Annotated in this window: 52 protein-coding genes (2 of these 52 cut by a window edge); 26 read left to right on the forward strand and 26 right to left on the reverse strand. The window is 47.0% G+C overall.

Features of this window, described 5'->3' with window-relative positions:
• The 3 genes from B5X72_RS05730 to purN form a co-directional block, all read right to left on the reverse strand.
• A protein-coding gene (locus B5X72_RS05730) for a DUF72 domain-containing protein (protein WP_079715853.1) crosses the window boundary here: on the reverse strand, nt 1-130 show its start. 749 nt of this gene lie to the left of the window's left edge; 130 of the gene's 879 nt are visible here — the first part of the coding sequence; it begins with the start codon at nt 128-130; its stop codon lies off the left edge, out of view.
• A 37-nt stretch (nt 131-167) separates the two neighbouring features.
• The gene (purH, locus tag B5X72_RS05735; protein WP_079715854.1) at nt 168-1,694 is read right to left on the reverse strand and encodes a bifunctional phosphoribosylaminoimidazolecarboxamide formyltransferase/IMP cyclohydrolase; all 1,527 of its coding nucleotides are present in this window, start codon (nt 1,692-1,694) and stop codon (nt 168-170) included.
• A 145-nt stretch (nt 1,695-1,839) separates the two neighbouring features.
• Nucleotides 1,840-2,412, reverse strand: a complete 573-nt coding sequence (gene purN / locus B5X72_RS05740) for a phosphoribosylglycinamide formyltransferase (protein WP_079716039.1) — start codon at nt 2,410-2,412, stop codon at nt 1,840-1,842.
• A gap of 407 nt (nt 2,413-2,819) precedes the next feature.
• Between purN and asnB the strand changes: the two genes are divergently transcribed.
• The gene (gene asnB, locus B5X72_RS05745) at nt 2,820-4,517 is read left to right on the forward strand and encodes an asparagine synthase B (protein ID WP_079715855.1); all 1,698 of its coding nucleotides are present in this window, start codon (nt 2,820-2,822) and stop codon (nt 4,515-4,517) included.
• A gap of 140 nt (nt 4,518-4,657) precedes the next feature.
• On the opposite strand, the gene B5X72_RS05750 is transcribed toward asnB, so the two are convergent.
• From B5X72_RS05750 to B5X72_RS05760, 3 genes are all read right to left on the reverse strand, one after another.
• A complete protein-coding gene (locus B5X72_RS05750) occupies nt 4,658-5,401 on the reverse strand; it encodes a 3-keto-disaccharide hydrolase (protein ID WP_245826843.1) in 744 nt (247 codons plus the stop codon).
• Nucleotides 5,402-5,458: 57 nt separating this feature from the next.
• On the reverse strand, nt 5,459-6,631 hold the full coding sequence (locus B5X72_RS05755) for an acyl-CoA dehydrogenase family protein (protein ID WP_079715857.1): 1,173 nt from the start codon (nt 6,629-6,631) through the stop codon (nt 5,459-5,461).
• A 276-nt stretch (nt 6,632-6,907) separates the two neighbouring features.
• Nucleotides 6,908-7,894, reverse strand: coding sequence for a DUF4932 domain-containing protein (locus B5X72_RS05760; protein ID WP_176146110.1), 987 nt, complete (start codon nt 7,892-7,894; stop codon nt 6,908-6,910).
• A 598-nt stretch (nt 7,895-8,492) separates the two neighbouring features.
• On the opposite strand from B5X72_RS05760, the gene B5X72_RS05765 reads away from it, so the two are divergent.
• From B5X72_RS05765 to B5X72_RS05775, 3 genes are all read left to right on the forward strand, one after another.
• Entirely contained in the window at nt 8,493-9,197 is a 705-nt protein-coding gene (locus B5X72_RS05765) for a helix-turn-helix transcriptional regulator (RefSeq protein ID WP_079715859.1), read from the forward strand.
• Between the two features lie 27 nt (nt 9,198-9,224).
• Entirely contained in the window at nt 9,225-9,593 is a 369-nt protein-coding gene (gene folB, locus B5X72_RS05770) for a dihydroneopterin aldolase (protein ID WP_079715860.1), read from the forward strand.
• A gap of 140 nt (nt 9,594-9,733) precedes the next feature.
• The gene (locus B5X72_RS05775; protein WP_079715861.1) at nt 9,734-10,171 is read left to right on the forward strand and encodes an Hsp20/alpha crystallin family protein; all 438 of its coding nucleotides are present in this window, start codon (nt 9,734-9,736) and stop codon (nt 10,169-10,171) included.
• 79 nt (nt 10,172-10,250) lie between these two features.
• On the opposite strand, the gene B5X72_RS05780 is transcribed toward B5X72_RS05775, so the two are convergent.
• Nucleotides 10,251-10,694: an acyl-CoA thioesterase gene (locus B5X72_RS05780; RefSeq protein WP_217698096.1), complete on the reverse strand. Its 444-nt coding sequence runs from the start codon at nt 10,692-10,694 to the stop codon at nt 10,251-10,253.
• Between the two features lie 60 nt (nt 10,695-10,754).
• On the opposite strand from B5X72_RS05780, the gene B5X72_RS05785 reads away from it, so the two are divergent.
• From B5X72_RS05785 to B5X72_RS05805, 5 genes are all read left to right on the forward strand, one after another.
• Entirely contained in the window at nt 10,755-11,747 is a 993-nt protein-coding gene (locus B5X72_RS05785; protein WP_079715862.1) for a ligase-associated DNA damage response exonuclease, read from the forward strand.
• Complete coding sequence (locus B5X72_RS05790; protein WP_079715863.1) at nt 11,744-13,342, forward strand: ATP-dependent DNA ligase; 1,599 nt, start codon at nt 11,744-11,746, stop codon at nt 13,340-13,342. Before B5X72_RS05785 ends, B5X72_RS05790 begins: the two co-directional genes overlap by 4 nt.
• 95 nt (nt 13,343-13,437) lie before the next feature.
• Nucleotides 13,438-15,855, forward strand: a complete 2,418-nt coding sequence (locus tag B5X72_RS05795; protein WP_079715864.1) for a ligase-associated DNA damage response DEXH box helicase — start codon at nt 13,438-13,440, stop codon at nt 15,853-15,855.
• A gap of 4 nt (nt 15,856-15,859) precedes the next feature.
• Nucleotides 15,860-16,519: a ligase-associated DNA damage response endonuclease PdeM gene (gene pdeM / locus B5X72_RS05800; RefSeq protein WP_079715865.1), complete on the forward strand. Its 660-nt coding sequence runs from the start codon at nt 15,860-15,862 to the stop codon at nt 16,517-16,519.
• A 74-nt stretch (nt 16,520-16,593) separates the two neighbouring features.
• Nucleotides 16,594-17,157 (forward strand): type 1 glutamine amidotransferase domain-containing protein, encoded by a 564-nt coding sequence (locus B5X72_RS05805; protein WP_079716041.1) that lies wholly within the window; start codon nt 16,594-16,596, stop codon nt 17,155-17,157.
• A gap of 35 nt (nt 17,158-17,192) precedes the next feature.
• Here B5X72_RS05805 and B5X72_RS05810 read toward each other — a convergent pair whose 3' ends face one another.
• The 5 genes from B5X72_RS05810 to B5X72_RS05830 form a co-directional block, all read right to left on the reverse strand.
• Nucleotides 17,193-18,071, reverse strand: a complete 879-nt coding sequence (locus B5X72_RS05810; RefSeq protein WP_079715866.1) for an SMP-30/gluconolactonase/LRE family protein — start codon at nt 18,069-18,071, stop codon at nt 17,193-17,195.
• Between the two features lie 12 nt (nt 18,072-18,083).
• Complete coding sequence (locus B5X72_RS05815) at nt 18,084-19,988, reverse strand: OmpA family protein (protein WP_079715867.1); 1,905 nt, start codon at nt 19,986-19,988, stop codon at nt 18,084-18,086.
• Between the two features lie 65 nt (nt 19,989-20,053).
• Nucleotides 20,054-20,818, reverse strand: coding sequence for an enoyl-CoA hydratase/isomerase family protein (locus tag B5X72_RS05820; protein ID WP_079715868.1), 765 nt, complete (start codon nt 20,816-20,818; stop codon nt 20,054-20,056).
• Nucleotides 20,819-20,842: 24 nt separating this feature from the next.
• Nucleotides 20,843-21,925 carry a mannose-1-phosphate guanylyltransferase gene (locus B5X72_RS05825; protein WP_079715869.1) on the reverse strand — a complete coding sequence of 361 codons (1,083 nt, stop codon included), beginning with the start codon at nt 21,923-21,925 and terminating at the stop codon, nt 20,843-20,845.
• Nucleotides 21,926-22,024: 99 nt separating this feature from the next.
• Nucleotides 22,025-22,990 (reverse strand): KpsF/GutQ family sugar-phosphate isomerase, encoded by a 966-nt coding sequence (locus B5X72_RS05830; protein ID WP_079716042.1) that lies wholly within the window; start codon nt 22,988-22,990, stop codon nt 22,025-22,027.
• Between the two features lie 98 nt (nt 22,991-23,088).
• Between B5X72_RS05830 and recQ the strand changes: the two genes are divergently transcribed.
• Together recQ and kdsA are read left to right on the forward strand one after the other, a co-directional pair.
• The gene (gene recQ / locus B5X72_RS05835; protein ID WP_079715870.1) at nt 23,089-25,281 is read left to right on the forward strand and encodes a DNA helicase RecQ; all 2,193 of its coding nucleotides are present in this window, start codon (nt 23,089-23,091) and stop codon (nt 25,279-25,281) included.
• 8 nt (nt 25,282-25,289) lie between these two features.
• Nucleotides 25,290-26,105, forward strand: coding sequence for a 3-deoxy-8-phosphooctulonate synthase (gene kdsA, locus B5X72_RS05840; protein ID WP_079715871.1), 816 nt, complete (start codon nt 25,290-25,292; stop codon nt 26,103-26,105).
• Nucleotides 26,106-26,152: 47 nt separating this feature from the next.
• Here kdsA and B5X72_RS05845 read toward each other — a convergent pair whose 3' ends face one another.
• The 4 genes from B5X72_RS05845 to B5X72_RS05860 are packed head-to-tail and all read right to left on the reverse strand — an operon-like array spanning nt 26,153 to nt 29,551.
• Nucleotides 26,153-26,914 (reverse strand): phosphate ABC transporter ATP-binding protein, encoded by a 762-nt coding sequence (locus B5X72_RS05845; RefSeq protein ID WP_079715872.1) that lies wholly within the window; start codon nt 26,912-26,914, stop codon nt 26,153-26,155.
• Nucleotides 26,915-27,766 (reverse strand): PstA family ABC transporter permease, encoded by an 852-nt coding sequence (locus B5X72_RS05850; protein ID WP_139378551.1) that lies wholly within the window; start codon nt 27,764-27,766, stop codon nt 26,915-26,917.
• On the reverse strand, nt 27,763-28,659 hold the full coding sequence (gene pstC / locus B5X72_RS05855; RefSeq protein ID WP_262497464.1) for a phosphate ABC transporter permease subunit PstC: 897 nt from the start codon (nt 28,657-28,659) through the stop codon (nt 27,763-27,765). The genes B5X72_RS05850 and pstC overlap by 4 nt, the downstream gene beginning before the upstream one ends.
• Nucleotides 28,640-29,551, reverse strand: coding sequence for a PstS family phosphate ABC transporter substrate-binding protein (locus B5X72_RS05860; RefSeq protein ID WP_245826845.1), 912 nt, complete (start codon nt 29,549-29,551; stop codon nt 28,640-28,642). The genes pstC and B5X72_RS05860 overlap by 20 nt, the downstream gene beginning before the upstream one ends.
• Nucleotides 29,552-29,871: 320 nt before the next feature.
• Here B5X72_RS05860 and B5X72_RS05865 point away from each other — a divergent pair, with 320 nt between their 5' ends.
• From B5X72_RS05865 to B5X72_RS05900, 8 genes are all read left to right on the forward strand, one after another.
• Nucleotides 29,872-31,980 carry a HEPN domain-containing protein gene (locus B5X72_RS05865; RefSeq protein ID WP_079715875.1) on the forward strand — a complete coding sequence of 703 codons (2,109 nt, stop codon included), beginning with the start codon at nt 29,872-29,874 and terminating at the stop codon, nt 31,978-31,980.
• Between the two features lie 35 nt (nt 31,981-32,015).
• The gene (gene cobA / locus B5X72_RS05870; protein ID WP_079715876.1) at nt 32,016-32,774 is read left to right on the forward strand and encodes a uroporphyrinogen-III C-methyltransferase; all 759 of its coding nucleotides are present in this window, start codon (nt 32,016-32,018) and stop codon (nt 32,772-32,774) included.
• Nucleotides 32,775-32,790: 16 nt separating this feature from the next.
• Nucleotides 32,791-33,393 (forward strand): precorrin-2 dehydrogenase/sirohydrochlorin ferrochelatase family protein, encoded by a 603-nt coding sequence (locus B5X72_RS05875; protein ID WP_079715877.1) that lies wholly within the window; start codon nt 32,791-32,793, stop codon nt 33,391-33,393.
• A complete protein-coding gene (locus tag B5X72_RS05880; protein WP_079715878.1) occupies nt 33,374-34,081 on the forward strand; it encodes a phosphoadenylyl-sulfate reductase in 708 nt (235 codons plus the stop codon). Before B5X72_RS05875 ends, B5X72_RS05880 begins: the two co-directional genes overlap by 20 nt.
• A gap of 20 nt (nt 34,082-34,101) precedes the next feature.
• Nucleotides 34,102-34,992, forward strand: a complete 891-nt coding sequence (gene cysD / locus B5X72_RS05885; RefSeq protein WP_079715879.1) for a sulfate adenylyltransferase subunit CysD — start codon at nt 34,102-34,104, stop codon at nt 34,990-34,992.
• Between the two features lie 45 nt (nt 34,993-35,037).
• The gene (locus B5X72_RS05890; RefSeq protein WP_176146112.1) at nt 35,038-36,285 is read left to right on the forward strand and encodes a sulfate adenylyltransferase subunit 1; all 1,248 of its coding nucleotides are present in this window, start codon (nt 35,038-35,040) and stop codon (nt 36,283-36,285) included.
• Between the two features lie 202 nt (nt 36,286-36,487).
• Nucleotides 36,488-37,819: an NADP-specific glutamate dehydrogenase gene (gdhA, locus tag B5X72_RS05895; protein ID WP_079715880.1), complete on the forward strand. Its 1,332-nt coding sequence runs from the start codon at nt 36,488-36,490 to the stop codon at nt 37,817-37,819.
• Between the two features lie 9 nt (nt 37,820-37,828).
• The gene (locus B5X72_RS05900) at nt 37,829-38,074 is read left to right on the forward strand and encodes a hypothetical protein (protein ID WP_079715881.1); all 246 of its coding nucleotides are present in this window, start codon (nt 37,829-37,831) and stop codon (nt 38,072-38,074) included.
• A 4-nt stretch (nt 38,075-38,078) separates the two neighbouring features.
• Here B5X72_RS05900 and B5X72_RS05905 read toward each other — a convergent pair whose 3' ends face one another.
• Complete coding sequence (locus B5X72_RS05905; protein WP_079715882.1) at nt 38,079-38,762, reverse strand: SIR2 family NAD-dependent protein deacylase; 684 nt, start codon at nt 38,760-38,762, stop codon at nt 38,079-38,081.
• A gap of 69 nt (nt 38,763-38,831) precedes the next feature.
• Between B5X72_RS05905 and rnhA the strand changes: the two genes are divergently transcribed.
• The 5 genes from rnhA (at nt 38,832) to B5X72_RS05930 (ending at nt 42,009) form a co-directional block, all read left to right on the forward strand.
• Nucleotides 38,832-39,290 carry a ribonuclease HI gene (rnhA, locus tag B5X72_RS05910; protein ID WP_079715883.1) on the forward strand — a complete coding sequence of 153 codons (459 nt, stop codon included), beginning with the start codon at nt 38,832-38,834 and terminating at the stop codon, nt 39,288-39,290.
• A gap of 82 nt (nt 39,291-39,372) precedes the next feature.
• Nucleotides 39,373-39,879 carry a hypothetical protein gene (locus tag B5X72_RS05915; protein WP_079715884.1) on the forward strand — a complete coding sequence of 169 codons (507 nt, stop codon included), beginning with the start codon at nt 39,373-39,375 and terminating at the stop codon, nt 39,877-39,879.
• A 96-nt stretch (nt 39,880-39,975) separates the two neighbouring features.
• Entirely contained in the window at nt 39,976-40,563 is a 588-nt protein-coding gene (locus B5X72_RS05920; RefSeq protein WP_139378552.1) for a hypothetical protein, read from the forward strand.
• 37 nt (nt 40,564-40,600) lie between these two features.
• Complete coding sequence (locus B5X72_RS05925; protein WP_079715886.1) at nt 40,601-41,359, forward strand: sensor histidine kinase; 759 nt, start codon at nt 40,601-40,603, stop codon at nt 41,357-41,359.
• 23 nt (nt 41,360-41,382) lie between these two features.
• Entirely contained in the window at nt 41,383-42,009 is a 627-nt protein-coding gene (locus tag B5X72_RS05930; RefSeq protein ID WP_079715887.1) for a response regulator transcription factor, read from the forward strand.
• Between the two features lies 1 nt (nt 42,010).
• Here B5X72_RS05930 and lysA read toward each other — a convergent pair whose 3' ends face one another.
• The 8 genes from lysA to B5X72_RS05970 form a co-directional block, all read right to left on the reverse strand.
• A complete protein-coding gene (gene lysA / locus B5X72_RS05935) occupies nt 42,011-43,183 on the reverse strand; it encodes a diaminopimelate decarboxylase (RefSeq protein ID WP_079715888.1) in 1,173 nt (390 codons plus the stop codon).
• Between the two features lie 17 nt (nt 43,184-43,200).
• Nucleotides 43,201-44,514: an aspartate kinase gene (locus B5X72_RS05940; protein WP_079715889.1), complete on the reverse strand. Its 1,314-nt coding sequence runs from the start codon at nt 44,512-44,514 to the stop codon at nt 43,201-43,203.
• 63 nt (nt 44,515-44,577) lie between these two features.
• Complete coding sequence (locus tag B5X72_RS05945; RefSeq protein WP_079715890.1) at nt 44,578-45,525, reverse strand: D-2-hydroxyacid dehydrogenase; 948 nt, start codon at nt 45,523-45,525, stop codon at nt 44,578-44,580.
• 76 nt (nt 45,526-45,601) lie between these two features.
• Entirely contained in the window at nt 45,602-46,669 is a 1,068-nt protein-coding gene (gene serC / locus B5X72_RS05950) for a 3-phosphoserine/phosphohydroxythreonine transaminase (protein WP_079715891.1), read from the reverse strand.
• Between the two features lie 145 nt (nt 46,670-46,814).
• Nucleotides 46,815-48,185, reverse strand: a complete 1,371-nt coding sequence (locus B5X72_RS05955; protein WP_079715892.1) for a sigma-54-dependent transcriptional regulator — start codon at nt 48,183-48,185, stop codon at nt 46,815-46,817.
• A gap of 41 nt (nt 48,186-48,226) precedes the next feature.
• On the reverse strand, nt 48,227-49,519 hold the full coding sequence (icd, locus tag B5X72_RS05960; RefSeq protein ID WP_245826847.1) for an NADP-dependent isocitrate dehydrogenase: 1,293 nt from the start codon (nt 49,517-49,519) through the stop codon (nt 48,227-48,229).
• 11 nt (nt 49,520-49,530) lie between these two features.
• Nucleotides 49,531-51,657 (reverse strand): cation:proton antiporter, encoded by a 2,127-nt coding sequence (locus B5X72_RS05965; RefSeq protein ID WP_079715893.1) that lies wholly within the window; start codon nt 51,655-51,657, stop codon nt 49,531-49,533.
• 94 nt (nt 51,658-51,751) lie between these two features.
• A complete protein-coding gene (locus B5X72_RS05970) occupies nt 51,752-52,897 on the reverse strand; it encodes an ABC transporter permease (protein WP_317043102.1) in 1,146 nt (381 codons plus the stop codon).
• Between the two features lie 135 nt (nt 52,898-53,032).
• Between B5X72_RS05970 and fmt the strand changes: the two genes are divergently transcribed.
• Entirely contained in the window at nt 53,033-53,971 is a 939-nt protein-coding gene (gene fmt, locus B5X72_RS05975) for a methionyl-tRNA formyltransferase (protein WP_079715895.1), read from the forward strand.
• Nucleotides 53,972-54,226: 255 nt separating this feature from the next.
• Complete coding sequence (locus tag B5X72_RS05980) at nt 54,227-55,087, forward strand: sigma-70 family RNA polymerase sigma factor (RefSeq protein WP_079715896.1); 861 nt, start codon at nt 54,227-54,229, stop codon at nt 55,085-55,087.
• A gap of 76 nt (nt 55,088-55,163) precedes the next feature.
• Here the strand turns inward: B5X72_RS05980 and B5X72_RS05985 are convergent, their stop codons facing one another.
• Nucleotides 55,164-57,671: the 3' portion of a M16 family metallopeptidase gene (locus B5X72_RS05985; protein WP_079715897.1), read on the reverse strand. The gene runs 333 nt beyond the window's last position; 2,508 of the gene's 2,841 nt are visible here — the last part of the coding sequence; the start codon falls outside the window, past its right edge; its stop codon occupies nt 55,164-55,166.

The raw sequence follows: 57,671 nt of genomic DNA on the forward strand, positions 1-57,671 counted from the left end.
TGGCACAACCAACGAACACTTCCAAGTCTTGGCCCTTGTGCTGCTTGCGAAGCAGGGCTGTCGTGTCCGGGTGAGTGGGGGGGAGGGTGAAGTCCACCGCTTCTGGATGATCTACGCTTCCGAATTTCATGTTTTTTGCTCTATGCCGTAGGCCTATGGCTACACGACTAATGTTTAAAATGCCTTACTCCCGTAAAGACCATTGCCACGCCTTTTTTGTTTGCCATTGCTATGGATTCCTCATCGCGGATAGAACCGCCGGGTTGGGTGATTGCCGTAATACCAGCTTCGGCAGCTATTTCTACACAATCCGAGAATGGGAAAAACGCATCTGAAGCGAGTACCGCGCCATGGAGATTGAAACCGAATGACTTCGCTTTTTGGATGGCTTGGCGCAGGGCATCTACCCGTGAGGTTTGGCCGACACCACTGGCTGACAGTTGTCCATCTTTGGCCAACACGACGGCGTTGGACTTGGTGTGTTTTACCACTTTGTTGGCAAACAAGAGATCGGCCAGCTCATTGTCCGTAGGTTTGTTATCCGTAACGACTTCCATTTGCGAAGCCCCTTCAATCACAGCGTCTTTGTCCTGTTCGATGATACCATTTAGCAGGGTCTTGAATTGCGTGGCCGGAAGCGGGGTGTCTTTTCTCCGCAGGATAATGCGGTTTTTCTTGCCAGTAAGGATGCGCAATGCGCCCGCTGTATATACAGGTGCGATAAGCACTTCAAAGAAAAGCTTATTGATTTCTGTCGCGGTAGCCTCATCGATTTCACCATTGCCGATAATCACGCCACCGAATGCCGAAACCGGATCACAAGCCAACGCATCTTGCCAGGCTGTTAATAGGTCTGCACGCGTGGCCACGCCACAAGCATTGGTATGCTTCAGGATGGCAAATGTAGGTTCTTCAAATTCGTCAATCAGCGCTAGTGCGGCATCCACGTCTACCAAGTTATTATAAGAGAGCTCCTTGCCGTTCAACTTGTCGAACAGGTTGTCCAAATTGCCGTAAAATATACCCCGTTGGTGTGGGTTTTCGCCATACCGCAGTACCTGAGCTTGCTGCTCACTTCGTTTAAACACCGGCAGTGGCTGCTCCTGGTTGAAATAATTAAAAATGGCTGAATCGTAATGGGAAGACACGTTGAACGCCCGCTTGGCAAACTCCTTACGGTGCTGCAAAAATGTATAACCTTCGTTTTCGGCGAGGATATCAGCCAATTGCTGGTAATCATGCTTAGAAGCAATAATCACCACATCGTTGAAGTTTTTCGCAGCGGCACGGATGAGCGATATGCCACCAATGTCAATCTTTTCTATAATATCCTGCTCCGGTGCTCCAGACGCCACGGTCTCCTCGAACGGATAGAGGTCTACAATCACCAAGTCAATTTCCGGTATTTCGTATTCTTGAAGTTGTTGCTTGTCTGACTCAAGGGGCCTGCGGGACAAAATACCCCCAAAAACCTTCGGGTGGAGGGTCTTTACCCGTCCACCCAATATAGAGGGATATCCGGTAAGATCTTCCACCGGCACCACGTCGTACCCCAAATCACGAATAAATGTCTCCGTGCCACCAGTTGAATAAAAGGTGACGCCGTGTTTATGCAGCAGATGGATTAACGGATCAAGGCCGTCTTTGTAGTATACGGATACCAGTGCGTTTTTTATTTTAACCGGATGGCTCATGCTTATATTTAGCTATGTTAGTTTTTGAGCGGCAAACTTAGACAAATTTGCTGAAAATATAAGCAAATTATTCGCAGAGGTCGTACTCATCAGTACGTTTGGTTGGCTGCGCCTTTCGGTAGAAACAGCGTTTTGCCAGGGCGAATTACATTTTCTTCAACAAGTTTTCAATAATTTTCGGATAGTGTAGGTGTTCCAATTGCTGCCCTTTGAACTTAACCACTTCCAGACTGTCTCCGGGGTCGATGCGGAAGCGTGCCTGGTAGATGATTTCGCCTTCATCGAAATTTTCGTTGACAAAATGGATGGTGATGCCGGACTCTTCCTCATTTGCATCCAGAATAGCTTGGTGCACGCGGTCACCATACATGCCTTTACCGCCGTATGCAGGAAGCAGCGCCGGGTGGATATTGATGATCTTATTTGGATAATGACGTAATAGGTTTTGCGGCACAAGCCATAGGAAGCCAGCCAATACGATTAAATCAATTTTAAGTTTATCCAATAGATTGACAATCTCATCGGTTTCATAAAATGCATGTCGATCAAAAATATGCGTGGGTACTTCAAAGTTGTCAGCGCGCTGCAATACATAAGCGTCAGGATTATTGCTTAGTACAAGCGATACCTCGGCCTGATCGTGGTACTTGAAATGCTCCATAATCTTTTGGGCATTCGACCCGGATCCGGAGGCAAAAATAGCGATTCGTTTCTTCACGTTTTGATGATTGATGATGTGTTTTTGTCGATTGTATCCAAACTTAAAAAAGTTTGCGAAACAAAACAAACTTAATACGTCACGTGGGCAGGAAAACTACTTTCGGCGACGGTGTCCCTTTTTGCTTGCAAAAGTAGCCTTTATGACGCAGTCGACCAAAAAGTTCAACCTATCGATGTAGCGGCCGAGTCGTTTGCCGTTGAAATGAAAAGATTAACGCGGTTGATCAACACCGCTTTATATTAAAATTGTGACAAGTATAACCTTATATTTGTTGATATTATTTCTCAAAAAATGCAATTTTATTGAAAAAATGATTAAAAATTGTGTTAATTGTTGCGAATGTTAATGTTTTTATTCGTTACTTTGTGACTCTATAATAACTATCAAATTTAATTGATTTATTTATGTGTGGAATCATTGGTGCTTTTGACCTAAAAGTAAAGTCAGAAGAATTGCGCCCCCAAGTGTTGAAGATGTCGAAAAAAATTCGGCACCGTGGGCCGGATTGGTCGGGTATATATAGCTCAGAACGAGCTATTCTGGCGCATGAACGTTTAGCAATTGTTGATCCGAAGTCCGGCCAGCAGCCCCTGTACAGTCCCAATCGGAATGTTGTGCTTGCTGTGAACGGCGAGATTTATAATCACCAGCACTTGCGCAATCAATTACCCAACTACGAATTTTCCACGCAATGCGACAGCGAGGTGATATTGGCGTTATATGAGCAGAAGGGACCAGGCTTCCTTGAAGACTTGAACGGTATTTTTGCCTTCGCGTTATACGATGTTGAACAGGATGCTTATTTAGTTGCCCGGGATCACATTGGGATCATTCCGCTCTATATCGGTTGGGACAGCGCAGGCACATTTTATGTGGCGTCAGAACTGAAAGCATTGGAAGGCTATTGCACTCGTATCGAAGGCTTTCCTCCGGGACATTACCTCTATAGTAAAGAAAGCAACGAACCTCGCAAATGGTATAAACGGGACTGGGAACACTACGAAAGCGTAAAAGACAACGTAACGGATATCGAAACGTTGCGAAAAGGGTTGGAAGATGCTGTACATCGGCAGCTCATGTCTGACGTGCCCTATGGCGTATTGCTATCCGGAGGCTTGGATTCATCAGTCATTGCGGCGGTGACTAAAAAGTTTGCATCCCGCCGCGTAGAGTCGAACGACCAAGAGAAAGCTTGGTATCCACGGCTGCACTCATTTGCTGTAGGATTGAAAGGGTCACCTGATTTGGCAGCAGCAAAGAAAGCCGCTGAACACATTGGAACGATACATCACGAAATCAATTTCACAATCCAAGAGGGCCTGGATGCGATTCGCGATGTTATTTACCATTTGGAGACTTACGATGTGACCACCATACGGGCGTCTACGCCAATGTACCTACTTGCCCGCGTCATCAAATCAATGGGTATCAAGATGGTTCTTTCAGGAGAAGGCTCGGATGAATTATTCGGTGGGTACCTGTATTTCCACAAGGCTCCCAATGCGAAAGAATTTCACGAGGAAACCGTACGCAAACTCAGTAAGCTGCACCTCTATGATTGCCTGCGCGCCAACAAATCGTTAGCTGCGTGGGGCGTGGAAGGCCGTGTACCTTTCCTCGACAAAGAATTTATAGACATCGCTATGCGATTGAACCCCGGAGATAAGATGATCAGAGAAGGGCGCATGGAGAAGTGGGTGGTACGCAAAGCTTTTGAAGACTACCTACCGGAAAGTATTGCGTGGCGGCAGAAGGAGCAATTTTCGGACGGCGTGGGCTATAGTTGGATTGACACGTTGAAGGAACAAGCTGCACTGCGTGTCAGTGATGAAGAACTGGCGGCCGCTGCTGAACGTTTTCCGATAAACCCACCGCAAAACAAAGAGGAATACTTATATCGGTCTATCTTTACCGAGCATTTTCCTTCGGACACCGCGGCACTAACAGTGCCGTCTGTCAAATCGGTGGCGTGCAGCACACCCGAAGCATTGGCATGGGATGCTTCTTTTCAAAACGTGAATGATCCATCGGGCCGTGCTGTCGCGAATGTGCACAATGAGAGCTACGAAAAGGAAAAAACAAAGGTAGCCGAAGCGCTATAATCTTGGTCAGGGAATCAGTGATGGGAGGTTGGCGGGATGACACTTAAGATCAATGCGAAAAATATGATAGGCTGGATAACAATATCCAGCCTATTATCGTATTAGCCACTTAGGTGGCGAACACCGATTATCTATCGCTGCTAAAGTGGCCGTATCCAAATATTTCTGAAGCTTACAGGATTGCCATGATCCTGCAAAACAATTGGACCCGGGCCATGAGCCTTGTATTTCGGTATGCCGATGTACTCGGTGGGTCCATCCAATTCAACGTTGTTTTGCACCAGGACGCCATTATGGAGCACTGTTACGCGTGCCTTACTGATTAGGATGCCGTCGGCGTTGAATCGCGGAGCTGTCCAGATGATGTCATAGGTTTGCCATTCACCCGGCGGCTTGGTGGCGTTCACCAGTGGGATGCGTTGTTTATAAAGACTTGCGGCTTGCCCATTGGAATAGGTACGGTTATTGTAACTATCCAATACCTGCACTTCGTATAGTCCCTGCATGAAGATACCGCTGTTGCCACGTCCTTGGCTTTCCCCGACGATTTCCGTTGGGCTACGCCATTCAACATGTAATTGATAATCTGAGAATTCCTGCTTGGTTTGGATATCCCCCTTACCCCGCACGACGGTAAATGCTCCATTGGATACCGCCCATTCAGCAGGAGAGGATCCATCTTTCTTGCTTACCCACTGGTCGAGCGACGTGCCGTCAAACAAGACAATCGCATCTGACGGTGCGCGATCCGGATAGGTCGTAACCACGCGCGGTTCCGGCTCCCATACTTCGGTTTCTTCTGGTTTCATTTTTTGTTGTTGTGCAAATGCCGGAACGGCCAATAGTGCGACCATCCCAGCGGAAATAAACGACTTCATATTCATATACATCATATTAATTTAACTTGCTTCTAACGTCCGCATCCGACGTGATGACCAACGTTAACTAAACGCATTTATTCCGGTGATATCCATGCCGGTGATCAGCAAATGGATGTCGTGTGTACCTTCGTACGTCACCACCGATTCGAGGTTCATCATGTGTCGCATAATAGGGTATTCACCAGTGATACCCATCGCTCCGAGTACCTGCCTGGCTTCGCGGGCGATATGCAATGCTGAGGCGACACTATTGCGCTTCGCCATGGATATCTGAGCCGGCGTAGCGCGACCCTCGTTCTTTAGTGTGGCCAGGCGCCATACCAGTAATTGCCCCTTGGTGATCTCCGTGAGCATCTCCGCCAGCTTTTTCTGCTGCAGCTGGAATCCTGCAATGGGTTTGCCGAACTGCTCCCGCTCCCTGGCGTAACGCAGCGCTGTATCATAGCAATCCATTGCCGCGCCCAACGCACCCCATGCAATACCATAGCGGGCCTGGTTGAGGCAACTCAGCGGCCCGCGCATCCCGGTAACGCCCGGCAGGATATGGCTTTTGGGCACGCGCACGTTGTCAAACACCAGTTCGCCTGTGGCTGATGCCCGCAGACTCCACTTGTTGTGCGTTTCTGGTGTGCTGAACCCCTCCATTCCGCGTTCCACGATGAGGCCCTGCACCTTCCCATCCGGGTTTTTGGCCCAAACGATGGCAATGTCGGCAAAGGGTGCGTTGGATATCCACATCTTCGAGCCGTTGAGCACCACATGGTCGCCGTCGTCTTTGAAATTGGTGAGCATCCCTGCTGGATTTGAACCGTGGTCCGGCTCGGTAAGGCCAAAGCAGCCCATCAGTTGGCCGCCTGCCAGTTTGGGCAGGTAGTTACGTTTCTGTTCTTCGCTGCCATAAGCGTAGATGGGGTACATTACCAATGAACCCTGTACCGACGCCGTAGAGCGGATGCCTGAGTCGCCGCGTTCCAGCTCCTGCATCATGATGCCGTAAGCCAGGTAGTCGAGCCCCGCACCGCCGTACTCCTCCGGGACGGTAGGGCCGAAAAGGCCAAGCCGCGCCATGTTGGGAAGCAACTGGCGCGGAAATTCTGCCCGTTGGGCATAATCCTCGATGATAGGCAATAACTGTGTGTTGACCCATTGCCGCACGCTATCGCGGATAAGCAAATAGTCTTCGCTTATCAATTCATCCAGCAGGTAATAATCTGGCGACCGATATTGGCTCATAACTTGTATTTAGCATACAAGTATAGGGATAAAATCTGGTTTAATGAATAGGTAATGTAACACGCATCCAGTTTATAGTTTTCCGATAAAACGTCGTCTTTTCGCGTTTTACCGGCTCCAAAAAATGCGCCCGAAGTCGGTTAGCGTTGGGTGGTGATGTGTAGCAGTCGTTGCCCGTTATCCAGTAGAAAGCCGGCTTCCGTGTGCCTATTGCCACAGTGTGGCTTGGTGACCTGCCGGCATCGTTAAGGTATCCCCGTTTAATATTGGCAAAAGTTATTGTCCCTCTTCTTTTATTAATGCGATGATTTGAGGTGTAAATTCTTGAAAATTAATCTTTTCTCTATTATCCCAGTATTCGTTTTCAATTAAGTTGACCACTTTTCGGTATAACGGACTTCCATAAGATTCATTTAGGCTAAGATGCTCCTCGGCTTCTTCAACTCCAATATATTTTTTCTTCAAAAATATGGTAACTGCATCCGCAATGATTTCGTGGATGTAGGAATAGGTATTTTGTGCGTCACTTTCAAAGGTTTTAAAATTTATGGAAAGTGAGTCTGCATATTTAAGTGCCAGTATTTCATCGCGATATGGAGCGTTCAGGTACTCCCAATAAAGATGGCTTACCTCGTGCCATACATTATTGTTCAAGGATACTCTAGAATATTTAAAATTGGGCTCTTTACTTTCATTATCAATAAACCTGTTGTCAAACGGGATAATAACGGGGGCGTAAATTTTGTTTTCGGGGCTGATTTCTGCTTGAAAAATATTTGCCCTAAGCACCACCCCCATGGGTGAAATGGAAAAGTATATTTTTTGTCTCAATGGTATTTGATAGAAATTTCCCAATGCTTGCAATGGTTTTTCTTCCCGTAGCCTGGTTAGGAATTGATTTTCCCATTTGCTATAGTTATCCTCTTGGCTGTCAAAGAAGCTCATAAAATCAGATGCTTTGGCAAACTCCGTGCTAAGTGTTAAGTAGTTGGCAAGGAGATTTTTATCAACTATTTGATCGAAATAGCCGTACTTTTCAGGAAATGTTATACTATAATCCGGGAATTGGATACACCAACCTAAATCAACAAAGTCATTGTAGGGAAGTTTCCTGGCCACATCAAGCACAGGATGGTCTTTGAAGTTGACAAACCACTCGTCTACTGCTTTTCGATAACTTGAGTTTTGTACTGCCGGACTATAGACCCCGGCCAGATAATTGATGATGTGTAACAGCTCCGTACCCTTGTGTACTTCAACCACATAATTATGTTGGCTTTGTCGGCTGCATTGGCAAAAACAAAAAAACAGAATGGTGATTATTACAGATCTCATTAGTGTTGACCTCGATAAAATAGTGTTGACACCGAAAGAAAATCGGCGTCCGCGTACACTTTTTCCAAAGATAGCATTTCCCGTTAAGAAACCCAAATAGGCGCCGCGTGGGCCGGCCCTAAACTGCCCGGCAATTCAGCGTCTGCCATGCGGCTTTTGCATCGGCGGTTTCGGTGCCATTCTCATCCGTCCGGGCAGCGAGGAGAACGTTCACGTCGGGCCTGGCCTGGGCGAATGTAACCTAGGATGCGACGTTTTTTCAACGTATTGGGAAACGCGAAAAAAACACTAACTTTCGGGTGTTTTTTTATCTTTACCGTGTGAAATAAAACCTAAAGCTTAGACTTATGACCAATTTATTGCCTACTGAATTCAATTGCAGTGATGCGGAGCGCACCACATTTTTAAGCATATCGCGATACGCGAGAAACCGACCGAATCACTCAGAAGGTATTTATTTCGGTATCATCAAGTTTGCACGGGCATTTAATTTAACACAATCCCAATAATAGTCTCATAAATAGCTATGGACGATTTTTTACCTCCTCATTTTAACTGCAGTGATGCCGTCCGGAAAAATATAATACGGAAACTGGCCGCATTTGAAGTCATTGCTGATGAACTGCCGGTGTATATCATCCACGATGTAAGAGACTTTTCGGTGGTTTATCTATCCCAAAAAGGGTTGCGGCAATTGGGAGCTTCGCTCAAAGATGTAAGGCGGATGGGGCAGGAGTATTTTATCAAGTTTTTTAACCCGGACGATGTGCAGTTTTATTTGCCCAGATTCGTTGAGCGATTGCGGGATAAGGAGTCGGCTGCTCGATGGTTTTCATTTTTCCAACAAGTGACAACTGGACAAAACCAGTCGTTTGAATGGTACTTGAGTGCATCCCGGCCTTTCATTTACGATGAAGAAGGTAAGCCGCTGCTTTCGCTCACCTTCGCGCTCCAATTGGATCCGAATCATCATTTAGCCGAAAAAGCTGAACGGCTGATGATGGAGAACTTGCTCCTCAAAGACAATTACCAGCGCTATGCTTCATTGACCAAACGTGAAAAGGAACTGCTCCAGTACATCGCTTCGGGCCAGAAGACTGCTGAAATCAGTAATCAAAATCACATTTCAGAAAAGACGCTAAACACCCATAGGAGGAATATCAAACGTAAGTTGGGGGCCAAAACACACTATGATATTATCAAATTTGCGCAGGCATTTAATTTGGTGTAATCAAGGCATTATCAGTAGGTTTGTTGCATGGAATACGTTCGTCGACAGGTGGCGCTAACCAATTTGCGCTTTTTTGCCTACCATGGCTTTTATCCGGAAGAGCAAGTGATTGGTAATGAGTTTGTTGTATCGGTGCAGGTGGGCTTTGTTGACGAAAATGATGATCATGACAGCCTTTCCAATACTGTAGATTACGAGGTGCTGTATGGTATCGCGAAAAGCGAAATGCAGCATCCCCGCAAGTTATTGGAAGCCGTAGCAGACGCTATATTAAACCGTATAGTACAAGAATTCCCCTTCATTGCAAACGCTGAAGTAAGTATCACTAAGCAACACCCGCCCTTTGGTGGTGATCGAGCCAATGCGACGGTTACGCTTAGATGGCAACAACAATGATGTTAGCGACATAATGTCATTTTAAAGTACGGTATGGTGACAAAAAGTCATTAAAACAATTCCTTTTTTTCGTTGGTATATCTTTTGGATAACATTTACCAAAGTTTGCAATTAAACAAAATTTATAGGAGGGATTAAAAATGACATTGGTAAAATTTCAAGGAAACAAAAACAGGGGAGTGGACAGTTGGGTAAATGATTTTTTCAACCCGATTTTTAATGATTCGTTTTTGTCTGATCGTTTCATTTCCCGCGTACCGGCGGTGAATGTAGCGGAAACAAACGAAGCGTACCACATCGAGCTGGCTGCTCCGGGACTGGAAAAGGGCGATTTCAAAATCAATGTGGATGGCGACGTGCTGACCATTTCGGGTGAAAAGAAATCGGAAACAACCGACGGGAACAAGAAATACAGCAAGCGGGAATACAGTTATACCTCATTTACCCGATCGTTCACATTGCCCGACAGCATTGACCACAACAGAATTGACGCAAATTACAAGGATGGTGTGTTGAAAGTGGATATTGCTAAAAAAGAAGAGGCCAAAGTGGCTTCTCGTTTGATTGAAGTAAAATAACCCAACGAGATTAGCGGTAGATAATCAGTGGCTAACGTGGAAAGCCCGCGGAATCAAGGGTTCCGTGGGCTTTCGCTCTTCATGCAGACACGTCTTGATAATCGTCGCTTTTCGGCAATTGCACAACCAAGGCCTGCCATTCGGATGGCAAAACAGTTAGTTTCCGTTTAAACAGATCCATCCAGGCACCGTCTACCGTCACCACAGCACATTTTGTACCATCCGAACGGTAAATCTCATGACGGAAAGAGAACCTGGAATTCGCCGCATTGTATTTGGTCATTTCCACCGTCACGGCCACGGCATCATTAAGGTGTATTTCCCTGAGATACACAAGCTCCTCGCGGAAAAGTACAGGCCCGATACCGTCTTCTGCAATCCGGCTAAGGGAAAGCCCTATTTTTTCAAGCATGTTGCTTCTTGCCTGCGCGCAGAAATCGGCATATGCTGAATGCCGTAGGTGCCTATTGGCGTCAATTTGAGCCCATATAACTTGTCCTTCATAAAATACATTCTTCTTCATAACCCAAACATAGTAATATTAGCATAAACTAAGGCGCACTATTTTTGTTTAATATCCACGATGCTGAAATTTACTGAACGTGGTGTTTACTGTCCGCAAGCGGATGTGTATATTGATCCGTGGGAGCCTGTGGAACGGGCTATCGTCACTCATGGGCATAGCGACCATGCTCGACGGGGGATGGGGCGCTATCTGTGCCATCAACACACCGCGCTTATTCTGCGGTCACGCTTGGGAGTAGATATTGTCATACAGGAACTGGCGTACCAGCAAGCCGTTTCCATCAACGGCGTACGGATAAGCCTGCATCCGGCAGGGCATATCATTGGGTCGGCACAGGTTCGGCTGGCATATAAAGGGGAAGTATGGGTGGTATCCGGCGACTATAAATGCGTGAATGATGGTGTAAGTATACCATACGAACCGGTACCGTGCCATCATTTTGTTACAGAATCTACTTTTGGATTGCCTATTTACCGATTTCCGCAACCGGGTGCTGTCTTCTCGGAGATAAATGGGTGGTGGGCTCAAAACGCAGCGGAGGGCACCAATACCGTACTCCTTGGCTATGCGCTCGGCAAATCTCAAGTTATCCTTCGGCATTTGGACACATCGATCGGTCCAATATTCTTACACGGTGCTGTGGCTAATGCCAATGCCGTACTGGCAAGCGCAGGATATCAATTTCCGGGTGATTATCTTATACCGGAGACAGGACGGCAAACCGTAAAGGGTGCAGCAATCGTAGCCCCGCCGTCAGCCTTGAATACTTCATGGCTAAGAAAACTGATGCCGTACCGCATCGCGTTGTGTAGTGGTTGGATGCAGCTTCGTGGTACCCGGCGGCGCAAAGGTGTAGACCGCGGGTTTGTACTTTCCGACCACGCCGACTGGGATCAGCTCAATCGTGCGGTAATAGCCACCGGAGCTGGAGACGTATACGTTACCCACGGCTACGAAGGGCCGTTTGCCCGGTGGCTACGCGACCAGCACGGGCTGCAGGCGTCTGAGGTGCATTTGCGGGGTGCTGCTACTGTGGAGGATGAGCTATGAAGTTGTTTACCCAACTATTTGTCGCCGTCGATCAGACGACCAAGACAAATGATAAGGTTGCCGCGATCGTTAACTACCTGCAGCATGCAGACGATCGGAGCAAACTGTATGCTATAGCACTGTTGATTGGCAACCGGCCAAAACGTCCAGTACGTACCAGCGATCTCAAGTTTTGGGCAGCCGATATAAGCAGAATCCCGTATTGGTTATTTGAAGAATCCTATCACATCGTAGGCGACCTTGCCGAGGCAATCGCTTTGATGTTGCCCCCGCACGCTCCGGAAAAGGAACATCGGTTGCCCGATGTTATTGGGCAGCTTGCCGGCCTTCATGGGCTGAGCGATGACCGCAAAAGGGAAATTATCACAACGTATTGGCGAGACATGGACACCGATCAACGATTTGTATTTACCAAACTGATCACTGGCAATTTCCGGATCGGCGTATCTCGCCAGCTGGTTATCAAAGCGCTGGTCATCCACCTGGGAATTGATGAGGCTGCGGTGGCTCACCGTTTGATGGGTAAATGGCTGCCTGCTAAAGAGACCATGACATCGCTGTTTGCGGAATCTAAAAAGGGGGCGAGGGATTTTCAACCGTATCCCTTTTATCTCGCCTATCAGTTGGACAGTCCCCCGGAATCACTTGGCGATATCGGTGATTGGTATATCGAGAGGAAACTGGACGGGATTCGAGGGCAGATCATCGTGCGTAACGGCCAGTTGTTTGTATGGAGTAGAGGAGAAGATCTACTCACCGACAAGTTTCCTGAGTTTGCGCCACTGAGGAATTTATTGCCCGATGGAACGGTCATCGATGGTGAAATCATTCCATGGAAAGATGAACGACCGTTATCCTTCCAAGTGATGCAGACGCGTATTGGAAGGAAATCACTCTCCCCGAAAATACTTCAGGAAGCCCCGCTTGTGATGGTATGTTTTGACCTGTTAGAATGGAAAGGGGAGGACATGCGGGATACTCCGATGTATTACCGCCGGAAGCTGCTTGAGACCTTGTTGTCGTCGCCAGGCTTACGCCATGTATTGCTGCTCTCTGAATTAATGCCCTTTAACCACTGGGGAGAAGTAGCGGTTTTCAGACAACATGCCCGGGATTTCCATTGCGAAGGTGTCATGCTCAAACGCAAAGGCAGTACGTATGGCAGCGGCCGCAGAAGAGGCAATTGGTGGAAATGGAAGACTAATCCGCTGACGGTAGATGGAGTGCTCATTTATGCCCAGAGTGGCCATGGACGACGGGCCAACCTTTATACAGACTACACGTTTGCCGTATGGGGCGATGACGGTACGCTGGTACCATTCGCCAAAGCCTACTCCGGATTGACTGACAAGGAAATCGCCGAGCTGGACAGGTGGATAAAGCATCATACGGTGGAGCGTTTTGGGCCGGTTCGCAGCGTGCCCCCTCACCATGTGTTTGAAATTGCTTTCGAGGGCATTCAAGCGAGCAGTAGGCATAAGTCGGGTGTAGCGCTGCGCTTTCCGCGCATCCTGCGCTGGCGGCGTGATAAGTCGCCCGAGTCGGCCAATACCCACGCTGATTTACTGGAGCTGATCCAATCGGCGAACGCGTGAAGCCGAACAAGCTGGGCGGGTGCATTATTCGGGCGAAGAGATAACAACTTTAAATTCGTTGGCAAAACCTTACCTTTGTTGAAGGGATTACATCGTTGAACGTATTCGCAGATACATGGTTTTTCAATAAAGGCTGGCGACCTCACCGGTTTCAGCAAGAGACTTGGTCAGCCATTGCAGATGGCCAATCGGGGTTGCTCAATGCACCTACGGGATACGGGAAGACCTTCGCCGTATGGTTTGGCATAGTGCAACGGTATTACCGTAGTCAAACGAAGCCGAAGGGCGTTCATTGCCTTTGGATTACGCCGCTTCGGGCACTTTCGGCAGAAATTTTACAGGCCACCCGCACAGTAAGCGAAGACCTGGAACTCGACTATAATATTGGACTACGCACGGGAGATACGGACACCAACGAACGGCAACGCCAGCGCAAAACACCACCGCAAGCGCTTATAACCACGCCAGAAAGCATTCATTTATTACTCGCTTCCAAAGGCTATCACGATTATTTCAGGCAGCTGGAGTTTGTAGTAGTGGATGAGTGGCACGAGTTAGTGGGCAGCAAGCGGGGAGTGCTCGTTGAGCTGGCACTCAGTCGCTTGCGTAAAATTTGTCCAAATTTATGCGTATGGGGTATTTCGGCGACGATTGGCAACTTACGCGAAGCTATGGATATCTTACTCGGTGCGAATAATCGGGGGCGCCTCGTGAAGGCCGATCTGAAGAAGGCTATCTACATGGAAACGCTACTGCCTGACACGTTGGACCGGTTTCCTTGGGCCGGTCATCTGGGCACCAAAATGGTTAATAAAGTACTCCCCATTATCCAGGCCCACCGATCGACCTTGTTATTTACGAATACTCGATCCCAAGCTGAAATTTGGTACCACCACCTATTAGCGGCAGCACCGGAACTGGCTGGTGCGATAGCCATACACCACGGATCGCTGAGCGAAGAGCTCCGCCAATGGGTGGAGGATGCGCTGCATCGCGGCGTACTGAAAGCCGTGGTCTGTACAAGCAGTCTCGATCTGGGTGTCGATTTCAGGCCAGTAGATTGTGTAGTACAAATTGGTTCGCCCAAGGGCGTTGCCCGGTTCATCCAACGTGCGGGAAGAAGCGGCCACCGCCCCGGTGAGACTAGCAAGATCTACTTTTTGCCAACTCATTCGCTCGAAATCATGGAAGGAGCAGCTATCCGTTACGCTGTGGAAAACGGACTGCTGGAACAACGCCTACCGTACGTTCGGTCTTTCGACGTGTTGGTGCAGTATATGGTCACGCTGGCCGTGTCCGATGGATTCCGCGCCGATGAATTGTACGCTGAAGTAAAGAATACCCATTGTTTTGCGTCCATCAGCCGCGAGGAGTTTGATGAATGCCTGCTGATGATCACAAAAGGAGGGCGTACGCTCGATACCTATGAGGAATTCCATAAAGTGGTGTTGGAAAACGATGTTTACCGCGTGACGAGTAAACCGGTGGCCATGCGCCACCGGTTGAGCATCGGTGCCATTGTATCCGACACGATGATGCGCGTGAAATTTCTTAGCGGCAAATATTTGGGGACCATCGAGGAATGGTTTATTTCGCGCCTACAGCCGGGCAATACCTTCTGGTTTTCGGGTCGATTATTGGAATTGGTGCGTGTAAAGGATATCCACGCTATTGTACGTCCCGCCGCAGGAAAGAAAGGGGCGGTGCCTTCATGGATGGGTGGCAGGTTTCCCATCTCCGACAACTTCGGGGCGGCGTTGCGACATACCTTTACCGAGCTTCATGGCGAGCCGCACACCTATCCAGCGGAATTAGATTTCCTGCAACCCTTATTTGATGAGCAGCGTAAGGTATCGGAGCTGCCCACGGCGGACGAATTGTTAGTGGAATACATCCATACACGATATGGTTATCACCTCTTCGTATTTCCTTTTGAAGGCAAGCTGGTGCATGAAGGTATGGCTGCCGTGGTGGCTTACCGGCTAAGTAGCATCCGTAATGCTTCGTTTAGCATTGCCAGCAACGAATATGGCTTTGAGCTGCTCTGCGACCATCCGCTACCCTTAGAAGAAGCACTGCAAAAGGGATTGTTTTCAACCGAAAAACTGTTTGATGATATCCAAAGCGGCATCAACATCCGTGAAATGGCACGGCGAAAATTCCGGGACATTGCTGGCATAGCGGGCTTGGTATTCCAAGGATATCCCGGCAAACCGATGAAAACCAAACATCTGCAAGCCAACTCTGGTTTGTTCTTTTCTGTATTCGAAGAATTCGATTCGGACAACCTGCTGTTGCGGCAGGCCTATGACGAGGTCTATGATTTCCAATTGGAAGCATCGCGCATGTATAAAGCGTTTGAACGCATAGAAACACACCGCATTGTGCTGCAACGTCCGGGTCACCTCACCCCCTTTGCGTTTCCTGTGTTTGCTGAATCTTTCCGCGAGCGATATAGCAACGAAGATTGGCAAGCACGCTTGGAGAAGCTGAAAACACAATTGGAGGCCTAACGCCATGAGCAAAACGATTGATATCATGGGTACGCCATTCGCCTTGCTTCCAGAAAGGGCGCTTCTCCTGCCTGCGCAAAAAACCTTGGTCGTTGCAGATTGGCACTTAGGTAAGGCCGCACACTTTCGCAAGGCTGGCATCTTCATGCCCTCCGTTCTGCATGATAAGGATACGACACGCCTACAGTCGTTGCTTGATGGCTATCCGATTCGCACGGTTGTGTTTTTGGGAGATCTGTTTCATAGCGATTTGAATAGTGAGTGGCTGGCTTTTGAACAGTTCCGCAGCGCCAATACCACGGTCCGGTTTGTCCTTACTCGAGGCAATCACGACATTCTGCCGGATAATTTGTTGAAAAAAAATGCTATCGAGGTCTTTGTCTCTTATCCGGTAGCGCCACATATCGTCTGTACGCACCACCCGATGGAACATGTGGCGGCCGGTCTAATCAACATTGCTGGCCATGTGCATCCGGGGTGCCTTATCCCAACGAAAGGGCGGCAAACTTACAGGCTACCTTGCTTTTATCACTATAGACAAACACTAATACTGCCCGCGTTCGGCGCTTTGACCGGAGTCCATCTTCTTCAGCCCCTCCGTGACGCGAACATTTACCCAATAGCAGGAAACGAAGTGTGGAAGTGGATACCAACGGAAAGATGACATTTCAAAAACAAATTTCGCCGTTTCCCTGTAACTTACTATTGAATGGTAATGACAAAAAGGAGGATAGCATTATGGCTGAAACATTGAGCAATCGAAAAGTGGCTATTTTAACGGCCGATGGGTTTGAAGAAATTGAATTGACCAGCCCTAGGGATGCATTGCAATTGGAAGGTGCGACCACACATATTGTATCGCCAAGTAAGGATGTTGTACGAGCTAAAAAAGGCAACGAATGGAGTCTTGATTTCGATGTGGATATGTCCCTGGATAAGGCGAATCCAAACGACTATGACGCCCTATTGCTACCGGGGGGCGTAATAAACCCAGACACGCTCCGAGTAGATGAAAAGGCATTGGAATTTGTAAAGGCCTTTTTTAGCGCCGGTAAACCGGTGGCAGCAATATGCCACGGTCCACAGGTGCTGATAGACGCTGAAGTGGTGGAGGGACGCCGAATGACTTCAGTCAAAAACATCAGCAAGGATCTGATTAACGCCGGGGCATTATGGGAGGACAGCGCCGTTGTTGTAGACCAGGGGTTGGTGACCAGCCGTACCCCCGACGACCTTCCCGATTTCAACGAAAAGATTATTGAAGAGTTTGCTGAGGGCAAACATGCTGGTCAGCATGCTTAGTATCATGCGGTAATTAGCGGTAATAACCAGGGGGGTCAGTAGCCCCCCTTTACTTGCATTTTCAATATAAATACCTTGTCGGTGGCGGTAATAAAAAGATAATCGCGATCCCGGCCCCCGAAGCATACATTAGCCGTCCAGTTGACTGGCACATCAATGTGTTCGATCCGCTCTCCTTGAGGGTTATAGACATCCACGCCTTTGCCGGTAAGGTAAATATTCCCTTTGCTGTCTATGGTCATACCATCCGAACCTTGCGATGCAAACAACTGCTTATCCGTGAGCGAACCGTCACGTTCAACGCGATACCGATATATTTTACTGTCACCAATATCTGCTACGTACAGCATTTTGCCATCCGGGGTGCCGATAATGCCATTGGGTTTTTTAAATTGATCGTCCAAGCGAATGACTTGGCCGTTTTTGTAAAGGTAAAGGCCCTGCGTCGGCATGTCCGGCTCCGTGCGGCTCCAGTAGTTGCGCTGGTAGTAAGGATCGGTAAAATAAATGAGCCCTGAAGGGGACACCCATACATCGTTGGGACCATTGAATAGCGAGTCATCATAGCCTGCCGCAAGCTTTTCGACCTGCTTATCCATACCGATGCGCCATAGCTCATACTGTTCGTCGGCACAGGCAATCAGGTACCCCTCGTTGTCGAAATAGAGGCCATTAGCACGCCCGGCGGGTTCCATGAAAATGGAAAGCTTGCCCTTGGTGTCATATTTCCATATCCGGTTATTGGGTTGGTCGGTAAAGAACACGTTCCCTTCCGCATCCATGGCCGGACCTTCGGTGAAGCCAAACCCGTCGGCCACCAGTTGTAATTTAGCGGCGGGTGCGACGACCTGCGCTGTGCATTCTAAACCGCATGCCAATGATAATAATGCAAGTAGATGGAGTTTTCTTTTCATGTGTATGGCAATTTATTTAATGATTTTAAAGTCTGTGCGACGATTTAGTTGGCGCCCCTCTTCAGTATCATTTCCAGCGATGGGCTGCGATGGTCCATACCCTTTATAGTGAAGCCGCCCCACGGCGATGCCTGCATGAATCAGGTAGTCATGTACGGCTTTGGCACGGTTCTCCGAAAGTGTTCTGTTATAGGCGTCGCTTCCCGTGTCATCCGTGTGCCCGCCGATTTCTATTCGTACTTCTTTATTTAATTGCAGAAAATCGATCAAATTGTCCAAGTCACTTTTGGACTGTGGCAACAACTCATACTGGTTTGTCTCAAAGAAAATATTGTTGAGTGTTTCTTTGTTCCCTATTTTTATCGGCGAAAGTGCAATACGGATTTCGTAGGCATCATTTATTTTTGTGCTGTCGTCAAGAGGGTAGTTTTTGGAGAAAAAGAGATATCCCGGATGTTTGACGTGAAGGGCATAGGTCTTGCCGAATGGCAAGGGTGCGAGGAATGTACCGTCTTCGTAGTCTGCGGATTCTTGGTATAGCGGTTCATTGGTCAAGATGTCTGTGACCGTTATTTCCGCTTGGATAGGCACATCACTGTCCGAGTCTACGATGGCGCCCTTAAGGTAAGCTACCGGGTTAGGTCGGCTAGCTTCGGGCAATTCGAACGAGTAAATATCCAATCCGCCCAGTGCATCCGGCCTGCGGCTGGAAAAGAAGGCATACCGACCATTCATGCTCACGGTCAGCGCGCTTTGTTCACGGTGGTCGTTAATGGGATAGCCGAGGTTATTTGGCTGTGGCCAATGACCATCAGCATCCATTTGGCTTTTGAAAATGTCCTTATCCCCAAATCCCGGCCATCCATTTGAAACGAAATAAAGGGTACGGTTGTCGGCGTGGATATACGGCGAACTTTCGTCAAAAGGAGTGTTGATAGCTGGACCGAGATTCTGCGGGTCACCCCATTGCCCATTACTTTGGAGTGTAGATTTCCAGATATCGTAGCCGCCCTGGCCACCACTTCTGTTGCTTACGAAATAAAGTGTTTTTCCATCTGCCCCCAGTGCTGGCTGTGCCTCCCAGCCCGCGCTGTTAATTGGCTCACCTAAATTATAGGGCTCGCCCCAACGGTCGCCTTCCCGCCGTGACACATAGATATCACAACTGCCTAATCCATTCGGGCGGTTGCATCCGGTGAAAAACAGGTATTTACCGTCAGCTGAGATACAATGTGCTCCTTCATTATATTGTGCTGAATTGATATCTCCCTCCAGAAACCGTGCTGGTTGCCATTTACCATTGCTATCCAGGGAACTCTCATAAAAACTTTCCCTTTCATTTACCTTACGGGTGAAGATAATGGTCCGATGATCGGCGGTAAGCTTGGGGAAGTACTCGTCATATTCCGTGTTGATGGCAGGCCCGGGATTGACAGGATGGAAATCCAGTGGATGTTGTTGAGCAGACAAGCTAAATTCGCAGTCCGCTATATATTTATTTGTGAGCCGTTTACCCGATGCATCCAGTCCGGGTATGGCCGCATAGTTCCGCAGTGCAGGTAACGCCTCCTGATAATTTCCGGTATGCAAAAGACTTTCGCCCAAGCCAAACCAGGTGAGCGGCGTCAAAGCGGGGTTCAGTTGAATAACACGGGAATAGTGGGGAATCGCCTTTTCATAGTCGCGTTGTCTACGATAAATATCGCCCAATTGCTGGTGAGCTGCAGCGAAGTCTGGGTCAAGTGCAACGGCGGATTCCAAAGACGCAACAGCCAGTGCGTATTGCCTGTTTTTTAGTTGACTACCCGCCTTTTCGAAAGCTTGCTGGGCTCTTCGGTTTAGGGAATGTTCCTGCGCGCTGCCAGTCACAAAGAACAGCACGACGCATAACGGGAAGGTATACAACGATTTTCGCATTGGATCGACTCAGTTTTCTACGCTAAGGTAATCGTTTTTTTTCTTAGCCGAGATGGATTTGCACCTTATTTGCTCTTTTTAATACTGTTCAGCTGTTGTTTAATTTCTGCACCAACTGCTAACCTGCCACTGATAGCTGCCTGTTCGTAAAGCAGTTCATCCCAATCTTCAGTCCCGCGCCAAAGCGTCTTTTTGAGTGCCAGGAGCGCTTCCTGGTTTGTATTGAGCAAGGACATACAAAACCCATGAACCTTGTCGTCAAGATCATCAACAGAAGGCATCACCGTGTGAAAAAGGCCATGTTGCAATGCCCATTGCGCATCAAAAAACACCGTCGGATTAAGGGAAAGCGCGGTCAGGGCTGATACGCCAATTTTGCGGGCCAAAGCCGGTGCGATGACAAACGGACCTAAATGGATGCTGATTTCGCTCAATTTAACCGCAGCTTTCTCCGATGCAAAACAGTAATCGCACGACGCGATAAGGCCTACTCCGCCGCCGACAGCCTTACCTTGTACTCTTCCAATGACGAGTTTGGTCGACTTCCGTATGGCGTTTATGACATCGGCAACACGCGAAAAAAAAGCGGTCCCGGCCTGTTCATCTGCTAAAGTCAGTAGTTCATCGAAACTTGCACCAGCGCAGAAGGCCCCTTCACCACTGCTTTGCAAGAGAATCAGTTTAGTTGCCATACTGGCGCTCGCTGTCTCAATATGTTCACGCAGTTGCGTGAGCAAGTTCGACGGCAACGCGTTATGAACAGGATGGCCGAAGGTGATTATGGCTAATCCTGAAGTATCGATTGCTGTTTTTACGAATCCAGAGTCCATGAAGTCGTTGTGCGCGTCAGGCCGTCAAACGAATTTATTCCCGGATTTTTCCTTAACATCCGCGACAATCTGTTTCACACCTTGCTCTTGATCTTTCGGACAGATCATCAACGTATCGTCTGATTGGACCACGATAAAGTTATGCAATCCTTTGACGATGACCAGCTTATCTTTAGGCGTATGGATCATGCAGTTGGACGAGTCATATACAATGACGTTTTCCGCAGAAGAAGATACGTTGCCCAAGTAGTCCTTTTCGGCCAGTTCATAGATAGATGCCCAGGTGCCTAAGTCAGACCAACCGAAGTCTGCGGGAAGCACATATACATTATCCGCCTTTTCCATGATGGCGAAATCGATGGAAATATTGACACACCGGACAAAAGCGCCAGAAATAAATTTGGTCTCGTGGTCGGAATTATACAGGTCGGTTCCTTCCTTAAACACCTCATTCATCTCTGTCTGATATTTTTGGAACGCGCTGATAATGGAGTTGGCAGACCAGATAAATATGCCGGCATTCCACAGGAAATCGCCACTTTGCAAAAATGTTTTGGCTAATTCAAGGTTGGGCTTTTCTGTAAAAGTCTTGACTTTCTTAAATCCCGGTGTTGTTGCGCTTTTGCCATACTGAATGTAACCATAGCCTGTATCTGGGCGAGAGGGCTTGATGCCTAAGGTAATCAGCCAATCATTGCTTTCCGCGCATTTGAGCCCTTTGGTGATATCACTTACAAAAACGTCCGTTTCGAGAATCAAATGGTCGGCTGGAGCAATGACCATCGTGGCATTCGGATTCAGTTGGAGTATTTTGTGGCTCGCGTATGCGATGCATGGTGCGGTATTGCGCATAATGGGTTCCAAAATCAATTGCCGGGCTGATAGCTCGGGCAATTGCTCACGAACCAAATCTGCGTAGGACTCGTTCGTGGCCACAAAGATGTTTTCTGGGGGGACAATTTTCTGAAAACGGTCATATGTCGCCTGGATGAGTGTTTTTCCGGTGCCCAGCATATCGATGAATTGCTTTGGCATTTTGGTGCGGCTTACGGGCCAGAATCGGCTCCCGATACCTCCGGCCATGATAACGGCATAATAATTCTTCATTGGTTCTTGTTTTGTGTCGGCCAATCAGCGGTCAATACCTACTGCAGCTTTATTTTGTTAAAACTAAAAATTTAAATTTAGTATTTAAAACCCAACAGCCTAAATTATCCCTTCTTTCAATAAATCATGTAAATGCACGATTCCATCATATGATTGTTCGTTCAATACCAAAAGCTGTGTAATATTATGTTGACGCATTATATCGAACGCGTGCACCGCCAACTCATTTTTATCGATGGTTTTGGGACACCTGCCCATAATGTCTTTTGCAGCCAACCCATCGATTTGAGGATGATTTTCAAGCATCCGTCTTATATCGCCATCCGTAATGATTCCAATCAAATCGTCTCCGCGGATTACCGCTACTGCGCCTAAGCGATGCTTGGTTATGGTCACGATAACTTCACGCACCGATGCTTCCGATGTCACCCACGGCTTTGGATTTTGCGTGGATAGATCGGCTACCTTGAGGTACAGGCGCTTACCCAAGGCGCCGCCGGGATGGTAGCGGGCAAAATCCTGATCGGTAAACTGACGGCACTCCAAAAGACAAATGGCCAAGGCATCGCCCATTGCTAATTGGGCTGTCGTGCTGGTGGTGGGAGCAAGGTTATGCGGGCAGGCCTCTTTTTCTACCGTAGCATCCAAGACATAGTCGGCTTGGTGCGCCAAATAAGATTGGATGTTGCCCACAATGGCTACCAGCAGATTTTGTGTTTGCCTCAGTAACGGTACCAATACTTTTATTTCCGGCGTATTACCGCTTTTGGAAACTACAACGACGAGATCATCTTCCTGTATAATACCCAAATCGCCGTGTATGGCGTCCGCGGCATGCATAAATATTGCCGGCGTACCCGTAGAGTTTAGCGTCGCTACAATTTTTTGCGCGATGATAGCACTCTTGCCGACTCCTGTAACTATCACTCTTCCCTTCAATTTCAAGATAGCCCCGACAACGGCAATAAAATCACTGTCAATTCGTTCCGTCAGTTTGTTTAAAGCATTTGCCTCTTGCGTCAAAACGTTTATTGCGATATTTTTGATTTCGGAATTGCTTTTCACAAATATATTTTCTAATTTTAGATACTGATATGCGCAAAAATATGTTATTTTGGGCATTCTTTGGTTATCAGTCTATCTAAATTTTTGCGAGAGGCGCAATGGAAATAGAGAAAAGATTATTTGACAATTTACAGGAATTTTTTGGTTTTGATACATTTAAAGGCGATCAGGAAGCAATAATCACCAATATTTTGCAGAAAAGGGACACCTTCGTGATCATGCCTACCGGAGGGGGAAAGTCCATTTGCTATCAACTGCCAGCACTGATGAGTGAAGGCACAGCCATTGTTATCTCTCCGCTTATTGCGTTAATGAAAAATCAAGTGGACCAGCTCCGATCCTTTGGTGGCGATGACAGCATCGCCCATTTTCTGAACTCGTCCTTGAATAAAAGTGATGTCATGCGCGTAAGGCAAGATGTTATTACGGGTAAAACCAAGCTGCTTTATGTCGCACCCGAATCATTAGCCAAATCAGAGAACGTAGAATTCCTAAAGCTTATCACAGTGTCGTTTGTAGCTGTTGATGAAGCGCATTGTATATCAGAATGGGGGCATGACTTCCGGCCGGAATACCGCAAAATTCGGTCGGTGATTAACTCCATAGGCAATGACATCCCTGTGATAGCACTTACGGCTACAGCTACACCTAAAGTGCAGTCGGACATCCGTAAAAATCTGCAAATGAATGAAGCGACGTTATTTAAGTCGTCATTCAACAGGCCAAATCTCTACTATGAGGTGCGACCAAAACGCAATGTCGTCAAGGAAATCGTTAGGTTTATTAAAAATAATTCAGGGAAATCGGGCATTATTTATTGTTTAAGCCGCAAGAAGGTTGAAGAAATTGCCGAGGTGTTAAATATCAACGGCATCAAGGCACTGCCTTATCATGCCGGATTGGACGCCAAAACAAGAGCTGATACGCAAGACAAGTTCCTCATGGAGGATGTCGAGGTTATTGTAGCGACAATAGCCTTCGGTATGGGTATTGACAAACCGGATGTGCGTTATGTCATCCACCATGATATTCCCAAGAGCATGGAAGGCTATTACCAGGAAACTGGCAGGGCAGGGCGTGACGGCGGAGAAGGGCACTGCCTGGCATTTTATTCTGAGAAGGATATCGAGAAGCTGACCAAATTCATGAAAGACAAACCGGTCTCCGAACGTGAGATAGGTACGCAAATCCTAAAAGAAGTCATCGATTATTCGGAGTCTTCAGTATGCCGGCGAAAACAGATCCTCCACTATTTCGGCGAAAACTTTGACGAGACGGGCTGTAACAGCATGTGTGATAATTGTAGCTCGCAACAGGTTCAGTTTGATGCGGAAGAATCGTTGTTAAATGTGCTGAAATTTATTCAACAGCAAGGCGAGAAGTTTGACGACCACCACATCATCAACGTTTTCATGGGCCAAAACAATCAACCGATTTCTTCTTACAAACATGATACACATCCGTTGTTCGGAAGTGGAAAAGAACACGGGGTTATTTATTGGAAGTCGTTGATCAGGCAGGCGGTGTTGAACAATTTTTTAGCAAAGGACATCGACCATTACGGGTTATTGATGCTGACCGAATCAGGTAAACGATATATCGAAAATCCTTATGGCATCAAATTTATCCTGAACAAACCGATGGAAGCGGCGTCAGAAGACGGCGTTGATGACACTGTACAGCAAAGTGGGGGAGCCGTAGACACGCAGTTGCTAAAAATGCTGAAGGATCTCCGAAAAAAGATAGCGAAACAAAAGGGCTTACCTCCATTTGTTGTTTTCCAGGATCCATCATTGGATGAAATGTGTACCCACTATCCTGTGACCATTGATGAGCTAAAGCAAATCCATGGCGTTGGAGCGGGAAAAGCAATGAAATTCGGCGCTCAGTTTGTGGAGCTCATCAAGCAATACGTAGAGGAGAACGAAATCGATCGCCCACAGGATTTGGTGATTAAAGGCACGGCGAACAAGTCGGCATTGAAGGTATCCATTATCCAGAACATCGATCGCAAGATAGGCCTTGAAGACATCGCGCACTCGAAGGGCATTAGCTATGAAGATCTGTTGAAAGAGGTGGAGTCTATCGTCAACTCAGGTACCAAACTCAATCTGGGCTATTTTGTCGACGAAATCATCGATGAAGAACGGCAGGATGAGGTATTTGATTACTTTCGAAGCGCGGAAGTGGACTCCATAGATCAGGCACTCCGTGACTTAGGACCGGAAGATTATACGTATGAAGAGATCCAATTAATGCGCATCAAGTTTATGTCCGAATTGGGGAATTGATTTAGAAAATGACACTACACAATATTCCGGGCATTAAACATGCCGATTCTACTAATTTTTTCCTGATGGCCGGTCCCTGCGCCGTCGAAGGTGAAGAGATTACGCTGCGGATTGCTGAACGAATCGTCGCGATTACAGACAAACTGGCCATTCCTTATGTTTTCAAGGGCTCTTATCGTAAGGCAAACCGCTCGCGGGTAGATTCGTTTACCGGTATTGGCGACGAAAAGGCGCTGAAGATATTGCGCAAGGTAGGAACGACTTTCGGTGTGCCGACGATAACCGATATACATGAAAGCGGTGAAGCGGAAATGGCCGCCGAGTATGTGGATGTATTACAAATACCGGCATTCCTTTGCCGGCAAACCGATTTGCTCATCGCTGCGGCAAAAACGGGCAAAACGGTCAACATAAAAAAAGGCCAGTTCCTTTCGGCGGGGGCCATGCGGTTTGCAGTAGACAAGGTAAAGGATGGAGGCAACGATAATGTAATTCTCACGGACAGGGGCAATACGTTTGGTTATCAAGACTTAATCGTAGATTTCAGGGGGATCCCCGAGATGAAGAGCTTTGGCGTGCCGGTAGTAATGGATTGTACACACTCGTTACAACAACCCAATCAAGCGTCCGGCGTGACCGGAGGAAAGCCGGCACTTATTGAAACCATTGCCAAGGCGGCTATCGCGGTAGGGGCAGACGGATTATTTATTGAGACACACCCAGACCCAGCCAACGCGAAATCAGACGGCGCGAATATGCTGCACTTGGATTTGTTGGAAGGCTTGCTACAAAAATTGGTGAAACTACGGGCCGCCATACAATAAGCTATCCCACATGCGGCGCCTGTACGTGTTCAATGCCGCGTGGAAGATTAACTAATAAAACCTTTTACATATTGCTTGGTTAATTCCTCCTTGGGGTTGAGCAACAGCTCTTCCGTAGGTCCGAACTCGACAATTTCCCCCATGTATACAAAAACGATGTAATCCGATATCCGTCGGGCTTGACGCAAAATATGGGTCACCAACACGATGGTATATTGTTCTTTTAGCCGTACGAACAGGTCTTCTATCTTATGCGTTGAAATGGGATCAAGCGCCGATGTAGATTCGTCGCCGAGGATGATTTCAGGCTCAACAGCCAGCCCCCTGGCGAGGCAAAGCCGTTGTTGTTGGCCAATAGAAAGTTTGGCCGCAGAGGTGTGCAAGCGGTCCTTTACTTCTTCCCAAAGCCCGGTGTCTTTCAGCTGCTTTTCGACGATGTCGTCCAAATCCGTTTTTTTTCGTATACCGTGTATTCTTGGTCCATAGGCGACATTGTCATAGATAGACATAGGTAACGGATAAGGGCGTTGTGACAGGAGCCCCATTTTCTTACGGATATGCGTCACTTCGGCACCGGATGCATAAATATCTTCCTCGTCTACCAATACACTTCCGGTTACCCTTACCTCGGCTGTATCATCCAGCAATCGATTAAAGGTCTTCAACAACGTAGTTTTGCCACATCCCGAAGGGCCGATAATCGACGTCACGCTTTTATCGGGAATATTGATATTGATATGTTTAAGAATATGATGGCCACCAATGTGAACATTCAAATCCCTGACACGTATGAGCGGATGTTGCGTCATCTATATTTTGTGTTTAGTCTGTTTTGCTGCAAGAAAATGTGAAGCGACAACAATAGCTAAAATAATCACAGTAAGGATAAGTGCGGAGGCATATGCACGGCCCTGCACCTCGGGTATGGGGCTTCCCAATTGGAAAAATATTGCTAAGGGCAACGTAGCCGCGGGTTCATCCAAGTATTTCGGAATGTTGTCGCTGAAGCCTGCTGTAAAGAGTACCGAAGCTACGTCGCCAATGCCGCGGCCAAAAGCAAGGAGGATAGCTGTATAAATGCCAGGTTTGATTTGACGAAGGATCACCTTGGCAGCTTCCCATCGCGTAGCCCCCAAGGATAGCGCAGCATGTTTAAGTTCCTTGGGTACGGTAGTAATGACCTCATCCAGCGTACGTACCAAAATAGGAATAATCAGTAACGTGACAGCAATGACACCGCCAAGCAACGAAGCGCGAACGCCCAGCCAAATCATAATACTGAAGGCGAAAGCGCCATATACGATAGAAGGGATGCCAAACAGAACATCATAGGCTAGTTTGGCTGATTTGTTCAATAAGCTTCCGCTCTTTAGGTAGATATTCAGATAAATGGAAATCGGGATGCTGACTAGCAGCCCCAATATGGTGGCGCCTCCTGCCAAGTAGAGCGAGCCGATGATTGCATTGAGCACGCCGCCTTCTTTGCCTATATAAAAGCCGCCTTGTGGGGCTTTAGATACCATATCCCAAGTAAGATAGGGCAATCCTTTGATCACAATAGTACCAACAATTAAAAACAAGCTGGAACTGACTACGGTACAAGCGCCTACCATCAATACCTTAAAAACGGTTTCTTCAGCTTTTCTTTTTTTGATACTCATGAGGCGCTGTATTTTGATTCAACACGATGAAGAACAATGCGCGAAACGAGATTAAACAAAAAGATGATAACAAATAACAGCAACGCCGCAAACATCAATGCGGAATCATACAACGGAATGGACATCATTTCGCCAAAATTATTCGCAATAAGTGCAGGTAGGGGATACCCGCCGTCAAAAACAGATGTAGGTGCAATCGGCACATTCCCGCAGACCATTAGTACGGCAATGGTTTCACCGAATGCTCGCGATACTGCCAATACGGTTGCCGCAACAATTCCAGATAACGCCCGCTTAAGCACGACTTTTTTAATGGTTTCCCATTTAGTAGCCCCCAAAGAAAGGGATGCATCCTTGAGTTCTTTAGGAATGGTGCGTAACACTTCAGAAACAATGCTGACCAGAATGGGAAATATCATCACCGCCAACACCACGCCGCCCGTAAATACCGTATAACCGCTTGAGTAATCGGTAAACTGAGGGGCGATATACTCACGGACGATGGGTACCACAAAAAATATACCCCATACTCCATAAATCACAGGAGGAATCCCTGCAAGGATATTGACCAACGGCAGGATAACACTACGCACACCTGGTTTGGCATACTCAGTAAGATAAATTGCAGTAAGTAAGCATAAAGGCAGCGCGACTACGATGGCAATCAGTGTAACCCACAATGTACCCATGATAAATGGGTAAAAACCAAACTGGCCTTTGGAGGGAGCCCACTCACTGGCACTGAAGAGCGATAGCAGGGTTTGTTCTTCGAATAAAGGCGCGGCCCGCCAATATAAACCAATGCCAATCAAAAACACAAAGGATACCGACGCAATTGATAGGATAAGCATCGTGTTGGCTATCAATTTATCTTTAATAATCCTCCAGTTCACAATATCGATTTAGTTTAGCAAGTTCTTCCTTTAGCAGCTCTTCATGTAGTGGGATATAACCGTTTTCCAGCAGAATCGCCTGCGACTCCTTAGTCAACACGAATTTGATAAATTCAATCACCACAGCATCATCCGGTTTGCCCTTCAACAGAAATGAGAGATTGCGCGACGGAGGCGATGGATACCGGCCGAGTGCGACTGCTTGGGTAAGGCTATCGATGGTATCATAGAAATTTTCCTCCGATGAAATCCTGCCGTCTCCGTTTAAATCTATCGGGATGACCCGGATACCCGCCGTCTGTTGCCGTGTTTTTAAATCATAAACGTAGTTGATGTTGTTGAACCCTACGGCTAATGGATTTTTTTGGATAGCCTGCGCAATGCCAGGATCCCCGAAAATACCCACTCCTTTGAGTTCTTCCTGCGAGCTCCCTAAGAACGCTGCCCAGGTCTCTGCGGCGCCCGCAGCGTCCGATCGGACATATACATGCAAGTCCTCAGGAGAAAATGTGGGATCCAACTGACTCCATTTTAAACGGTTGCCTTTTACGAATACCTCACTCAACTCCCGTTGCTTTAATCCACGTTCCAAGATGGCATTCCGATTAGGATTGTGCTCGCTGAACGTCCCAACAACTGCATCTTTCGCCACATTGATGACATAAGCGCCACGCGCATATTCCTGCTGGTGAATGTCGCGTGATACTAACCCGATGTCTACCATTCCACTTAATGCATCAGCGATACCTTTGCCGGCGCCCCCGGCAGAGATGTTAAAGCGAACATTAGGATGCACCTCCTTGAATTGTTCGCTCCATAATACGACAAGGGGATAGAGCGCAAAGGCGCCCGATATACTGATCGCTCCCCGCAGCTCCTTTCCGCCGTCCAAACTGGATGAATTTTTAGGAGCACAGCCACACTGTACACTGATAAAAATGACTGTTAAAATACGAAGTGATAAATACCGTATGCCGTCAATCCTCATATCGTCATAAACTCGAGATGGCAAATATATACAAAATAGGTAGACATTATATAATTCAGTAAATTTTAGTTGTTGAATAAAAATTATACTACTTATTCTATATACTTTACGTATATTTGCCTGCGTGGGCTATACACATCGAAGCATGGTCTGAAATGGCGCAAATCGTGCAACGTATAAACAAGGCCCTCCGTGTAGGTAGTTCTTAAAAACTAAACAACATCATGCAGAGTTTTAGGACAGAACTCGAGAACCCGATAGTAGAAAAGGAGATTATCGAACTCGAACGTAAAATCAGGGAGTACCAGGAAGGCAAGATTGCAGAAGAGAAGTTCCGCAGTCTCCGGCTGGCGAGAGGCGTATACGGCCAGCGGCAGCCCGGTGTGCAGATGGTCCGTATTAAGCTGCCATTTGGCAAAGTAACATTCAAGCAGTTGCTTCGGATAGCTGATATATCGGATGAATACGCGAGCAGTAATTTGCACTTGACCACCCGGCAGGATATCCAAATCCATTATGTTAGCTTAGCCAAAACACCTGAATTGTGGACTAAACTTGCGCAAGACGATATTACCTTGCGGGAGGCGTGCGGCAATACGGTCCGGAATGTGACCGCGTCGCCCAATGCGGGGATTGATCCGGAAGAGCCATTTGACGTATCGCCGTATGCGCAAGCTTTGTTTTCCTACTTCCTCCGGAATCCGATTTGCCAGGAAATGGGGCGCAAATTTAAGGTCGCTTTTTCATCCAGTGAACGGGATACCGCGTTCAGTTATGTCCATGATTTGGGTTTCATTCCCAAAGTCCGCACCGTAGCAGGCATTGATGAACGAGGTTTCAAGGTCATGCTGGGTGGCGGATTGGGTGCACAGCCGATGATTGCCCATGTGGTTCATGACTTTTTGCCTGAGGACCAACTCATCCCTTATACAGAAAGCGTCATTCGTGTGTTTGACCGTTATGGCGAACGCAATAACCGGAATAAAGCCCGATTTAAGTTTCTTGTTCAAAAAATAGGACTTGAGGAAGTGCTGCGATTGGTTGACGAAGAACATACAGCAAATAAAGTGAAGTCGTTTATGGTCGATCGAAATGCAGTGCCCCAACCGGAGCCGCCTGAGGTATCCCCAGTCGTTGCGGAACTGCCGATAGACCTGTTTCGTTACGAGGTATGGGAAAAAACCAACGTGTTCCCCCAAAAACAGGAAGGGTTCTATGCAGTCTATGTGAAAGTACCGACAGGCGACCTCAGCACGACCAAGGTCCGTAAACTCGTCGAAGGCGTAAAGGGTCATATCGCCGATGAAATACGCATCACGCAAAATCAGGGCTTACTATTTAAATTTGTCAGGAAGCAGTCATTGCCTCATGTCTTTAACATATTGAACAGCCTCGGGCTTGCGGCGCCGGGTTTCGACAGCGTGGCGGACGTGACAACCTGTCCCGGTACGGACACCTGTAATTTGGGGATTTCAAATAGCACAGAGATGGCGCGGGTGCTCGAACAGTTGATTTACGAGGCGTATGCAGATCTGGTCTACAACCGCGAACTAAAGATAAAAATCAGTGGCTGCATGAACTCTTGTGGACAGCACGGATTGGCGCACATCGGGTTTCATGGCAGTTCGTTAAAAGCTGCCGGCAAGGTGGTCCCCGCAGCACAGGTTATGATGGGTGGAGGTACACTCGGCGATGGCCTCGGCAGGGTGGCGGATCGCGTAATCAAGGTTCCTTCCAAACGGGTCACCGACGTTTTACGATTGATCTTAGACGACTATGCGTCCTATGCCATGGAGGGCGAACTATTTCACGATTACTACGATCGGCAAACCAAGGATTATTTCTACCGTTTACTTAAGCCGTTGGCCGATTTGACCACATTGACGGATGACGAGTTTGTGGATTGGGGCCACGAAGAAACATTTCAAACGGCAATCGGTGTTGGCGAATGCGCGGGTGTAGTAATCGATTTGGTCGCTACTTTGCTGTTTGAGGCCGAGGAAAAGCTGGACTGGGCGAACGAAAGTTACCGAACGGGGGGATATGCCGATGCCATATACCACGCCTATAGCGTGTTTGTCAGCGTCGCGAAGGCATTATTACTCGATAAAGGGGTCAACAGCAGCTCGCAGCATGCCATTCTTAAGGACTTCGACAATCACTTTGTCGAAACCGGGGAGTTTACTGTTTCGGGTGGTTTTGCCGAACACGTCTTGCAAATTAATAAACATGAGCCTTCCGAAACTTTTGCCAGCTATTACTTGGCGGCGGCGATCGATTTCTTTGAAACAACGAAGGCAAAGCGAAAGGCCAAAGACATGATCAACGTCTAACGGCCTGAAGACTATCATATCCAACGGACAGACATATGAAACTTTACCCGAAAATAACGTTGGTAGGGGCAGGGCCCGGCGATGCCGATTTGATTAGCCTCAAAGGCTTGAAGGCATTGGCTATGGCCAACGTGGTCCTTTATGATGCATTGATAAATGACGAACTGTTGACCTATGCGCCAGCGCATGCACTACGGGTATATGTGGGCAAACGGGCAAATCGCCACGCGTACAGCCAACAGGAAATTAACGAAATGATGGTTGCCTACGCACGGTCCCAAGGTCACGTCGTGCGTCTCAAAGGGGGTGATCCGTTCGTATTTGGCAGAGGCGGGGAAGAGCTGGAATATGCAGCTAAACACTTTATACCTACCGCCGTCGTGCCAGGCATATCCAGTTCCATAGCCTTAGCGGGGCTACAGGGCATTCCGCTAACCTACAGGGGGGTGAGTGAGAGTTTTTGGGTAATCACCGGCTCTACGACGACAGGTGTAATAGCCAAGGATATTTATACCGCTGCCAAGACAGATGCGACGGTGGTCGTACTGATGGGATTAAATAAGTTAACCGAGATCACCGAAATCTACAGGCAGGAGGGAAGAGGTAATCTTCCCGTGGCGATTATCCAGAATGGTTCCTTGCCCGATGAAAAAATCGCATTAGGAACAATGGACACCATTGAAGCTGAAGCCGGCGATCAACAAATAGGGGCTCCCGCGGTGATTATAATAGGAGAGGTGGTGGGTAAACACGAACGGTTTACATCACGCCAACGGCGTGCGGTGGCAATATAAATAACAGAAAACAAGAATGGACAATCAGTTATTCCCGATCTTTCTGCAATTGAATCACTTACGAACACTCCTTGTCGGCGGGGGCGGTGTAGCACTTGAAAAGCTTACCGCCTTGCTCCGGAACAGCCCACAGGCGTCCGTTACCGTGGTTGCGAAACGCTTAATACCTGAAGTTCGTGCATTTGTACGCGACTATCCTTCGGTTCAGGTATTCGAACGGGCTTTTGACGATACGGATTTGGATAATGCGGATTTGGTGGTCGTGGCATCAAATAACCCTTTTTTAAATGCTCATATCCGCCAGGAAAGCCGTAAGCGGCACCTTCTGATCAATGTTGCGGACAAACCGGATCTATGTGACTTTTACCTGGGTTCAATCGTCAAGAAGGGGAATCTCAAGCTAGGTATATCCACCAATGGCAAATCACCCACAATGGCCAAACGCATCAAGGAGTTATTGGATGAATCGATTCCCGATGAAATTGACGAAACGCTCCAATACATGAGTGAATTGCGCGATTTATTAAAAGGGGATTTTACGGATAAAGTGAGGGAACTGAACGCCCACACTGCTTCGTTGCTGATGTCAAAACGGACGCATGGAAACACTGGTAGATGAAATAAAGAGAAGTTTGGCCGATAGGCACGTAGTGGAGGCGTTGGCTATATTGACCGAACGATTTCCAGGAAAGGTTGTGTTTTCCACTAGTTTTGGTATTGAGGATCAGGTTATTGCTCATTTTATTTTTAGCAATAATTTACCCATCCGAGTTTTCACCCTTGAGACCGGTCGGCTATTTCCGGAAACCTACTACGTATGGAACCGAACCTTAGAAACATATGCCGCAGAGATAGAAGCTTATTTTCCGGATACTTGCGCAGTGCAGCGATTAATCAGCCAAAAGGGGCCGTCAAGCTTTTATGAATCCATCGAAAACCGGAAGGAATGTTGCCGGATTCGCAAGATTGAGCCATTACAGCGGGCCCTCGAAGGCGCAGCATGCTGGATTACGGGAATCAGGGCCGACCAATCGGACAACAGGCAGGGCATGTCACAAGTAGAGTGGGATAACACCAATCAACTTATTAAATTTCATCCAATCTACACCTGGTCACTTGACGATGTATGGCAGTTTGTCAAAAACCAAAATATTCCCTATAATCCTCTTCACGACAAGGGATTCCCTAGTATCGGTTGTGCACCGTGCACCCGTGCAGTACGAGCGGGAGAAGATTTCAGGGCCGGGCGTTGGTGGTGGGAAGACAAAAGTAAAAAGGAGTGTGGATTGCACGCAACGAGCTCATAGTTTGAAAAATAGAGAAAAGTATGGATTATTTAGATCAGTTAGAGGCAGAGGCTATTTACATCCTACGGGAAGTGGCAGGCCAATTTGAAAAGCCTGCATTATTGTTTTCAGGTGGAAAGGATTCAATTACATTGGTTCACCTCGCTGAGAAAGCCTTCCGCCCCGGCAAATTTCCCTTTCCATTGGTGCATATTGATACCGGACATAACTTTCCAGAAACCATAGCCTTCCGTGACCAATTAGTCGCAGGTTTGGGCGAAAAACTGATTGTGGGCTATGTACAAGACAGCATAGACGCCGGTAAGGTAGTTGAGCAAAAGGGCAAGCATGCCAGCCGCAATGCCCTGCAAACGGTGACCCTCCTCGACACGATTGCCGAGCACGGCTTTGACGCTTGTATCGGCGGTGCCAGAAGGGATGAGGAGAAAGCACGAGCCAAAGAACGGATATTTTCCGTGCGCGACGAATTCGGACAATGGGATCCGAAGCGCCAACGTCCCGAACTTTGGAACATATACAACGGACGGATCCAGAAGGGCGAAAACGTGCGGGTATTTCCCATCAGCAACTGGACTGAGCTGGATGTGTGGAATTACATTCGCAGGGAGGGCATTAAGCTTCCGTCGATCTATTTTTCACATGAACGAGACGTGATTACTCGGAATGGCCAGTTGATGGCTGCCTCCGAATTCTTGAATATTGACCATGAAGATGTTGTGGAGTACCGCAAGGTGCGCTTCCGTACCGTGGGGGATATGACCTGCACGGCAGCTGTGCCGTCTGAGGCTTACCACATCGACGATATCATCGATGAGATTCGTCTGTCGAACATCAGCGAACGCGGAGCACGGATGGATGACAAGGTTTCGGAAGCGGCCATGGAAGACCGCAAGAAAAGTGGGTATTTTTAAGACAAATAACACAAGGAAAGACTGAAATCATAACCTGAATAATAAATGGATATACTCAAATTCTTCACCGCGGGCAGTGTGGACGACGGGAAAAGTACCCTGATCGGAAGGTTGTTGTACGATACCAATTCCGTGCTGGATGACCAACTCGAAGCCATCCGACGTGCCAATCGCAAGAACAATGACGGTACATTGGATTTAGCCATACTAACCGATGGGCTGAAAGCCGAGCGCGAGCAGGGTATCACTATTGATGTAGCCTATAAATATTTTCAGACCGAGGAACGGAAATTTATCATAGCCGATACTCCCGGGCACATTCAATATACAAGAAACATGGTAACAGGTGCCTCTAATGCCGACTTAGCCATTATCTTGATTGACGCCCGGAAAGGGGTGGTCGAGCAGACGCGAAGGCATTCGTTCATCGTATCGTTGTTGGCTATTCCAAATGTATTGGTTTGCGTCAATAAGATGGATATGGTAGACTACGACCATTCGGTCTTCGATAAAGTGAAGGATGATTACGAACGGCTAACCGAAAGCCTGAACATCCGGCAAGTCGACTATATTCCGGTAAGCGCGTTAAAAGGTGATAATATCGTCAATCGGTCAGCCAATATGCCGTGGTTTACAGGATCACCATTGCTCAGATTCCTGGAAACCATACCGATCAGCCAAGCCGTGGAAACCGCAAAGGCGAGATTCCCCGTGCAGTGGGTCATCAGACCCCAGACAGATGAATTGCACGACTACCGCGGATATGCGGGACGGGTTATCGGCGGTTCATTCCGGGTAGGGGATCCCGTGGTCGCGATGCCATCGGGCTTCGGCAGTGTCATCAAGCGCATCGAATTGGCCTCGGATGACCTGAATGTCGCCGAAAATGGCGCCTCTGTGGTCATCCACTTGACGGACGATATCGATATCAGCCGTGGCGACATCCTGGTAAAACAAGGTGAACAGCCAGCGGTATCCCGACAATTCGAAGCCGAAATTTGTTGGATGGATGCCAAATCGCTTGACCCAAGCCAAATTTACTTATTACAACATCACGGCAAAACAACTAAAGTGAAAGTACAAGATGTTATTTATCGCATCGATATGCAAACGCTGGAAAAATCGTCTGGCAGTGAATTCGGACTAAATGATATCGGTAAAATACAGTTCAAATCGGCGGATCCATTAGCCATGGATCCATACACGGCAAACAAAGCCAACGGCGGTGCCATCCTTATCGATTCGCGTAATAATTTGACCGTAGCTGCATTAATGATTACAAAACTGGACTAACTCGTACAGTAGCCGTTCATGCAGCTTGGACGGTCTAATGGGTTGATGAGGCGAACACTATTTAACATAACATCAATTATATAATTTACTCAACTTAGTGACTTTCCAAAAATAGCCCGACCCATTTAAAAATTAGTTTACAGAACACAATCATTATTAAAAATTTTTAAATTTGTGGCTCCAGACACTATATTAAATTTACATGTCAGAATATTTCCAATCGTTTATTGATTACGTAGCTGCACGCAATCCAAACCAAGCTGAATTTATACAAGCCGTCAAGGAAGTCTCAAGCGATGTCATTCCTTACATCAACGAACATGCACCTGAGCTTATCAATTTGAAATTGCTGGAACGAATGGTTGAGCCGGAGCGAACAATTTCATTCCGGGTTGTCTGGCTTGACGATAATCAGCAGGTGCAAATAAACCGGGGTTATCGTGTACAGATGAACAGTGCGCTTGGTCCGTATAAAGGCGGACTACGATTTGCTCCAACGGTTAACCTAAGTGTCTTAAAATTTTTAGCATTTGAGCAAATATTCAAGAATAGTCTCACCGGGTTGCCCCTTGGTGCAGGCAAAGGTGGCGCAGATTTCAACCCCAAAGGCAGATCGGACAACGAAATTATGCGTTTTTGTCAAAGCTTTATGACCGAACTTTATCGGCATATCGGTTCAGACACGGACGTGCCCGCGGGTGATATTGGTGTCGGCCAACGCGAAATCGGTTATTTGTTTGGCCAGTATAAACGTCTCCAGAACAACTTTACTGGTGTCTTAACGGGCAAAGGTCCGGCCTGGGGCGGTAGCTTTATGCGGCCCGAAGCCACTGGATTTGGATTACTGTACTTTGTCGAGCGAATGCTTTATGAAAATGGTGACTCATTGAAAGGAAAAAAGGTGGCTATCTCCGGCGCCGGTAACGTAGCTTATTATGCAGCTTTGAAAGCAATAGCGCTTGGCGCTAAAGTGGTTACCATTTCGAACAGTAACGGGACAATCTATGATGAAAGTGGATTTACGCTGGAGAAGCTGGATTACGTGAATTCGTTGAATCGTAACCTTGAAGCGTATACTGCACGCTATGCTGGCGAATATCATGCGGGTAAAAAACCTTGGCAATTTACGTGCGATATCGCCCTCCCCTGCGCCACCGAAAATGAGCTAAACGAGCAGGATGCCGAGCTGCTGCTAAAAAACGGTTGCATCTGTATAGCGGAAGGCGCAAATATGCCTTGCACGGCAGAAGCTGTAGAAGCTGTTTTGAGGTCGGACATGCTTTATGCACCGGGTAAAGCTGCTAATGCAGGCGGTGTGGCGGTATCAGGGCTTGAAATGTCGCAGAATCGGCTTGGTCAGCAGTGGCCTGCAGACGCCGTGGATAATCAGCTCAAAAAGATTATGCATGACATCCATGACACTTGTGTGCATTACGGCAAAAACAAACATGGCAAGATCAATTACCTGAAAGGCGCCAATATTGGCGGTTTTATCAAAGTTGCGGAAGCCATGAAATCGCAAGGCTTAGTATAAAATAAACGCATGAGAACGGTAGCCGAACTCCCCCACCCTGACTTTAAGATTACGATTTTCGCGATGAATCAGAAATTCATCATTAAGTTTGAGCAGGGCTCACTTGAACAAGTTTACAAAATCGCCGAATCAGCGATCACAAACGGCGTCGATGGTGTATTCCAGCTTATTGATGATGAATTTAGCCATTCTGTTGCAGAGCGTTTTAATGACATGCGCAAGTCATTTATCAGTGCCTACGACCGGCATGAATAGTGATTTAGGTGGTCAGCTGTGCGACGATCCACGGCACACCAACGGTAGCTTTTTCATCAACACAGATAACGTCGGTCCGCTTAAGTAATTCCGACGCCTGCTGGTCAACAAAATATTTCGTCGCGGTTGCTGGCACCTCGTTTAATAAGCCGGCAGCTGGATAAACTTGGAGTGAAGTACCAATTATGATGAATATATCTGCTGTCTGGCAAATACGGATAGCTTCCCCCATTGCAGGCACCGGTTCCCCGAACCAAACAACGTGCGGTCGCAACTGGCTTCCTAATTCGCAACGGTCTCCCATGTGAAGTTTGCTTCCCGTTATCGGATAAGTCAGCTTAGGATTGATACTCGACTGCGAACGTGTAATAAGTCCGTGGAGGTGCAGTACAGTACTTGAGCCCGCACGTTCGTGCAGATCATCGATATTTTGTGTAATAATACTTACCCGATTGGTTTCCTCCAACGTTACCAAGGCGCGGTGTGCAGCATTTGGTTCCGCTTCTAATACGGCCTTGCGACGGATATTGTAAAAATGCTGTACCATTTCCGGGTCTTTTGCCCAAGCTTCTGGCGTGGCTACATCCTCCACCCTATAACCTTCCCACAGGCCGTCTTCGCCCCTAAAAGTTTTTAACCCGCTTTCCGCGGAAATGCCAGCTCCGGTAAATACTACGATGTGTTTCATTTGTGCAAACTTAGGCAACCTGCTATTTTTTCGCAAGGGTTTCCCTCCGAATAACTACCTTTGCTGGCCATGATTGAATTATATACCGATGGCGCGTCAAGCGGCAATCCCGGTCCTGGCGGATACGGAGTTATCCTACGCTCAGGTCCTCATTATAAAGAAATATCAGAAGGCTTCCGAAAGACCACCAACAACCGCATGGAACTCTTGGCTGTCATAACGGGCTTGGAGGCACTTAAGAAGCCGGGGCAAGATGTCGTTGTTTATTCGGATTCGAAATATGTCATTGATGCGGTAGAAAAAGGCTGGGTGCACGGATGGGTAAGAAAAGGATTTGCAGGCAAGAAGAACAAAGATTTGTGGATGCGTTTCCTCAAGGTTTATAAAGTACATAAGGTACGCTTCGTTTGGGTAAAAGGTCATGCGGGTCATGCTGAGAACGAACGGTGCGACCAACTTGCCGTACAAGCTTCGCTTAATTCCTTGAACTGGAAAATAGATGCCGTTTTCGAATCGGGCAATGTATAAAATACCCATTTTGGTGTATTGCCGTTGATGGTCTTTTTTTTGATGTTTGTGAATCTAAGTGCAAACATAAAAGACCTTTATTATGGAAGATGCAAACAGCCGAAAAAAAAGCAAACTTACCCTCATTTCAGTCAAGTTAGCCAAGGAAATGGTTGATGCCTATGACGTCCAAAGACGACAACCCGCAGCAAAGGAACGCAGCAAAATCCTTGGCCGAAAGGTAGACGAACCACGTTGCGTTTGGGTGAGTAAGGAAGCCATCCTTGAGCTTCTGGAAATCAATAATGCAGACGGTATCCGCTTCTATTACGCAGTCGCGGATGATTACCCGGATTCCAAGCTTAAGAACCAAGAATATAAGTTGGCACAAACGCTTGTCATGGTAGCTACCAAATCCAAGGATCCGAAAGATCCAACGATGGAAAACAGTGTTGATTGTTTAAATATCCCCAAGGAAGACGAGACTGCCGTTAAATCTGACGAAAAAGCCGGACCGATAGTAATGCCCCTCAGTTCAACGAATGCAGGCCTACCAGCGGATGATTTAAACATGTGTCCGCCGCCCCCGTCGGAAGGCATGCTGCTTTAAGGTTATGTGCCCCAGACATCGATGAATACAATCACCATCGCTTTATTGTCCTTAGTTTTATTGGCGGCAATTCTTAGTTTCTATAAGAGAAAAATTTTGGGATCCTCCGTCCTGAAATTTTTCTCCTTTTTCCTGCTTTTCCAATTCCTCTACCAGTTGGCGGCGGCGCTGTATTCGTTTGTATTCACTCAGCATGAACCAAATTATTTTATATTCAACCTCACGATGCCAGTCAACATCGCATATTTTAGTGCTTTGTTCTATGACATCGTCAAACATCCGGCAAAACGGAAGTTTATCGTTTCCACCACCGTAATAAACTTGCTATTCTATGTTATCAATCTGGCTTTTATTCAAGGCTTTTTCGCATTGATGACTTACTCCCGTACAGCCTTGGCCGTTTCGTTGGTGATTTATTCGTTGCTTTATTTTCATGAAATGTTGACCTCATCGGCCGCGGAAAATGAAGTAAACCCTACCCGGAGTGCCACATTCTGGATTGTCACTGCCATCTTTTTCTTTTACCTTTGTAGTACACTGACCATCATTATTTGGGATTATTTAGTCGCCAGCAATCCGATCATAGGTCCGTTGATGACAAGAATATTCGGTTTTTTGCTTTACGCCATGTATGTTGTCGGCATGATGTTACATAAAGCTGAACACAAGGAGCCAACCGCATAAATAAATACGTTGATAAAACGGGATAATACCTGAAAACATGGACGCTTCCAGTAATGAAATCATCATCGCATTCCTGTTTGGAAGTTTGATGCTCGCGTTGATTGGCGTTTTTATGTTTATGATGGTCATCTTTTATCAAAAGCGGAAAATCAGGTCCATCGAGGAGCGCCAGCGCTTAATCGCGCAATACGAGCAGGCTGCATTGAAAGCCAAAGTGGAAATACGTGAAGAAACGTTGAAATACGTAGGTCAGGAACTCCATGACAATGTTGGCCAGCTTCTATCCTTGATCAAACTGTATCTTACTCATCCGGAAACGCAGCAAAAGACAGCCGTTACTCAATTAATTGACCAAGCTATTACAGATATCCGTGTCTTGTCCCACGATCTTAATATCAATCGTGTCGAGCAATATTCGCTAGGCGACTTTATCGAACAGGAACTTAATAAAGTACATAAGGCGGGTACGATGCAAACATCATTCGAGAGCGAGGGGATATGCGAGCTTCCAAGTATCCAGAACCGTGTGATGATAAGTCGCATTTTTCAGGAATGCATCAATAATATCTTAAAACATGCGGAAGCTAAACATATATTTGTTAAGTTAGTGGCGGAAAAAGGAAGTTGTGTATTATCCATTATTGACGACGGCGTCGGCTTTGAGACAAGTACTGTTCGCAATGGAACGGGATTCATTAATATCTATGATCGCTTGAAGCTCATCGGCGGAGATATCCGGATAAATTCTGCACCCGGCAATGGAACCAATATAACACTCCGTATTCCGCAAGGGTAACTGCTTTCCATAGTCTTTTAGCAATGATAACGATTGCGATAGCTGATGATCACAAGCTAATGTCAGAAGGTGTTGCATCCATTTTGCAATCCGATCCGAGTTTGACGGTAACTAAGATCTGCACCAATGGAAAAGAGCTTATAGACTTTCTGGAAACGCATACCGTCGACGTGGTGTTGATTGATTTAAACATGCCGATCTTAAACGGACCTGATACCATTCGCGCCTTGAAAAGAAATCAAACCCCCAGTAAAATCGTTGTTTTGAGCATGTATGCCGACGAGCATGTTTATGCAACGTGCAGGGAATTGGATATCAACGGATATTTACGCAAAGATTCCAATGCACAGCATCTCATCGATACCATTAAAGCAATCCATAACGGCGAGAATCGGTATGATTATGACCGAGCCGACAAGTCTAACTCGATAGTGGCAAACGCGCTGTTCGAAGATAAATTCTTGAATAAGTTCAAGCTTTCCAAACGCGAACTCGAAATCATTAAGCTGGTAAGCAACGGGCATACAAATCAGGAGATTGCGGATATTCTATTTTTATCCATCCATACCGTGATGACACACCGTAAAAATATCCTGCACAAGCTGGATGTACGCAATACCGCAGAAATGCTGACACTAATCAATGGGTAGATCAGGATTGCTGAATGTCGTCGCTGTACACGTACCGTATTTCGTTTCGTAGGTTATAGTGCGAGGCCATGACCTCACCGTAAGCACCTGCCGTGCGTATGACTATCAGGTCTCCGCGTTCTGATTTTGGAAGCAGCACTTCCTTGCCAAAACAGTCGCTACTTTCGCAAATCGGCCCAACAACATCGTAATGCAGCATTTCCGTCTCCGACTCGGTTTGGTCGAGCCGTTCGATGCGATGATATGCCTGATATAACACCGGCCGCATCAATTCGGTCATACCTGCATCCAGAATTAGAAAATTTTTCTTGATTCCATTTTTCACATACAGCACCCGGCTGACTAAGCTACCACACTGTGATACCAATGCCCTGCCCAACTCAAAATGAACCTCCTGACCGGGCTTGCGTTCAAGAAAGTTGGCAAAAACCGAGAAATATCCAAGAAAATCCGGAACCAATGAAGCGTCAGGTTGGTGATAATCGACACCAAGTCCGCCTCCCACGTTAAGCACACGCAGACGGAAGCCACGTTCGTCAAACCAATTGTTAAGTTCATTAACTTTTACACAAAGGCTCTTAAACACGTTGAGATCAGTAATCTGGGATCCAATATGGAAATGTATGCCTATCAGCTCGATGTGTTGGCATTGCCTCAGTGTTTCGATGGCTTCGGGCAGTTCCCACTGTGCAATACCAAATTTATTTTCATCTAAGCCCGTAGTGATATAATGGTGCGTTTGGGCATCCACATTCGGATTGATACGGAGGGCTACACGTGCTTTTTTCCCTTGATCCGCCGCCAACCCATCAATAACCAACAACTCCTGAACCGATTCGACATTGAAGCTAAAAATGTCCTGGGTCAGCGCATACTTGATTTCCCTATCAGATTTGCCGACGCCGGCAAACACGATGTCGGTCGATCTGAAGCCAATTTCAACGGCTTTTTTTACTTCGTTTCCACTCACACAATCGGCTCCGAATCCGGCTTTGCAAATAGCGTTCAACAGCCTGTGATTGAAATTCGCTTTAAGCGCATAATGCACGTGAAAATTGTGGATATCGGCAGCTTGTTTAGCAGCGTCTAACGTCTGCTGCAACAATGCTAAATCATAAAAATAAAAAGGGGTTTCCTGCTGGGAAAAAGCAACAATACGTTGTGCGTCAAACATAATTGATCATTGGTAAATTAAAAAAGTCGGTTGTGTAATGACCGCAAAGCCTCAACTTTGTGTGCTGTTTGCAGCAGCATGGATATGTTATAGTTACTTCCCCCATAAGAAATCATGCGAATGGGGATGTGTTTCACGGCGTCCAGCACCCGCGAGGCGTAGCCGTGGGTGTCTAATCCGAAATCACCGACTACGCATACAATCGTCTGGTCCTTGTCTACTTCCACCGAACCGAAGTCCTTAAGTTCGTTTTCAATCTCCGTCAAGTATTTGGTATCGTCTATCGTCAGTGATATGGCCACTTCTGATGTCGTGATCATGTCAATAGGCGTTTTATAACGTTCGAACACTTCGAAGACCCTGCGTAAAAAGCCATAGGCGAGTAACATTCTCGACGAATGGATACGGATAGCCGTAATACCATCCTTCGCCGCGACGGATCGCACCACACCTTTTGCGGCACCTTCCTTGTTAATCAGTGTTCCCGGGGCCTGTGGCTGCATGGTATTCAATAACCGTACCGGCACATTATAACGTTGGGCGGGGAAGACACTCTGCGGATGCAATATCTTCGCTCCGAAGTAAGCTAGCTCCGCGGCCTCATCAAAACTGAGATTAGCAATCGGCTGGGTCCCCTTCACGATACGGGGATCGTTGTTATGCATACCATCGATATCTGTCCAAATCTGGATTTCGTCGGCACGAATAGCCGCCCCTATAAGCGAAGCAGTATAGTCACTCCCTCCCCTACGGAGATTATCAATTTCGCCAAAAGAGTTTCTGCATATATAGCCCTGTGTGATAAAGAAATTGTGGTCGTTTGATTGGAGTAACAGTTCGTTCAACTGCTCTCGGATGAAATCTATTCTCGGCTCGTTGTCTTCATCGATTTTCATGAAGTCTAATGCCGGCAATAATTTTGACCGTATCCCGAGTTCAGTCAGGTAAAAATGGAAAAGTGTCGTCGAGATCAATTCGCCTTGTGCCAGAATAATTTTCTCCTCAATGGGAGTAAACAGATGGCTGGAAAAAGAATCGATAAGGTTAAAGTGATATTCGATTAGTTCTTTCCCGTTTTGAAGCCCTTCTTCCGTAGTAAAAAGCTCGGAAATCAATGCACTGTATTTATTGCGGAGTTCATGGATAAGCGCTGCGGCCTGACTCTTATCGCCTGCTGTGAAAGCTTGGGCTATTTCGACCAAGGCATTGGTGGTGCCAGCAACAGCCGACAGCACAACGATTTGGCGTTCCCGCGTATCGATGATATCAAGGAGTGCCTTCATGCGCTCGGCGCTCCCTACAGATGTTCCTCCGAATTTTAATACTTTCATTATAAAAAAATAAAGGCACAAAGATAGCTAAATGCCCCTTCATGCCACCATAACGCTTTGAAATTATTTTTTTAGGGTCTGGATGATTAAGTTGGCCAATTCCTCGCCAATACGCTCCTGCGCCTCATTAGTTGCTGCCCCGATATGGGGGGTCAGCGATACCCGGGGATTTGTCAATAATTCCTTACGGGGTGTGGGCTCGTTTTCGAACACATCCAAGCCTGCAAAGGCTACTTTTCCACTATTGAGCGCATCGATAAGTGCCAACTCGTCGATCACACCGCCGCGTGAAGCATTGACAAGGCCGACCCCGGGCTTCAACAGCTCAAATTCGTCCTTTCCAATAATCGGTTTATCGGTGAAGGGCACATGCAATGAAATGAAATCAGCATTTTGCAATAACTCGGCAAGTGCAACCTGTTTGATAGGCACGTCCACGGTAATGCCTCCAGACAAGGTTAGCGGGAGCGCCGCAGGAACTTCAAACAGGTCACTTACCATCACGTCCATTCCCAATCCCAGTCCGACCTTGGCTGTCTCTTTGCCGATTCGTCCGAACCCAACGATACCCAACGTTTTTCCGCGCAGTTCGACACCTTTCGCATACGCCTTTTTAAGCCCACCAAAATTGGTATCTCCCTCAAGAGGCATTTTGCGCTGTGCATCATAAAGGAACCGCACACCGCCCAATAAATGCGCAAACACCAATTCGGCCACGGACAATGAGGAGGCCGCTGGCGTATTCACCACGGCAATTCCCTTGGCAAGGGCATAATCGACATCGATATTGTCCATCCCTACTCCTCCCCTTCCGATCAATTTCAGGTTTGGACACACATCAATTAGCGCTTGGCGCACTTTCGTTGCACTGCGTACCGTAATAGCGTCGTATGCAGGTAGTTTTAAAGGGAGCTCCTTTTGTGGTATATGATTCGTATCTACGGTGAACCCTGCCTTTTCAAGCAGTAGCTTGCCAAGGGGATCTATTCCGTCGTTTGCTAGTATTTTCATCTATATATTTGCTTTTTTATCCGCGACGAAGCTCGCCTGCCTACGATAAGCGGCGGGCGATAGCTTACAGTTACAACTATTTATTTTTTTCTTCAAATTCCTGCATGGCATCGACCAGTGCATTAACACCAGTGATACTCAACGCGTTGTATATGGAAGCCCGGAAACCGCCAACGCTCCGGTGACCTTTAAGCCCTACTAAGCCGCGTTCTTTAGCCAACGCTAAGAATGCGTCTTCATGTACCTTGTCCTCCATTACAAACGTGACATTCATCCGTGAGCGATCTTCCGGTACAGCCGTTCCCCTGAACAACGGATTCCGGTCAATTTCGTCATAAAGCGTACGTGCCTTAATGATGTTCTCCTGTTCGATCACTTCGACCCCTCCCTTGCTTTTCAGCCAACGCAGGTTGAGCATAGATACATAAATCGAGAATACGGGGGGCGTATTATACATGGAGCCCGCAGCGATATGAGGTTGGTAATCAAAAATAGTCGGTAAGGTACGCCCTGTTTTACCCAACAAGTCGTCTTTCACGATCACTAGGGTCACCCCTGCCGGTCCCATATTTTTCTGGGCACCTGCATAAATGAGGCCATAGTCGGCGACGTTTATTTTCCGGCTAAGGATATCCGAAGACATATCACATACGAGCGGTGCCGTACTTATTGGTGTTTCGAAAATTTCCGTTCCGAAAATTGTGTTGTTCGACGTATAGTGAAAATAAGCGGCATCGACGGGTATCCCGTACGCCTTGGGAATGTAGTTGTAATTAGCATCTGCTGACGAGGCGACAACAGCAACATCACCTACCTTTTTTGCCTCTTTAATAGCCTTACTTGCCCAAGTTCCGGTATCCAAATAAGCCGCCTTGCCTCCTTCAGGCAACAGGTTTAGCGGCACCATAGCAAATTGCATGCTCGCTCCTCCCTGCAAAAAAAGGATGGAGTAGCCTTGCGGTACAGCAAGCAGTTCGCGCACCAACCGTTCGGTTTCGGCTACCACGGCTTCAAATTCCTTGCTGCGATGTGATATTTCCAAAATGGATAATCCGGTATCGTTGAAGTTCAATATTGCCTGGGAGGCCTCTTGGAAAACCTCCTGCGGCAATATGCATGGTCCCGCTCCAAAATTATGTTTCATTTTTAGCTAAATTGAAAGGTTTCTTATTTAATTGGCCGCAAAAATAATAATTATTTATTGAAATTCATTCAATATATTCTTGGAATAATTGCGAATAATTCAACAAGGCTGAACCGTATGACCGAATCTACACCATCACACGGCATTATTCGATTCCATACTTTTCCATCTTGTTATACAAGGTTTTGCGGTCGATATTGAGCATCTGGGCAGCTTTGCTTTTGTTGTATTTCGCTTTCTGCAGTACATCCAAAATTAATTTGCGCTCGTGTGCTTCGCTATGTAAGCGGAGGTCCGGGGTGTCGGTTGTAGGTATCGTCTCCGTTGATACAGCCGGATTTTTTATGGCGAATACCATTTCTTCGGGCAGTGCAGCTACTTCTGCTTTCGCTCCTGGCGAAAGCAGCACCATGCGTTTAATCACATTTTTTAATTCCCGGAGGTTTCCGGGCCAATCGTAATTATGAAAAATATCCTTCACTTCTTCAGACAGTTCCACCACCCCCCTGCCAAGCTCTTCATTTGCTTTTTTGATAAAAAAGTCCACAAATTGCTGAAAATCAGCCCGGCGATCCCGAAGGGCGGGGACAATAATTTCAAATTCATTGATCCGGTGGTACAGATCTTCCCGGAATTTGCCTGAACCGAGCAAGTCTTCATTCGTTGCCGCTATAACCCGGACGTCTACATTGATTGTTTTATTTGCGCCCACCGGCTGTATAACCTTTTCTTGGAGAGCGCGAAGCAACTTGACCTGTACATCATAGGACAGATTGCCTATTTCGTCTAGAAACAGTGTGCCTCCTGACGCCTCCACAAACTGGCCAGTTTTGTCATTCAGCGCACCGGTAAACGATCCCTTAATGTGACCAAAAAGTTCGCTGGAAGCCAGTTCTTTGGAAAGCGTGCCACAATCAATGGAGATAAACGGCTTGTCGGCCCTCATGCTCCGTTGGTGAATGGACCGTGCTACATATTCTTTCCCAGTACCACTTTCCCCACGAATCAGTACAGACATATCGGTTGGTGCCACCAGGGCAATGTATTCATGGAGTTTTCGGGCGGCAGCGCTGGTGCCTTCCACGAAATCGGCCATCGTATTGCCGGTGATGCCTGCTATCCGGCTTCGCATAACAGCAGGTTCTTTTTCAGTGGATTTGCCTTCCAGCGCCTCATTTACCACCATCAGCAGTTCGTCAGGGTTGACCGGCTTGGTGATGTAGTCAAAAACCCCCTGGCGAATAGCCTTTACAGCAGTCCGTACATCATTGAAGCTGGTCATGATTATGGAGGGAATGATCTTTCCTTCTGCGTGGAGTGCCTCCACGACATCTAACCCGATGCCATCACCCAATCGGTAGTCCAATAAGATCAAATGGAACGAATCGTGCTTAAGTGCCTCGATGCCACTTTTTACGCTATACTTTACCACCACCTCAAATCCTTTTTTCTTCAAGAAATTTTCAAGTATAGCAGCAAATGTGGTATCATCTTCTACCAACAAAATATTGGCCATGGAGCAAATGATTAAAAAGTTGAATGTCTTGTCTTAGTACCTTAGTATATCGAACGGTCAAAGCCCAATTTTATTTTATCAATGATTGCTGTCGCAAACTCACTCGTTTTTAGTAGCTTTCCCGCTGTCATATGATCAAAAAAATCTACGGTGACCGTTTGCTGTAATATGGTCATCTGTAAGGCATCGGTAATCAATGAAGCCACTTCATTCCAGCCGATGTATTCGAATAACATTGCACCGCTGAGTATCACCGAAGAGGGGTTCATGCTATCTGTGTCCGCAAAGCGGGGGGCGGTGCCATGCGTCGCTTCAAATACCGCATGGCCAGTTTGATAATTAATGTTTGCACCCGGCGCAATGCCAATTCCTCCCACGATGGCTGCTAATGCATCCGAAATATAATCACCGTTCAGATTTAAGGTAGCAATTACGGCATAATCTCTTGGATTTAATAAAATTTGCTGTAAAAAATTATCGGCGATGATGTCTTTTATGATGACCTTCCCCTTCCTTTCGGCATGCTTCAATTCGTCATTGGCTTCATGCTCGCCGTTGGCCGCCTTCGTTTTTTCCCATTGCCTCCACGTGTAAGTCCGGGCTGCAAACTCAGTTTCAGCCACGTCATAACCCCAGCTTTTAAACGTGCCCTCGGTATATTTCATAATATTTCCCTTATGAACCAAAGTGACGGATGGGAGGTCGTTGCGGATTGCATGTTCAATTGCTGCCCTGACCAATCGCTTTGAACCGTTTTCAGAAACCGTTTTTATCCCAATGGCGGTATCGGGCGTGAGATCATAATCCACAGCCATTTCACGCTGAAGAAACTCTTTTAGGCGCGTTCCTTCTTCCGAGTGCGCCGGAAATTCGATTCCGGTGTAAATATCTTCGGTATTCTCCCTGAAGATCACCATATTCACATATTCAGGGTATCTTACGGGAGAAGGCACCCCTTCAAACCAGCGGGTCGGCCGTTGGCATACGTAAAGATCTAGCGCTTTTCGTATTGCCACATTGAGCGAACGTATACCGCCCCCAATTGGCGTGGTTAAAGGGCCTTTTATACCTACCAGGTATTCCTGGAGCAAGTTGATAGTTTCCTGCGGCAACCATTCGCCCGTAAGCTGAAAGGCTTTTTCACCTGCCAACACTTCTTTCCAGGTTATGCGGCGTACACCGTGATAAGCTTTTTCCACGGCAGCATCGAATACCCTTACCGCGGCACGCCAGATATCGGGTCCGATGCCATCCCCCACGATAAACGGTATGACGACCTTGTCTGGCACGCGGAGCGTCCCATCAGCGTTCTGTGTGATTTTGCGTTCCATCATGGCATCAAATCTTAGTCTTTCGTAAACATGTTGCCAATACCCCTTCCGATTCGCTGTAGTAATGGGGCTGTGGCCACATCTTCATACTCGTCAAGCGAATACCCGGCTCGCCTGCTCGGGAATACTAATATACGGTTATACTGCGCATATACCTTGCCCAATTTTTTCGGAATTCCGTCAAATGAATGACGATAAGACATCTCTCCCTGTCTTGCCGAAAAAAACACAATGATATCGTTTTCTTTGACAAACTTCCTCAGCCCGGAGAGATTATCCCATTCATCGTAATCAGAAAACAACACCCGAGTGCTATTTTTGTTTCGTTTTATATACTCAGCAATGGCATGCTGCGTACGCTCATCACAGACGTAAAGAATGGGGATCGTAAGCTCTTGCGAAAGGAGGAGTACTTTCTCCATGCAGTAATCAAAGCCAAGCTCCGATTCGGAGAGAGGCGGACAAAAAGCCAAGATTCGCTTTTGTGTAACCATTGGTTTGTCCAAATGGCACATAAACAAGTTGGTATCGGTTTGGTTAAGAATGCTTTCGGTCTTTTCACCAACCATCTTTTCGATAATACCCGGTTTACTGGGCCATCCCAATAAAATCCCGTCGGCCCCTATTTCACGGGCAGCCCTGCTGATACCATTAGCAACGTTGTGGTCGATGGTAGCCATCATGTTTACTTCTGTTTCGCTTCCCGAGGCATATTTTGCAGTCGAATCCAGGTTTTTTCTTGCACGTTGCAGATTCTGTTCGGCCATATCGTTACTAGGTACAACGGTCAATACCGTGATGGGATGCGGCGAATAGTTGCTCTTAATAAGCGTAGCGAAGTCCAGCAAGGATTCCATGTTGTTCAGATTTGCGATCGGCAACATCAGCTGTTCTTCTCTTGCGATGTTTTTTTCATTAGTTACCTCATCCTGATCGCCTGCAAGTACCACTTTCTTAGACGCAGACTCCGTCGCCAGCGAAGCCACGATGCACGTAATCAAAATGAGCACGATAGTCCCATTGAGTACATTTTCATCAATGATTTCATACCGGAAGCCTACCATGATGACTGCCAAAGTAGCCGCAGCATGCGCACTGCTGAGCCCAAAAATAACCTGTCGTTGAGATGGTGTGTAGCCGAAGACAAGTTGCGTAAACCATGCCGCAATCCATTTGCTGAAAATGGCTACTATGGTCAGCGTCGCGGCAATGAACAATGCCGCTGGCCCATTGAGCAGTACACTTACATCTACGATCATGCCCACACTGATTAAAAAAAAGGGTATGAATATAGCGTTGCCGATAAATTCAATCCTATTCATTAATGCCGACGAATGAGGAATGAGTTTGTTGAGTGCCAGGCCAGCCACAAACGCCCCGATAATATGTTCCAGCCCCGCGATTTCGGCTAAGAAAGCCGCAAAGAACACCACAGAAAGCACAAAGATATAATGAGCTGTCTTTTCACCCTCCACTTTCTGGAAAAACCACTTGGCTACGCGAGGTATGATTCCAAACATAATCAGCAGGAAAATCGCAAACGAGACGCCCAACGTCATCCAGAATTGCCTGTCAAGCTGTCCCTGGGATGCGCCAATGATGACTGCAAGGATAATCAACACGGCGGTATCGGTAAGAATCGTGCCTCCGATAGTGATAGCTACTGCCTCGTTTTTTGATATGCCATAACTATTTACAACCGGATAAGCAACTAATGTATGTGTAGCAAACATGCTGGATATCATGATGCTGGCTAGCATATCATATTCAAGGATGTAATAACATACCGGATAACCGATGGCAATGGGGATCGCGAAAGTAAAAAGGCCAAACAAGACACTTTTATGTCGGGTCTTCCGGAACTCGTTCATGTCCAGCTCAAGACCGGCGATAAACATGATATACAGGAGACCGATGGTTGAAAATAGATCAACCGCAGAGTTTTTTTCGAGCAAATTTAAGCCATGCGGGCCGATTGCCACGCCCGAAAGAATAAGGCCGATAATACCGGGGACCTTAATCCAGCGCAGCAAAATGGGCGACAACAGGATAATAAAAAGGATAAGGGCAAAAATAAGCACCGGGTTGCTCAACGGTGTCTCAAATACATGGCTTAAATGATCGAAAAAGTTTTTAGCCATAGATTAGATTTTAGCACATCATTATGTCTCGTCGTTCTGTTAAATCAGCCTCAAAGATAATAAAATCGGCCATGTTTAACGGGCACACTTTCATTTATTGGAATTGGATTGCTTTTATCGGACTGATTCTGCTGATAAGATAGGAAGGAATAAGCAAAACAGCCAACGCGATAACGACGATGCCTATATTCAGCACAATGATTTCGAGCGCATCGATCCTAAGGGGAATGTAGGATACATAATAAGAGGCCTCATCCAACTTAAAATAACGGGTTTGCTGCTGAAAGAAATACAAGCCGCCACCCAGCGCATTGCCGATAAAAAGCCCCACCCCTATCAAATAGGCAGCTTGGTACAAAAAGACTTTCCGGATGCCACCGTTGGTATATCCCAGCGCCTTTAAAATGCCTATCATCGGTGTACGTTCCAAGATGATGATCAACAGCGCCGATACCATATTGACCACGGCCACCACCATCATCAGTATCAAAATAATCACCGTATTGACATCCAGTAAATCTAGCCACTGGAAGATTTCCGGCAATTGATCCCTTACATTGATTGCATCTACTTGGATAGGAAGCAGATCCTGTATTTTGTCCGTAAGCTCATATAAGCTATCAAAGTCGGAAATGGACACCTCATAGCCGCCCACCTCATCGTCACTCCAATTGTTCAGCCTTCTGATTAGCGAAAGGGAGCCAACCACGTAAGTCTTGTCCAGCTCCTCCACGCCCGTGTGAAAAATACCTATTATCTGGAATTTCCGCTTCCTGACAGGCTCTTGGATAAAGTACATGATGAAGTCATCCCCCACGGCCAATTGCAGCCTATCTGCCGTATACTGGGAGATCATGATTTGGCCCACTGCCTTGGTGGTGTCTGCAAAGTCGATGGCGCGCCCTGCTACCAATACATCCTTTAAAAAGCCTTGGTCATACACGGCATCAATGCCTTTGAACAGCACGCCTTCAACTTCATCGTTGACATTGATGATACCGGCTTTGGTCGCATAGTACTGAAGCGAAGAGACGCCGGGTATGGCCTTTAATGCCTGAGTTTCGGCATCGCTAAGCCTGAATGGAGCAGGCTCATAAGAGACATTCAAATCGTATCTGCTCAACGTGACGTCCCCAAAGAAACCACGTTGTTTGGCCGTCACCTCGCCCTTAAATCCCTTCAGCACAGCAATTGCCAGCATCATGGCCGCTACGCCCAGAGCGATTGCCCCGATGGCCACACGTACAATAAGCTTTGAGAAGGTCTGTTTACCGCTTATCGCAATTCTTCGTGCTAAAAAATATGGGAAATTCAATCCGCTCTCGATATAATTTGTACTTTTGCAAAGATAACAAATTACTAAAAACAAAAATTCATGCGCATCATATTTATGGGTACTCCGCAGTTTGCGGTAGCGTCCCTCGAAGCATTGCTTAATGCCGGAGAAGATGTCGTAGCGGTGGTAACGGCGCCGGATAAACCGGCAGGCCGGGGGCAAAAACTACAGCAATCTGCTGTGAAGCATTATGCCGAATCCCGCGGAATACCTGTTCTGCAGCCTTTAAAACTCAGGGATTTGAATTTTTTGGCTGCACTGCGCGAATTTAATGCCGACTTACAGGTTGTGGTGGCCTTCCGTATGTTACCTGAAGTGGTGTGGGCTATGCCCCCCTTAGGCACCATTAACCTGCATGCCTCCCTACTGCCCCAATACCGCGGGGCGGCGCCTATTAACCATGCGATTATTAACGGTGAGACCGAAAGCGGAGTCAGTACATTCCTTTTGCAACACGAAATTGACACCGGCCATATCCTGTTTCAAGAGAAAGTACGCATCGCACCGGATGACACCGCAGGAGACCTGCATGACAAATTGATGGTCATTGGTGCTGAATTGTTGACAAAAACAGTCAGAGCCATCGCCGGTGGCAAAGCTAACGCCACGCCACAAAATACGCTGATTGCCGATACCGAGCTTAAACATGCCCCCAAGATTTTCAAGGAGGATTGCGAAATAGATTGGAGGCGGCCGGTGGATGACGTGTATAACCTAATTAGGGGCCTTAGTCCGTATCCTGCAGCTTATACCTTTTTGGACGGAAAGGCATTAAAAGTCTTCAAAGCAACGAAGGAAAAAACCGCAATAGCACATCCGCCTGGAACCTATGTTACCGATGGAACCTCATTCCTGAAATTTGCTTGTAATGACGGCTATATCGCCATTCAGGAGCTCCAAATAGAAGGAAAGAAGAGAATGGACGTTGTGGATTTTTTACGGGGATATCGCCCTTCCTCTGTCACAATTATCTCATAATTGAGGTGTGATCTGTACCCTCAAACACACAATCAAATACTTAAATTTCAGAAAACCAATATTTTATGTGAAAACAAATGGATGTCTGCACAAGCTGACATCCATTTGTTTGGAACACTTTTTGTTACTAAAATTACTGCAAGAAAATCCGATAATTTCCTCTAAATCAGACAACTTTTTCCAAAAAAATCAGTTTATATGATTAGAAAATCGTATTTTCGCAAACTTTTTAGAAAGGAAGGTACTTAATAGTTAATGAGACAGCTCAAAATTACACAATCCATTACCAACCGTGAGTCCCAGTCGCTGGACAAGTACTTGCACGAAATTGGTAAAGTAGACTTGATTACAGCCGAGGAGGAGGTTATCCTCGCCCAAAAAATCAGGGAAGGTGACCAAGCGGCTCTGGAGCGACTGACAAAAACAAACTTGCGTTTTGTGGTCTCTGTGGCCAAGCAATACCAAAATCAGGGACTTACCCTTGGAGACTTAATTAACGAGGGCAATCTCGGCCTGATTAAAGCGGCTAAACGCTTTGATGAGACTAAGGGATTCAAATTCATCTCGTATGCTGTATGGTGGATTAGACAATCTATTTTACAGGCTATTGCCGAGCAGTCGCGTATTGTGCGTTTGCCTTTGAATCAGGTGGGGTCGCTAAGCAAGATAAGCAAAGCATTCTCCAAATTGGAGCAGGAATATGAACGCGAACCGTCACCTGAAGAATTGGCAGATATTTTGGAAACTACGGTAGACAAAGTGTCGGATACACTGAGCAATTCCGGACGTCATGTATCCATGGATGCTCCGTTTGTTCAGGGCGAGGAAAATACCTTACTCGACGTATTGGAAAACACCGACCCGGATACGGACAGTACGCTGATTGACGAATCGCTCTCTGAGGAAATCAAGCGATCGCTGGCCACCCTGACCGAACGGGAACGTGAGATCATTGTCCTGTTTTTTGGCCTCGGTTCCAATCACCAGCTTTCATTGGAAGAAATTGGTGAGAAATTTAACCTGACACGCGAACGTGTACGCCAGATCAAAGACAAAGCATTGCAACGGCTCCGCCATACCTCCCGTAGCCGGATTCTAAAATCCTACTTAGGTTAACTTGATTTTTATCAATTGCCGCATAAGGAAGCGCGTCTTGAACTCAGGACGCGCTTCTTTTTTGAAGTATTCCGGGTCATTGCGCTTCCGGCATCAGCACAAACTTAAATAAGTGGTCCTCCACGAGATACTTGTTGGCTACGGCCTTCACACTTTCTACCGTCACCTTACGAAGCTCATCCAGGTACTTCAAAATATACGCCGGATCTTCGCCGTTTTGATACGAACCGGACAAGTGACCTAACCAAAAGCCGTTTTCCCGCAACTGTACCTCCAGCACACGTCGCTGTTCGCTGACAAATTTATCAATATCCGTCTGTGTTGGACCCGATTGTTTAATAGTGTTAATTTCATTCATGGCAGAAGTCATCAGTGGTTCTACCATATCCGGATTAGTACCGTAACCTATGCCGAATGAATATCGATAACGGGGGGATTTGGCGTAGGAGGCATTGACAGAAACACCATAAACGCCGCTTTCGGCTTCCCGGAGTCGCTCGGTCAGCTTGATGTTGAGGATACTTTCCAAAGCGTCCATCTGCAAGTTCTCGTCCTCCGAATAGTCGTAATTCCCGAAATAATACAACCTTACACTCGACTTCGGCTCTTTACCCCGGTATACGGTACGTTGTAAGCCTTTTTCCGGTGGGTAGATGCCTAAATCAGGAGCTTCCTCTTTTCTGTTCATGGCCGGCAACCCACCCAGGTATTGTAATACCAAAGGTACGATTTCATCTTCGGTAAAGCTCCCCACAACAGTGACTGTGAAGTCCGAAGCATCGGCAAAACGCTCTTTATAAATTTCATAGGCCCTTTCGGGATTAATCAGATCGACCTGCTCAACGGTCATGCTGGTCCGTCGGATATTATTATTGTATAAAACAGCGTTTATCGTATCGGCAAATACCGCATCCGGATCATCCAGCCGATTGGCCAGCGACGCCTTGATGCGCTGCATATAACCTTGGAATACGTCGATGTCCAGCCGGGGTACAGTGAAATAGGCATAAATTAGCTCAAAGGCCGTATGCAGGTCCTTTTTTCCACTTGAAGCATTGAACCCTTCATAACGTTCGGCGATATATGGTCTTACGGACACTTTCTTGCCGCTAAGGAACTTCATTAGCTGGGTGGCATCATACGGTCCGAGACCGCTTCCCCCTACTATGGTAGCGGCATAGGTCGCCGAGAGGAAGTCCTTTTCATTATACAAGGCCGTCCCGCCGGGACTGAAAGCAGCGAAATGAATTTCGTCATTTTTAAAATCCGTGGGTTTCAGCACAACGGTTATACCGTTGCTCAACGTAAGCTCAACCATACCCAAGTCAGGCCGGTCCACCCGTTTAATCACCGTTCCGCCCTGTGGTTGCTGTTCCAGCAAGGGTTCATCCTGCACATTGTCGTCATACGGCGCAATATCCTTAGCTTTTAGCGTATTAAACCAGCTATCTACCGCTTTCTCATCGGGCAGACTGTCTTTGTCTTTATCCGGCGCCATAATAAGCACGTCGCGGTTGTGGTCTACATAATATTGCCTGCCTATCCGGTTCACCTCATCCAACATGATGGTACCAATAAGTTGCTTGCTTAATTGGTAGCGGTATTCATTGCTCAATACGTTCTCGCCTTCAAGGAAATGATTGAGATAGCTGTCTACATAGCTTTCGGATTTACGTTTATCTCGTTCAGCATAAGCCGATTCAATACTGGCCACGAAATTACTTTTTGCCCGTTCCAATTCAGTAGCGGTGAATCCATGCCGCTTGATACGCTCAAACTCGGTGACCACCGCCTCAAAACCCAGTTTAACTTCGCCCGGTTTGGAGGCGACATACATTGTAAAGGCATCCAACCCACGCAGGAACCCACCTATGCTGCCCCCTCCCTGTATGAATGGCGGGTCGGCCTGTCTGGTGAGCTCTGCAAAACGTGCACTTGTCATCTGATTGAAAAGGGATTTGGTGAGTTGGGTCCGGTAGTCGTTCACCGTTTTCACTTTGGTTTCGGGGTGCTTGACAATAATTTGCACTACGGTTTGCGTCATTTCAGGGTCCGTCACGGCCATGAATTGGTTTTCTCCCCGAAGTGGAATACTGTACTCGCTACGCTCAGGGGCATCCGCTGGATTTTTAAGATCGCTAAACAACGTCTTGATTTGAGCTTCGATGACTGCTACATCGATATCACCTACGATGATCAACGCTTGCAGTTCGGGCCGGTACCACTTCCGATGAAAAGCACGCAACGTTTCGTGATCAAACCCCTCGATAATTTCTTTTGTCCCTATAGGTAGACGTTCGGCATAACGCGAGTGGTTAAGAATCATCGGAAAATACTGGTCGCGCATGCGCTGCTGTGCTCCCCGGTCACCCAGCATTTCATTAAGCACCACACCACGTTCCTTGTCTATCTCTTCCCCATCCAGCAGGGCATCCTGTGCCCAGTCGCGCATCACCTGTAATCCGTTTTTAAGTAGCTCTGGGTCATCCGAAGGAATGGGCAATTGATAAACCGTTTCGTCGAACGAGGTATAGGCATTCAGATCCGACCCGAAGCGCACGCCCGCCCGTTGCAGGTAATCTAT

The sequence above is a fragment of the Parapedobacter luteus genome, assembly GCF_900168055.1.
Classification (GTDB): Bacteria; Bacteroidota; Bacteroidia; order Sphingobacteriales; family Sphingobacteriaceae; genus Parapedobacter; species Parapedobacter luteus.

Coding starts and splice junctions, on each gene's coding strand:
- purH (WP_079715854.1), bottom strand. CDS start 1,694: ATGAGCCATCCGGTTAAAATAAAAAACGCACTGGTATCCGTATACTAC.
- asnB (WP_079715855.1), top strand. CDS start 2,820: ATGTGTGGAATCATTGGTGCTTTTGACCTAAAAGTAAAGTCAGAAGAA.
- B5X72_RS05750 (WP_245826843.1), bottom strand. CDS start 5,401: ATGAATATGAAGTCGTTTATTTCCGCTGGGATGGTCGCACTATTGGCC.
- B5X72_RS05755 (WP_079715857.1), bottom strand. CDS start 6,631: ATGAGCCAATATCGGTCGCCAGATTATTACCTGCTGGATGAATTGATA.
- B5X72_RS05765 (WP_079715859.1), top strand. CDS start 8,493: ATGGACGATTTTTTACCTCCTCATTTTAACTGCAGTGATGCCGTCCGG.
- folB (WP_079715860.1), top strand. CDS start 9,225: ATGGAATACGTTCGTCGACAGGTGGCGCTAACCAATTTGCGCTTTTTT.
- B5X72_RS05775 (WP_079715861.1), top strand. CDS start 9,734: ATGACATTGGTAAAATTTCAAGGAAACAAAAACAGGGGAGTGGACAGT.
- B5X72_RS05780 (WP_217698096.1), bottom strand. CDS start 10,694: ATGAAGAAGAATGTATTTTATGAAGGACAAGTTATATGGGCTCAAATT.
- B5X72_RS05785 (WP_079715862.1), top strand. CDS start 10,755: ATGCTGAAATTTACTGAACGTGGTGTTTACTGTCCGCAAGCGGATGTG.
- B5X72_RS05790 (WP_079715863.1), top strand. CDS start 11,744: ATGAAGTTGTTTACCCAACTATTTGTCGCCGTCGATCAGACGACCAAG.
- pdeM (WP_079715865.1), top strand. CDS start 15,860: ATGAGCAAAACGATTGATATCATGGGTACGCCATTCGCCTTGCTTCCA.
- B5X72_RS05805 (WP_079716041.1), top strand. CDS start 16,594: ATGGCTGAAACATTGAGCAATCGAAAAGTGGCTATTTTAACGGCCGAT.
- B5X72_RS05810 (WP_079715866.1), bottom strand. CDS start 18,071: ATGAAAAGAAAACTCCATCTACTTGCATTATTATCATTGGCATGCGGT.
- B5X72_RS05815 (WP_079715867.1), bottom strand. CDS start 19,988: ATGCGAAAATCGTTGTATACCTTCCCGTTATGCGTCGTGCTGTTCTTT.
- B5X72_RS05820 (WP_079715868.1), bottom strand. CDS start 20,818: ATGGACTCTGGATTCGTAAAAACAGCAATCGATACTTCAGGATTAGCC.
- B5X72_RS05825 (WP_079715869.1), bottom strand. CDS start 21,925: ATGAAGAATTATTATGCCGTTATCATGGCCGGAGGTATCGGGAGCCGA.
- recQ (WP_079715870.1), top strand. CDS start 23,089: ATGGAAATAGAGAAAAGATTATTTGACAATTTACAGGAATTTTTTGGT.
- kdsA (WP_079715871.1), top strand. CDS start 25,290: ATGACACTACACAATATTCCGGGCATTAAACATGCCGATTCTACTAAT.
- B5X72_RS05845 (WP_079715872.1), bottom strand. CDS start 26,914: ATGACGCAACATCCGCTCATACGTGTCAGGGATTTGAATGTTCACATT.
- B5X72_RS05850 (WP_139378551.1), bottom strand. CDS start 27,766: ATGAGTATCAAAAAAAGAAAAGCTGAAGAAACCGTTTTTAAGGTATTG.
- B5X72_RS05865 (WP_079715875.1), top strand. CDS start 29,872: ATGCAGAGTTTTAGGACAGAACTCGAGAACCCGATAGTAGAAAAGGAG.
- cobA (WP_079715876.1), top strand. CDS start 32,016: ATGAAACTTTACCCGAAAATAACGTTGGTAGGGGCAGGGCCCGGCGAT.
- B5X72_RS05875 (WP_079715877.1), top strand. CDS start 32,791: ATGGACAATCAGTTATTCCCGATCTTTCTGCAATTGAATCACTTACGA.
- B5X72_RS05880 (WP_079715878.1), top strand. CDS start 33,374: ATGGAAACACTGGTAGATGAAATAAAGAGAAGTTTGGCCGATAGGCAC.
- cysD (WP_079715879.1), top strand. CDS start 34,102: ATGGATTATTTAGATCAGTTAGAGGCAGAGGCTATTTACATCCTACGG.
- B5X72_RS05890 (WP_176146112.1), top strand. CDS start 35,038: ATGGATATACTCAAATTCTTCACCGCGGGCAGTGTGGACGACGGGAAA.
- gdhA (WP_079715880.1), top strand. CDS start 36,488: ATGTCAGAATATTTCCAATCGTTTATTGATTACGTAGCTGCACGCAAT.
- B5X72_RS05900 (WP_079715881.1), top strand. CDS start 37,829: ATGAGAACGGTAGCCGAACTCCCCCACCCTGACTTTAAGATTACGATT.
- B5X72_RS05905 (WP_079715882.1), bottom strand. CDS start 38,762: ATGAAACACATCGTAGTATTTACCGGAGCTGGCATTTCCGCGGAAAGC.
- rnhA (WP_079715883.1), top strand. CDS start 38,832: ATGATTGAATTATATACCGATGGCGCGTCAAGCGGCAATCCCGGTCCT.
- B5X72_RS05915 (WP_079715884.1), top strand. CDS start 39,373: ATGGAAGATGCAAACAGCCGAAAAAAAAGCAAACTTACCCTCATTTCA.
- B5X72_RS05925 (WP_079715886.1), top strand. CDS start 40,601: ATGGACGCTTCCAGTAATGAAATCATCATCGCATTCCTGTTTGGAAGT.
- B5X72_RS05930 (WP_079715887.1), top strand. CDS start 41,383: ATGATAACGATTGCGATAGCTGATGATCACAAGCTAATGTCAGAAGGT.
- lysA (WP_079715888.1), bottom strand. CDS start 43,183: ATGTTTGACGCACAACGTATTGTTGCTTTTTCCCAGCAGGAAACCCCT.
- B5X72_RS05940 (WP_079715889.1), bottom strand. CDS start 44,514: ATGAAAGTATTAAAATTCGGAGGAACATCTGTAGGGAGCGCCGAGCGC.
- B5X72_RS05945 (WP_079715890.1), bottom strand. CDS start 45,525: ATGAAAATACTAGCAAACGACGGAATAGATCCCCTTGGCAAGCTACTG.
- serC (WP_079715891.1), bottom strand. CDS start 46,669: ATGAAACATAATTTTGGAGCGGGACCATGCATATTGCCGCAGGAGGTT.
- B5X72_RS05955 (WP_079715892.1), bottom strand. CDS start 48,185: ATGGCCAATATTTTGTTGGTAGAAGATGATACCACATTTGCTGCTATA.
- icd (WP_245826847.1), bottom strand. CDS start 49,519: ATGATGGAACGCAAAATCACACAGAACGCTGATGGGACGCTCCGCGTG.
- B5X72_RS05965 (WP_079715893.1), bottom strand. CDS start 51,657: ATGGCTAAAAACTTTTTCGATCATTTAAGCCATGTATTTGAGACACCG.
- fmt (WP_079715895.1), top strand. CDS start 53,033: ATGCGCATCATATTTATGGGTACTCCGCAGTTTGCGGTAGCGTCCCTC.
- B5X72_RS05980 (WP_079715896.1), top strand. CDS start 54,227: ATGAGACAGCTCAAAATTACACAATCCATTACCAACCGTGAGTCCCAG.